The sequence below is a fragment of the Bacteroides reticulotermitis JCM 10512 genome, assembly GCF_000517545.1.
In the GTDB taxonomy this organism is placed as follows: domain Bacteria; phylum Bacteroidota; class Bacteroidia; order Bacteroidales; family Bacteroidaceae; genus Bacteroides; species Bacteroides reticulotermitis.
In genome coordinates, this window is sequence record NZ_BAIV01000006.1 from 1 (window position 1) to 57671 (window position 57671).

37 protein-coding genes and 11 pseudogenes (1 of these 48 running past the window's edge) are annotated in these 57671 nt (G+C 44.1%); 32 read left to right on the forward strand and 16 right to left on the reverse strand.

Features of this window, described 5'->3' with window-relative positions; translation table 11 throughout:
* The 3 genes and pseudogenes from JCM10512_RS04740 to rpiB form a co-directional block, all read left to right on the forward strand.
* Window positions 1-999 (forward strand): alpha-N-arabinofuranosidase (locus JCM10512_RS04740; protein ID WP_044160940.1); only part of this gene is annotated, 999 nt, incomplete at its 5' end.
* Window positions 1000-1142: 143 nt separating this feature from the next.
* Window positions 1143-3151, forward strand: a pseudogene (locus JCM10512_RS04745) (transketolase family protein).
* Entirely contained in the window at window positions 3151-3585 is a 435-nt protein-coding gene (gene rpiB, locus JCM10512_RS04750) for a ribose 5-phosphate isomerase B (protein WP_044160947.1), read from the forward strand. Before JCM10512_RS04745 ends, rpiB begins: the two are co-directional and overlap by 1 nt.
* A gap of 181 nt (window positions 3586-3766) precedes the next feature.
* Here the strand turns inward: rpiB and JCM10512_RS04755 are convergent, their stop codons facing one another.
* The 4 genes and pseudogenes from JCM10512_RS04755 to JCM10512_RS04770 form a co-directional block, all read right to left on the reverse strand.
* Window positions 3767-4531 (reverse strand): hypothetical protein, encoded by a 765-nt coding sequence (locus tag JCM10512_RS04755; RefSeq protein ID WP_044160952.1) that lies wholly within the window; start codon window positions 4529-4531, stop codon window positions 3767-3769.
* 42 nt (window positions 4532-4573) lie between these two features.
* Entirely contained in the window at window positions 4574-5050 is a 477-nt protein-coding gene (locus JCM10512_RS04760; RefSeq protein ID WP_044161212.1) for a DUF456 domain-containing protein, read from the reverse strand.
* Window positions 5051-5161: 111 nt separating this feature from the next.
* A pseudogene (locus tag JCM10512_RS04765) lies at window positions 5162-6606 on the reverse strand (vWA domain-containing protein).
* Window positions 6599-8142 (reverse strand): annotated as a pseudogene (locus JCM10512_RS04770) (AAA family ATPase). The pseudogenes JCM10512_RS04765 and JCM10512_RS04770 overlap by 8 nt, the downstream one beginning before the upstream one ends.
* Window positions 8143-8522: 380 nt before the next feature.
* Between JCM10512_RS04770 and JCM10512_RS04775 the strand changes: the two are divergent.
* The 10 genes and pseudogenes from JCM10512_RS04775 (at window position 8523) to JCM10512_RS04820 (ending at window position 16500) form a co-directional block, all read left to right on the forward strand.
* A complete protein-coding gene (locus JCM10512_RS04775; RefSeq protein ID WP_044160955.1) occupies window positions 8523-8804 on the forward strand; it encodes a tetratricopeptide repeat protein in 282 nt (93 codons plus the stop codon).
* 27 nt (window positions 8805-8831) lie between these two features.
* Window positions 8832-9059 (forward strand): 4Fe-4S dicluster domain-containing protein, encoded by a 228-nt coding sequence (locus JCM10512_RS04780; protein WP_044160957.1) that lies wholly within the window; start codon window positions 8832-8834, stop codon window positions 9057-9059.
* A gap of 12 nt (window positions 9060-9071) precedes the next feature.
* On the forward strand, window positions 9072-10154 hold the full coding sequence (locus JCM10512_RS04785; RefSeq protein WP_044160960.1) for a 3-methyl-2-oxobutanoate dehydrogenase subunit VorB: 1083 nt from the start codon (window positions 9072-9074) through the stop codon (window positions 10152-10154).
* A gap of 8 nt (window positions 10155-10162) precedes the next feature.
* Window positions 10163-10360, forward strand: coding sequence for a hypothetical protein (locus JCM10512_RS04790; protein WP_044160963.1), 198 nt, complete (start codon window positions 10163-10165; stop codon window positions 10358-10360).
* Window positions 10357-11120 (forward strand): annotated as a pseudogene (locus tag JCM10512_RS04795) (thiamine pyrophosphate-dependent enzyme). Before JCM10512_RS04790 ends, JCM10512_RS04795 begins: the two are co-directional and overlap by 4 nt.
* A 19-nt stretch (window positions 11121-11139) precedes the next feature.
* A complete protein-coding gene (locus JCM10512_RS04800) occupies window positions 11140-11682 on the forward strand; it encodes a 2-oxoacid:ferredoxin oxidoreductase subunit gamma family protein (RefSeq protein ID WP_044160966.1) in 543 nt (180 codons plus the stop codon).
* Between the two features lie 188 nt (window positions 11683-11870).
* A pseudogene (locus tag JCM10512_RS04805) lies at window positions 11871-13912 on the forward strand (putative porin).
* Window positions 13913-13927: 15 nt separating this feature from the next.
* Entirely contained in the window at window positions 13928-14767 is an 840-nt protein-coding gene (locus tag JCM10512_RS04810) for a transporter substrate-binding domain-containing protein (RefSeq protein ID WP_044161214.1), read from the forward strand.
* A 103-nt stretch (window positions 14768-14870) separates the two neighbouring features.
* Window positions 14871-15857, forward strand: coding sequence for a Gfo/Idh/MocA family protein (locus JCM10512_RS04815; protein ID WP_044160968.1), 987 nt, complete (start codon window positions 14871-14873; stop codon window positions 15855-15857).
* Window positions 15858-16029: 172 nt separating this feature from the next.
* Window positions 16030-16500 carry a nucleoside deaminase gene (locus JCM10512_RS04820; RefSeq protein WP_044160971.1) on the forward strand — a complete coding sequence of 157 codons (471 nt, stop codon included), beginning with the start codon at window positions 16030-16032 and terminating at the stop codon, window positions 16498-16500.
* A 115-nt stretch (window positions 16501-16615) separates the two neighbouring features.
* On the opposite strand, the gene JCM10512_RS04825 is transcribed toward JCM10512_RS04820, so the two are convergent.
* Together JCM10512_RS04825 and JCM10512_RS04830 are read right to left on the reverse strand one after the other, a co-directional pair.
* A complete protein-coding gene (locus JCM10512_RS04825; RefSeq protein WP_044160974.1) occupies window positions 16616-18220 on the reverse strand; it encodes an OmpP1/FadL family transporter in 1605 nt (534 codons plus the stop codon).
* A 32-nt stretch (window positions 18221-18252) separates the two neighbouring features.
* Window positions 18253-19575 carry a hypothetical protein gene (locus tag JCM10512_RS04830; RefSeq protein WP_044160977.1) on the reverse strand — a complete coding sequence of 441 codons (1323 nt, stop codon included), beginning with the start codon at window positions 19573-19575 and terminating at the stop codon, window positions 18253-18255.
* A 156-nt stretch (window positions 19576-19731) separates the two neighbouring features.
* On the opposite strand from JCM10512_RS04830, the gene prmA reads away from it, so the two are divergent.
* Window positions 19732-20580, forward strand: coding sequence for a 50S ribosomal protein L11 methyltransferase (gene prmA, locus JCM10512_RS04835; protein ID WP_044160979.1), 849 nt, complete (start codon window positions 19732-19734; stop codon window positions 20578-20580).
* Window positions 20581-20643: 63 nt separating this feature from the next.
* On the opposite strand, the pseudogene JCM10512_RS04840 reads toward prmA, so the two are convergent.
* Both JCM10512_RS04840 and JCM10512_RS04845 read right to left on the reverse strand, forming a co-directional pair.
* Window positions 20644-21500, reverse strand: a pseudogene (locus JCM10512_RS04840) (glycoside hydrolase family 25 protein).
* A gap of 110 nt (window positions 21501-21610) precedes the next feature.
* Window positions 21611-23257, reverse strand: coding sequence for a diphosphate--fructose-6-phosphate 1-phosphotransferase (locus JCM10512_RS04845; protein ID WP_044160982.1), 1647 nt, complete (start codon window positions 23255-23257; stop codon window positions 21611-21613).
* A 1289-nt stretch (window positions 23258-24546) separates the two neighbouring features.
* On the opposite strand from JCM10512_RS04845, the gene JCM10512_RS04850 reads away from it, so the two are divergent.
* The gene (locus JCM10512_RS04850; protein ID WP_044160986.1) at window positions 24547-26763 is read left to right on the forward strand and encodes a patatin-like phospholipase family protein; all 2217 of its coding nucleotides are present in this window, start codon (window positions 24547-24549) and stop codon (window positions 26761-26763) included.
* Here the strand turns inward: JCM10512_RS04850 and JCM10512_RS04855 are convergent.
* Window positions 26741-28326 (reverse strand): annotated as a pseudogene (locus JCM10512_RS04855) (glycoside hydrolase family 43 protein). The gene JCM10512_RS04850 and the pseudogene JCM10512_RS04855 sit on opposite strands and share 23 nt — an antisense overlap.
* Before the next feature lie 144 nt (window positions 28327-28470).
* Window positions 28471-28623 carry a hypothetical protein gene (locus JCM10512_RS22705; protein WP_158332182.1) on the reverse strand — a complete coding sequence of 51 codons (153 nt, stop codon included), beginning with the start codon at window positions 28621-28623 and terminating at the stop codon, window positions 28471-28473.
* 113 nt (window positions 28624-28736) lie between these two features.
* On the opposite strand from JCM10512_RS22705, the gene JCM10512_RS04860 reads away from it, so the two are divergent.
* From JCM10512_RS04860 to JCM10512_RS04895, 8 genes and pseudogenes are all read left to right on the forward strand, one after another.
* Window positions 28737-29006: a hypothetical protein gene (locus JCM10512_RS04860; protein ID WP_044160989.1), complete on the forward strand. Its 270-nt coding sequence runs from the start codon at window positions 28737-28739 to the stop codon at window positions 29004-29006.
* A gap of 8 nt (window positions 29007-29014) precedes the next feature.
* Entirely contained in the window at window positions 29015-29569 is a 555-nt protein-coding gene (locus JCM10512_RS04865) for a 1-acyl-sn-glycerol-3-phosphate acyltransferase (RefSeq protein WP_044160992.1), read from the forward strand.
* A 20-nt stretch (window positions 29570-29589) separates the two neighbouring features.
* Entirely contained in the window at window positions 29590-30372 is a 783-nt protein-coding gene (locus tag JCM10512_RS04870) for an amidohydrolase (protein ID WP_044160995.1), read from the forward strand.
* 147 nt (window positions 30373-30519) lie between these two features.
* Window positions 30520-32510, forward strand: a pseudogene (locus tag JCM10512_RS04875) (glucosamine-6-phosphate deaminase).
* A 105-nt stretch (window positions 32511-32615) separates the two neighbouring features.
* Window positions 32616-35524 (forward strand): annotated as a pseudogene (locus tag JCM10512_RS04880) (golvesin C-terminal-like domain-containing protein).
* Between the two features lie 103 nt (window positions 35525-35627).
* Complete coding sequence (locus tag JCM10512_RS04885; RefSeq protein ID WP_044160997.1) at window positions 35628-35948, forward strand: DUF8442 family protein; 321 nt, start codon at window positions 35628-35630, stop codon at window positions 35946-35948.
* On the forward strand, window positions 35945-36169 hold the full coding sequence (locus tag JCM10512_RS04890; protein WP_044160999.1) for a sulfurtransferase TusA family protein: 225 nt from the start codon (window positions 35945-35947) through the stop codon (window positions 36167-36169). The genes JCM10512_RS04885 and JCM10512_RS04890 overlap by 4 nt, the downstream gene beginning before the upstream one ends.
* Window positions 36170-36301: 132 nt before the next feature.
* Window positions 36302-38113: a YgiQ family radical SAM protein gene (locus JCM10512_RS04895; RefSeq protein ID WP_500778521.1), complete on the forward strand. Its 1812-nt coding sequence runs from the start codon at window positions 36302-36304 to the stop codon at window positions 38111-38113.
* 66 nt (window positions 38114-38179) lie between these two features.
* Here JCM10512_RS04895 and mfd read toward each other — a convergent pair whose 3' ends face one another.
* The gene (gene mfd, locus JCM10512_RS04900) at window positions 38180-41557 is read right to left on the reverse strand and encodes a transcription-repair coupling factor (RefSeq protein ID WP_044161003.1); all 3378 of its coding nucleotides are present in this window, start codon (window positions 41555-41557) and stop codon (window positions 38180-38182) included.
* Between the two features lie 178 nt (window positions 41558-41735).
* On the opposite strand from mfd, the pseudogene JCM10512_RS04905 reads away from it, so the two are divergent.
* The 6 genes and pseudogenes from JCM10512_RS04905 to JCM10512_RS04930 all read left to right on the forward strand — a co-directional run bounded on the left by JCM10512_RS04905 (window position 41736) and on the right by JCM10512_RS04930 (window position 47060).
* Window positions 41736-42478: pseudogene (locus JCM10512_RS04905) on the forward strand (polyprenol monophosphomannose synthase).
* A complete protein-coding gene (locus JCM10512_RS04910) occupies window positions 42475-43815 on the forward strand; it encodes a dihydroorotase (RefSeq protein ID WP_044161006.1) in 1341 nt (446 codons plus the stop codon). Before JCM10512_RS04905 ends, JCM10512_RS04910 begins: the two are co-directional and overlap by 4 nt.
* Window positions 43812-44699: a vitamin B12 dependent-methionine synthase activation domain-containing protein gene (locus tag JCM10512_RS04915; RefSeq protein WP_044161010.1), complete on the forward strand. Its 888-nt coding sequence runs from the start codon at window positions 43812-43814 to the stop codon at window positions 44697-44699. The genes JCM10512_RS04910 and JCM10512_RS04915 overlap by 4 nt, the downstream gene beginning before the upstream one ends.
* Before the next feature lie 67 nt (window positions 44700-44766).
* Complete coding sequence (locus JCM10512_RS04920) at window positions 44767-45279, forward strand: RNA polymerase sigma factor (RefSeq protein ID WP_044161014.1); 513 nt, start codon at window positions 44767-44769, stop codon at window positions 45277-45279.
* A gap of 2 nt (window positions 45280-45281) precedes the next feature.
* A complete protein-coding gene (locus tag JCM10512_RS04925) occupies window positions 45282-45857 on the forward strand; it encodes a hypothetical protein (RefSeq protein WP_044161018.1) in 576 nt (191 codons plus the stop codon).
* Between the two features lie 33 nt (window positions 45858-45890).
* Window positions 45891-47060: a metallophosphoesterase gene (locus tag JCM10512_RS04930; RefSeq protein ID WP_044161217.1), complete on the forward strand. Its 1170-nt coding sequence runs from the start codon at window positions 45891-45893 to the stop codon at window positions 47058-47060.
* Here the strand turns inward: JCM10512_RS04930 and JCM10512_RS04935 are convergent.
* Window positions 47041-50136: an AAA family ATPase gene (locus tag JCM10512_RS04935; protein ID WP_044161021.1), complete on the reverse strand. Its 3096-nt coding sequence runs from the start codon at window positions 50134-50136 to the stop codon at window positions 47041-47043. The two genes, JCM10512_RS04930 and JCM10512_RS04935, sit on opposite strands and share 20 nt — an antisense overlap.
* The gene (locus JCM10512_RS04940) at window positions 50133-51338 is read right to left on the reverse strand and encodes an exonuclease SbcCD subunit D (RefSeq protein WP_044161024.1); all 1206 of its coding nucleotides are present in this window, start codon (window positions 51336-51338) and stop codon (window positions 50133-50135) included. Before JCM10512_RS04940 ends, JCM10512_RS04935 begins: the two co-directional genes overlap by 4 nt.
* Before the next feature lie 106 nt (window positions 51339-51444).
* On the opposite strand from JCM10512_RS04940, the pseudogene JCM10512_RS04945 reads away from it, so the two are divergent.
* Window positions 51445-52202, forward strand: a pseudogene (locus JCM10512_RS04945) (lysophospholipid acyltransferase family protein).
* Window positions 52203-52405: 203 nt separating this feature from the next.
* Here JCM10512_RS04945 and JCM10512_RS04950 read toward each other — a convergent pair.
* The 3 genes from JCM10512_RS04950 to JCM10512_RS04960 all read right to left on the reverse strand — a co-directional run bounded on the left by JCM10512_RS04950 (window position 52406) and on the right by JCM10512_RS04960 (window position 55478).
* Window positions 52406-52798: a DUF3244 domain-containing protein gene (locus JCM10512_RS04950; RefSeq protein ID WP_044161028.1), complete on the reverse strand. Its 393-nt coding sequence runs from the start codon at window positions 52796-52798 to the stop codon at window positions 52406-52408.
* A 163-nt stretch (window positions 52799-52961) separates the two neighbouring features.
* Window positions 52962-54617 carry a tetratricopeptide repeat protein gene (locus JCM10512_RS04955; RefSeq protein ID WP_148298274.1) on the reverse strand — a complete coding sequence of 552 codons (1656 nt, stop codon included), beginning with the start codon at window positions 54615-54617 and terminating at the stop codon, window positions 52962-52964.
* A 123-nt stretch (window positions 54618-54740) separates the two neighbouring features.
* Window positions 54741-55478: a DUF4369 domain-containing protein gene (locus JCM10512_RS04960; protein ID WP_044161220.1), complete on the reverse strand. Its 738-nt coding sequence runs from the start codon at window positions 55476-55478 to the stop codon at window positions 54741-54743.
* Window positions 55479-55641: 163 nt separating this feature from the next.
* On the opposite strand from JCM10512_RS04960, the gene JCM10512_RS04965 reads away from it, so the two are divergent.
* Window positions 55642-56877, forward strand: coding sequence for an anaerobic sulfatase-maturation protein (locus JCM10512_RS04965; protein WP_044161034.1), 1236 nt, complete (start codon window positions 55642-55644; stop codon window positions 56875-56877).
* A 33-nt stretch (window positions 56878-56910) separates the two neighbouring features.
* Window positions 56911-57671, forward strand: the beginning of a protein-coding gene (locus JCM10512_RS04970) for a S46 family peptidase (RefSeq protein ID WP_044161037.1). The gene runs 1399 nt beyond the window's last position; only the first 761 of its 2160 coding nucleotides appear in the window; the start codon lies at window positions 56911-56913; its stop codon lies off the right edge, out of view.

Genomic DNA, 57671 nt, shown 5'->3' on the forward strand with positions numbered 1-57671 from the left:
ATCAGTTGGAAAGTCAAATTCCTGGGAGTAGGAAACGAAAGTTGGGGATGTGGCGGAAGCATGCGTCCGGAATATTATGCCGACCTTTATCGCCGATATTCGACCTATTGTCGCGACTACGACGGTAACCGTCTGTATAAGATTGCCAGTGGAGCCAGCGACTATGACTACAACTGGACCGATGTATTAATGAAACAAGTAGGCCATCGTATGCACGGCCTTTCTCTTCACTATTACACTGTGACCGGATGGTCGGGAAGCAAGACATCGGCTACTCAGTTCAACAAAGACGATTTCTATTGGACCATGGGCAAGTGTCTGGAAGTAGAAGATGTGATCAAAAAGCATTGCGCCATCATGGACAAATACGACAAGGATAAAAAGATCGCTCTTCTGCTTGACGAATGGGGAACTTGGTGGGACGAAGAGCCGGGAACAATTCGCGGACACTTGTACCAGCAAAACACCTTGCGCGACGCTTTCGTAGCTTCACTCAGCCTGGACGTATTCCACAAGTACACCGACCGTCTGAAGATGGCAAACATCGCACAAGTGGTGAACGTATTGCAATCTATGATCCTGACCAAAGGCAAAGATATTGTATTAACTCCCTCCTACTATGTGTTCAAAATGTACAAAGTACACCAAGATGCTACCGACCTGCCTATCGAATTAAACTGTGAGCAGAAGAGCGTACGCGACAACCGTACTGTTCCGTTGGTCAGTGCAACCGCTTCCAAAAACAAGGACGGAGTAGTTCATATCTCACTCTCCAATGTAGATACCGACAATGAGCAGGAAATCACGATCAACCTTCCGAATGTAAACGCCAAGAAAGCGGTTGGAGAGATCTTATCTTCTGCCAATCTGACTGATCACAACTCTTTTGAAAAGCCCAATACTGTAAAACCGGCCCCTTTCAAAGAGGTGAAGATCAATAAAGGAACCTTGAAGGTTAAACTACCTGCGAAGTCAATTGTTACACTTGAGTTACAGTAAAACAAGGCATAAGACTTATTGTATAATAAACAAGAAGAACGTCGAAATGGCGCTAAAAAAGATAACTCTTTCGTGTTGTGATTTACGCATAAAGAGTTATCTTTGCCAACATTAATACTGAATTTTATTAAATCCTAAATAACATGAACGATAACAAACTTATGAATCGTGCAGCGGACAACATCCGCATTCTTGCAGCTTCAATGGTTGAGAAGGCCAATTCCGGTCATCCGGGTGGTGCCATGGGTGGTGCTGATTTTATAAACGTACTCTTCTCCGAATTCTTGGTATATGATCCAGAGAATCCCCGTTGGGAAGGACGCGACCGTTTCTTCCTCGATCCGGGACATATGTCACCGATGCTTTATTCTACGTTAGCGTTGACAGGCAAATACGCATTAGATGAACTGAAAGAGTTCCGTCAATGGGGAAGCCCGACACCGGGACATCCGGAGGTAGACATTATGCGTGGTGTGGAAAACACATCAGTCCGTTGGGACAAGGCCATACCTTTGCCGTAGGTGCCGCTATTGCTGCCAAATTTATGAAAGCTCGTTTCAACGAGGTAATGGATCAAAAGATATACGCTTACATCTCCGACGGAGGTATTCAGGAAGAAATCTCTCAGGGTGCAGGACGTATTGCCGGTGCATTGGGATTGGATAACCTGATCATGTTCTACGATGCGAACGATATCCAGCTTTCTACAGAAACCAAAGACGTTACCGTAGAAGATACAGCTATGAAGTATCGGGCATGGGGCTGGAAGGTTATCAGCATCAACGGAAACGATGTAGATCAAATCCGTGCTGCTATTAAAGAAGCACAAGCTGAAAAAGAACATCCGATCCTTATTATCGGAAAGACAGTGATGGGCAAAGGTGCTCGCAAAGCCGACGGTAGCAGCTACGAAGCTAACTGTGCTACGCATGGTGCTCCTCTGGGCGGCGACGCTTACATCAATACAATCAAGAACCTAGGTGGTGATCCTGCCAACGCTTTTGTTATTTTCCCGGAAGTTGTTGAACTCTACGCCAAACGCGCCGAAGAGTTGAAGAAGATAGTAGCCGATAAATATGCCGTGAAAGCAGCATGGGCTAAAGCTAATCCGGAAAAAGCGGCCAAACTAGAAGCATTCTTCTCCGGTAAAGTACCTACCGTAGATTGGGCAGCTATCGAACAAAAAGCCGGTAGCGCAACACGTGCCGCTTCGGCAACTGTACTAGGTGCATTGGCTACGCAAGTGGAGAACATGATTGTAGCTTCTGCCGACCTTTCCAACTCGGACAAGACAGACGGCTTCCTGAAAAAGACCCACGCTTTCAAGAAGGACGATTTCAGCGGAGCATTCTTCCAAGCTGGTGTGTCTGAATTGACAATGGCTTGTGTTTGTATCGGTATGTCACTGCATGGCGGTGTAATTCCGGCTTGCGGTACATTCTTCGTATTCTCCGACTATATGAAACCTGCTGTACGTATGGCAGCGTTGATGGAACAACCGGTGAAATTCATCTGGACGCACGATGCGTTCCGCGTAGGTGAAGACGGACCGACTCACGAACCGGTGGAACAGGAAGCTCAAATCCGTTTAATGGAGAAGTTGAAAAACCATAAGGATCATAACTCGATGTTGGTTCTTCGTCCGGCTGATGCGGAAGAAACAACAGTTGCCTGGAGATTGGCTATGGAGAACAACTCTACGCCTACCGGTTTGATCTTCTCTCGTCAGAACATCGTAAACCTGCCGGCAGGTACTGATTACGAACAAGCAGCTAAGGGTGCTTACATCGTAGCAGGATCGGAAGAAAACCCGGATATCATTCTGGTAGCTTCGGGCTCGGAGGTTTCTACGTTGGTAGCCGGTGCTGAATTGCTTCGCAAAGATGGCGTGAAGATCCGCATCGTATCTGCTCCGTCTGAAGGTTTATTCCGTAGCCAACCAAAAGAGTATCAGGAAGCTGTTCTTCCAACAGGTGCTAAGGTATTTGGCATGACAGCCGGATTGCCTGTGACTCTGCAAGGATTGGCTGGTTCCAACGGTAAAGTTTGGGGATTGGAATCTTTCGGTTTCTCTGCTCCTTACCAAGTGTTAGACGAAAAACTTGGTTTTACTGCTGAGAATGTGTACAACCAAGTAAAAGCAATGCTCTAATGAAAACAATCGGATTAGCAAGCGACCACGCTGGCTACGAACTGAAACTATTTGTTCGCAGTTGGTTGGAAGCTAAAGGCTGGGCTTACAAAGACTTCGGAACGGATTCCACCGCTAGCGTGGACTATCCGGACTATGCTCATCCGCTTGCTCGGGCAATAGAAACGGGTGAATGCTATCCCGGTATTGCCATCTGCGGAAGCGGAAACGGAATTAATATCACACTGAACAAGCACCAAGGTGTTCGCGCTGCTCTTTGCTGGAATGCAGAGATTGCCCGCCTGGCTCGCCAGCATAACGATGCGAACATACTTGTTATGCCGGGACGCTTTATCAGCATAAACGAAGCCGATCAGATTATGACTGAGTTCTTCAACACTGCGTTTGAAGGGGGACGTCACCAGAATCGGATTGATAAAATACCGTGTAAGTAAATAGCTTGCATATATTATGAGATAAAAGGGGTTGTCCAAAGTCGGATAACCCCTTTTTCATTTCATCATACCTTTTACCACCATCCGCACCATAAAAAGGCGATCATTCCGAATCGACACTCGCCCTAAACAGTAACAGAACGAGTAAAGTTATTTCAAAACCAAAGGAAGAAATCAATAACTACAAAACGTTATACGGCATTTCTGCGGAAGCATTAAAGACAAACGTAACCTCTTCATCTGTATCCAAATCTCTTGCAACCATATAAACAGTAGGCATGACATCAGATCTTACCACACTGTTCACATTAGCTGTTGATGTTCCCCAGTCCATGCCAAGTAGAATTTTCGATACAGCGAAGAAGTTATCGAGACTTCCCAATAGGCTGTACTTATGCACACTTTTCCCATTCACTTCCTTACTAAAAGATAAAGTCAGATAAGGCTTGTAGTTTTCCACCGAAAACGCATAGGTCCCCTTATATTTTTCAGTATTTAGATCAGTATCATATACGTAGAAGTCCTTATTTTCATTGTTTGTCAGGAACAAATAGGTATCTAATACATAAGGCTCTCCATGCGAACTTATATTTTTCAAACCCATATAGGCATCCACAACCTTAATATTCAGTAGTACCGTTTCATTAGTTACATTATCGCGTACCGTAATAACCGTCTCCCCCTTTTGTTTGGAGGTAAGATAAAGATTTCCCATGCCGATTGAGCTTGATAGGTCTATCTTAACTTCCAAAACACCGGGATCGGCAACCTCCACTGTATAATCTCTGTTTCCCCCTCGGATAGGGATATAGCTTCCTCTTAGTAAAGAACATTCATAGTACTCTTTCTCAAATGACAAAGAATAGATTTCTTTCTCGTCATCGCTACATCCTACCAATTGCAGACACAGGAATAGGAGTATACCGGACAGACATTTGTTTCTCATGCTTTTATTTTTTTTAGTGTATATTGTTTTAATAACCGACTGCTAAACAAGTGCAGCGATAAACTCATAGCAGAAGTAGCCGCACAACAAGAGCTTCAACCCTGTACCAATCAGGAAGCCCAACAACGAACCAACACCGGATTTTAGTGCTTGATCCAATTCCCTGCGACCTAGCAACTCACCGATAACTGCTCCCAGAAAAGGGCCGACAAGGATTCCCAAAGGCAGGAAGAACAGTCCGACAATTGTTCCGATAAGACACCCCCAACTCCCCCACTTGCTTCCTCCGCCATACTTACTTCCCAACATGGGCGTGAAGAAGTCTAATATTTGCAGCAAAATGACGAGTAACAGCCAAACGAGTAGTTGACTGATGTGAAAATGAACCTTATCGGTCAGATGTAAAAGAAATAAGCCGGCATAGGCCAAAGGAGGCCCCGGAAGCATGGGAATCACACATCCCAACAATCCGATCAACATAAAGAGGACAGCTATTACAAGCAAAATGATGTCTGTCATGACATTCTCTATCAATGGTTCGTACCGTCAAAGATACGAATATTTCACAAGTAGCGTACAAAAAGACTAACTTTTAAAGCGCATCTATTTGATTGGACAGGCCTAACCCGCTCAGTAACGACGAGAGGGCGTATAATCTACCCGGTAAACGTAATCGAATAAGGTTTGCCATTCGTTGTCGGCTATTCCCAACTGGAACCCGTAAAAGTGCGTGTCGGCTCTCCGGTAATCCTGCATTTGGGAGATCAGTTCGGGGGTAACCAAGGGAATCTTAAAATCGCTAATCCACAACACATCGGCATTCATGTACTCCTTCTTCGATTGGAGCAGACCGAAAGTTGTCTTCAACATCCGGGTTGCGTTCGTGTCTCCGGTAGCGGTATGCGAAAAGAATTCGAGCAGTCGGGCCCGTTCTTTGCGGACATCAATCGGATTGACAGATACCGAAAAAGCAATCAGAAAGCAGGCGCGTCGCTGGCGGTCGGCTATCTCCAACAACTTAACCAAAAGCGAATGAGCTATCTTCTCCGGCTTCCCCACCATACTGCCGGAGGTATCGAGACACACAATCATCGGTCCTTTCGTCGTTGCCGGCTTCTTTTCCAACCGACGGGCAGGCTGCATTATTTCGGACTTATACCGGAAGGACTGGAGGTTGCGGGTCAGGAATTTATAGACAAAAACATCTTCTAACTCTTCATCGACATAATGCGCCAGCTCCACAGGAAGCAAAGCGTTTAAGTCATTGCCCGTCGTTACGCCCAGAATGTCGCTCTTCGAAGCGTGCTCCAACCGATAGATATCTCCGTTCGAAACGGAGACCTGTTCTTCTCCTTCATCATCGGCTATACGCCCCATTCGATTGGCCACTTTCACAATATCGGGATATTCACGTTGGATGCGAACGATCTTGCGAAAACGTTCAAAGTCGACCGTATTCCAAATACCGCTCATCAGTCCCCAAGCTTGATAAAACTCATCTTTCTCTACGCCATGCAACCGCAGGTATTCGGGCACATTCTTCAGATTGGCACGCAAGCGTCGGTCGAAATCGTCTTTCCGTGTCTCGACCTCTTTCACCTTCTGTTCCTGCTGTTCATGTTGTAAAGCCTCTTTCCAATCCTCGATCATGCGTTCCCAAAGTCCGTCATCGGCACACTTACCTCGTTGCCCAGTTGTCCCAAGTAAAAGGCACGGTCGAATCCGTAACCCTGATACTTATCACCGATCTGCTTAACCAATGCCTGCCACCCATCCTTCCGCTTATCCAACGACCACTCCAATGCCAGCCGCATGCCTTCCTGCTCCGCCTGACTCCGCTGCATATTGTATTTCTCTTTCTCCAGATTCAGGTGGACAAACGAGATCATCGTATCATAAAAGACACGGGCACAGATGGGATCATTGAGTACTTGAAGTTTAACAACGGGATCGTTCATTACCGACAACAGATAGCCGTAAAGGGGTTCACGGTCGGTTGCCGAACATTCGCCCGTTGCCACATAACGGTCTAAAGCCTGTACATAAAACGCTAAGTCGTAGCGGAGGTTACTCATCGCCGTATCGCAGTTTACGCACATCCACACGCGCCCACGCAATTTCCTTACGGATGGTGTTGACATATTGTGTCACGTCGCGCTTGTCCGCATCGGATACAAAAAGGTTTTCCGACAACTCTTTCACACGGACATCTATCCGGTCATTAACGCCCTCCAGCTCCGTCTCGTAGTCGCGATTGGTCAGCGAAGTGTTTCCGAGCCACAACTGTTGCTGTTCGCCACGTTGCAGCCGCTTCATCGGGAAACGCACACCATTGATATAGATGTTTTTGTCGTCGCGATAGAGCGTGATTCGCTCGGCTCCCTGTTCTTTCATTTGCGACGCGTCGGTAAAAGCCCGTATGATGGTTCTTTTGGGTTGCAACGGATCGGCATACATCACGCCCACAGCAGGAGCGTCTTTACCGTCGTACGCTTTCATTGTTTTATAATCGACAATAAATATATAGGTATTCCCCGTTCCATGATTCTCGATCTGGTAGTAGAAATGATCGGTCACCGCCAAGTCATCGTCGGTGGTCGCCTTGCCGACGTGCCGCCTCCAAAGCTTCCCGTACACGGCTCACTTTCAGGTCGGACTTCAGGGAAAGGCTTATGGAACCGATCTCCTTCACATACGGGGTAAAGAGTGCCTGAACCACTATCCGGCGAATATCGTTGCTCTCTTCCGGCTCGTTCCATAAGCAGTGATACGTTGGCAAAAGATCGGACGCGCAAACAGATGGGCGGCCGTGTATGAACGCGGACGTTTTCAGCAGTCGGACAACATTCTTCCAACGGCGGTCGCTGATGTAAACGTTGCGGTGCATTTCCGAACCGTCCAGTTCTACTTTCATCAAGTTCCGACGGATATCCGTAATATAAGCTAGCACATCAGCAGGTACTTCGACGCCTCGAATGGCTTGTTGCCAATCGGCGTACTCAGCGTCGGTAATCCGCCACCGAACATCTCCCTCCTCTTCTTCGGTATCGTCCAACAGCATGCGATAAAATGTATCTTCCTGTTGCACGCATGTGGAAATAACGCGAATAAGGAAACGGTCCCATAAGGCTTCAAGCCCTTCACCCTGAGCAGGTAGTTCGTTGCTGGCAGCAACCAGTAGTTTGAGAGGTAGCTTCAACTCCTGATCACCATTACGGAAGAGCTTTTCGTTGATTACCGTCAGCAGGGTATTCTGTATGGCCGGTCCGGCTTTCCATATCTCGTCCAGAAAAACCACATCGGCGGTAGGCAGATATCCTTCAATAGCACGCTCGTATTTATCGGATGATTTCAAGCGACTGATACTTACCGGGCCGAATATTTCATCGGGCGTGGAGAAACGGGACATCAAGTATTCGAAAGCATTAGCACCGACAAAGGCCTTTTTCAGTCTACGGGCTACCATCGACTTAGCTACTCCCGGAGCCTAACAACAAAATGCTTTCGCCCGCCAAAGCCGCCAACAAAGAAAGTCCGATTTCGGTCTCTTTCTCATATACGCCCCGATTCATTTCTCCCAATAACAGTTGGATCCGTTCTTTTATTTCCATTCTTATATAATTGCACTTAGCTTACTAATAATTAGGTTGCAAATATACCCCTTTTCCCGTCCATTCGGTTTAGCAACGCCGCACTATTTTTCTTGTCAGATAAAAAGATGAAACGAACCGTGGCGGATTAGTCTTCTCCAACTCACTGATTACCCGCTATCAACCGGGTAGAGCGTGCTATTTTTTTGTCCATTTGTGCGAAGGCTAAACCGCGTCGGCAAGTAAATTTAGAGAAAGAAATATAAAGCCTGTTTAAAATAGAATAAAAGCCTTCTCTAGGGCAATCGTAAAAATAAAAAGGTACAAAATTACGCCGCACTTATCTGCTGTATTCAAATAAAAGCTATCTTTGTAATTCAGAATCCAGAAATTCAATAGAAATGGAGCAATGGAATAACCTCAAAGAACTTATCAATCAGGGAAATACAGATCAGGCTATCGAACAACTTGATCAACTTCTCGGAGAGGGTTCGAATACTGGCGGAAAGGATACTCTCTACTATCTGCGCGGAAACGCTTACCGAAAGAAAGGGGATTGGCAACAAGCCCTTAACAACTATCAATCCGCTATTGATCTCAATCCTGAAAGCCCCGCTATACAAGCGCGCGCGATGCTGATGGATATCCTCAATTTCTTTCACAAAGATATGTACAATCAATAAACAGAAAACGTAATAAAGACAAAGAATATGGCAAAAATTAAAGGAGCAATTGTAGTCGATACAGAGCGTTGCAAAGGGTGCAATCTATGTGTTGTGGCCTGTCCGCTCGATGTAATCTCCCTCAACAAAGAGGTAAACATGAAAGGTTACAACTATTCCTATCAAGCGAAAGAAGATACATGTAACGGATGCAGTTCGTGTGCAACTGTTTGTCCCGACGGATGTATCACAGTTTATAAAGTTAAAGTAGAATAAAAGAAAACGAATATGGCAGAAGAAGTTGTATTAATGAAAGGAAACGAAGCTATCGCCCATGCAGCTATCCGCTGCGGAGCCGATGGATATTTCGGTTATCCTATTACCCCTCAATCGGAGGTGTTGGAAACACTTGCCGAATTGCAACCGTGGGAAACAACCGGCATGGTAGTACTCCAAGCCGAAAGTGAAGTTGCCGCTATCAATATGGTATATGGAGGCGCAGGAAGCGGAAAAATGGTACTAACCTCCTCATCCAGCCCCGGCATCAGTTTGAAACAGGAAGGAATCTCCTACTTGGCAGGTTCGGAACTTCCTTGTCTTATCGTTAACGTCATGCGTGGTGGTCCCGGTTTGGGAACAATTCAACCGAGTCAGGCTGACTATTTCCAAACGGTTAAAGGCGGTGGCCATGGCGACTACCGACTCATTACGCTTGCTCCGGCATCCGTACAGGAGATGGCAGACTTCGTGGGACTGGGATTTGAACTCGCTTTCAAATACCGCAACCCGGCTATCATCCTTGCCGACGGTGTGGTGGGACAAATGATGGAAAAACTCGTTCTTCCTGAGCAAAAGCCACGTCGTACCGACGAAGAGGTAATTGCACAATGCCCGTGGGCTACCACCGGTAAGAGCAAAGACCGCAAACCCAACATCATCACTTCACTCGAATTGAAACCGGAAGCCATGGAGCAAAACAACCTTCGCTTCCAAGCTAAGTTCAAGTTGATTGAAGAGAAGGAGGTGCGCTTCGAAGAGATCGACTGCGAAGATGCCGATTATCTGATTATTGCTTTCGGATCGATGGCACGTATCGGACAAAAAGCGATGGAACTCGCACGCGAAGAAGGAATCAAGGTCGGAATCCTCCGCCCCATCACCCTATGGCCTTTCCCCACCAATGTCATTGCTGACTATGCAGAACGGGTGAAAGGGATGCTCGTAACCGAATTGAACGCCGGACAGATGGTTGAAGATGTACGCCTGGCAGTCAATGGTAAAGTGAAAGTAGAACATTTCGGACGCTTGGGCGGTATTGTTCCCGATCCGGACGAAATAGTTAATGCACTGAAAGAAAAACTAATCAAATAAGGTAAACGATGAACTCCCAAAACATAAGAAGCATACTAAATATCTTTTTCATGATATTGACGATTGCCGCCATTATCATGTATTTTATTGAACTAAAGAACCAAACCTTGTTCATTTATGTATGCGGAGCAGCAATTGCTGTGAAAATTGCGGAACTATTCATCCGGTTCACCGGTAGATTTATTGATAAGGAGAAGAAATCATGACGAAAGAAGAAATAATCAAGCCCGAGAATCTGGTTTACAAGAAACCGACTCTTATGAATGATAATCCCATGCACTACTGTCCGGGTTGCAGTCATGGCGTGGTACATAAACTCATTGCCGAAGTTCTTGAGGAAATGGGTATGGAAGACAAGACTGTCGGTATCTCTCCGGTAGGTTGCGCTGTCTTCATCTACAACTATTTAGAAATCGACTGGCAGGAAGCTGCTCACGGACGTGCACCCGCATTGGCTACGGCTATCAAACGTCTATGGCCCGACCGTCTGGTATTCACTTATCAGGCGACGGTGACTTGGCATGTATCGGTACTGCCGAAACAATTCACGCACTGAATCGTGGCGAAAACATTACCATCATCTTTATCAACAACGGTATTTATGGGATGACCGGCGGCCAGATGGCTCCAACAACATTAGTAGGCATGAAAAGCTCCACCAGCCCATACGGACGTGACGTTAAACTTCACGGCTATCCGCTGAAGATCACTGAATTGGCAGCACAATTGGAAGGTACGGCATACGTAACCCGCCAATCCGTACAATCCGTACCGGCTATTCGCAAAGCTAAAAAAGCAATCCGCAAAGCATTCGAAAACTCCATGAGCGGCAAAGGCTCTAACTTGGTGGAAATCGTTTCGACTTGCAGCTCCGGCTGGAAAATGTCTCCGGAACAAGCTAACGAATGGATGGTAGAGAATATGTTCCCATTCTATCCGCTGGGTGATTTAAAAGATAAAGAATAACGCTAAAACCCAACAGAAAATGAAAGAAGAAATAATTATAGCAGGATTCGGTGGACAAGGCGTATTGTCAATGGGCAAGATCCTTGCCTACTCCGGACTGATGGAAGACAAGGAAGTGACTTGGATGCCCGCTTATGGTCCCGAACAACGAGGGGGTACAGCTAATGTTACCGTAATTGTAAGCGATAACAAAATCTCCTCACCCATCCTGAGTCAGTTTGATGCAGCCATTATATTGAATCAACCCTCACTCGAGAAGTTTGAAAGCAAAGTCAAACCGGGAGGTATTCTTATTTACGACGGCTACGGAATTAATAATCCGCCCACGCGTAAAGATATCAAAGTGTACCGCATCGATGCCATGGATGCTGCCAATGAAATGAATAATGCCAAGGCTTTCAATATGATTGTACTCGGTGGATTGCTTAAACTTCGCCCTGTGGTAAAGCTGGAAAGTGTAATCAAAGGATTGAAGAAAACACTCCCCGAACGCCATCACCACTTGATTCCAATGAATGAAGAGGCGATTAAAAAAGGCATGGAACTGATCCGCGAGGCCTGAAAGAATTGACAATTGATAATTGGCAATTGACAGTTAGAAGTTGACAGATATAGTAACAATGGTAGTTGACAGTTTGCAAAACAACGCATACAGATGTTAATTGTCAATCACTATTTGTTAATTGTCATTTGTTAATTATCAATTGTCAATTGTCAATTATCAATTATCTTTTATCTTTGCGCTCAATTATGAGACGAATCCTACTTACATATATTTCACTGTTCTTTGTAGGCTTGCTTACCGTGCAAGCTCAGCTTAACCCTATGCGACAACGGTAGATGAAAACGGACGAGACCAGTACGGTAACCAGATAGACCCATCGACACTTCCCGAAAATCTGGACAGTGCAAACGTTGAAGTAAAAGGCCTCCCCCCTACACTCTACATGTGGAAAATCAAGAACCAACTCGGAGACCGAATCTTGGTTCCGGCAGATACCGTTTACCACCATTTTCAGAATACAAACCTGACGGAAGGTGTAACGGGACATTACAATTATCTGGGTAATATGGGATCGCCACGTATTTCGCGCATATTTTCGGAACGTCGTGATCCGGGTTCGGCTCTCTTTCTGGAACCTTTTTCCAGCTTCTATGTCCGCCCCATGGACTTTTACTTTACCAACAGTAACGTTCCCTACACAAATCTGACTTACAATAAAGCCGGTAACAAAGTTAACGGAGAGGAACGTTTCAAATCATATTTCTCAGTCAATGCCAACAAACGGCTAGCGTTCGGTTTTAACATCGACTACCTATACGGAAGAGGATATTACAACAACCAGAACACCGCCTTCTTCAATGCCGCTGTTTTCGGAAGCTATATGGGCGACCGTTACCAGATGCAAACGATTTATAGCAACAACTACCTGAAAGTAAACGAAAACGGAGGGATAACGGACGACCGTTACATCACTGCCCCGGAAGAGATGGCTGAAGGTAAAAAGGAGTACGAATCGGTCAACATACCAACCGTACTGAATGCTACGGCCAATCGTAATCACAGTATGAATATATTCCTGACCCAACGCTATAATTTAGGGTTCCATCGAGATATTGCGAAAGCGGAAAACGATACGACTCCCACCAAACAAGAATATGTACCTGTCACCAGCTTTATTCATACCATCCAAGTGGAACGGGCACGCCATACATTTCGTTCAAGTGATAATGTACCAAACTATTACGACAACATCTATCTATCTCCTACAAATAAAGTCGCCCGCGATAGCACCGTGTATGTAGGTATCAAGAACACCGTGGGCATCGCCTTACTGGAAGGATTCAATAAATATGCCAAAGCCGGCCTGACTGCTTTTGTATCGCACAAATTAAGCAGGTACTCGCTAATGAGTACCGACTCGCTACAGCGGGATCAATACAACGAAACCGAGTTTTATGCAGGGGGTGAACTGACTAAAACGCAAGGCAAGTTCCTGCATTACCATGCCATTGGCGAAATTGGAGTAGCCGGCAAAGCAATCGGTCAGTTTAATGTCAAAGCGGACATCGACTTCAACTTCCCACTCTTTCGGGATACAGTTAGCTTGATTGCCCGTGGAGAAGTTAGCAATCAGATCGCTCCGTTCTATATGCGCCATTACCACTCCAAATATTTCTGGTGGGATAATGATATGGATAAGGAATTCCGTACCCGTCTTGAAGGTGAACTAAGCATTGCCCGTTGGCAAACTCGTATAAAAGCAAGTGTAGAAAACATCAAGAACTACACCTACTTTAATCAAGAAGCAAAGCCGGAACAAAACAGCGGTAGCATACAAGTACTGTCTGCTACACTGAGCCAGAACTTCCGCCTGGGTGTTTTCCATCTCGACAACGAAGTTATCTGGCAGAAGACAAGTGATGAGAACGTATTGCCGTTGCCGGATCTTTCTTTGTACCATAACTTCTATATGCAGTTCAAATTGGCCAAAAAGGTACTAAGCGTGCAATTGGGAGCTGATGTGCGTTACTTCACGAAGTACAATGCACCAGCTTATATGCCCGCTATTCAGCAATTCCACTTACAACCGGACAATGACCGGGTGGAAATTGGAGGTTACCCCATCGTGAATGTATATGCCAACCTTCATTTGAAGCGTACTCGCTTTTACGTGATGATGTATCACGTGAATAAAGGAATGAGCAAGCCCGATTACTTCCTGGCTCCTCACTACCCGATTAACCCTCGCATCCTGAAGCTAGGTTTATCCTGGAACTTCTACGATTAATTGTTTCCTAAGTTTATGGCAGCCAGACTCAAATCAAACGTTTCAAAATATCTCCTGCTAGCAGCTATCGCTTTAGTTGTGTTTCTTTCACTCCGTTATTGCAGTGGTAAAACGAAGCCTTCGGGACATCCCCGCGATTACGCAGCGATAGCAAAGGAAGGCATTATTCGGGTTGCCACCGAGTATAACTCACTTAGCTTTTATGTAGATGGCGACTCCATCTCAGGCTTTCACTACGATCTGATACAGGCCTTTGCGCATGATAAGGGTTTGAAGGCTCTTATCACACCGGAAATGAGTTTCACCACGCGCCTGGAAGGACTCAGTACCGGAAAATATGACCTCATAGCCTATGGAATATTGGTGACCAGCGAACTGAAAGACTCGCTGTTGTTCACCTCACCCATTGTACTGAACAGGCAAGTATTGGTACAGCGTAAAAAAACAAGCGAGCAGGATTCGATGTATATACGCAATCAACTCGATCTGGCCGGACGAAAGTTATATGTAACAAAAGGTTCTCCGGCAATTATGCGTATCCGCAACCTCAGCAACGAGATCGGAGATACGATTTACGTTGAAGAGATCGACCGATACGGCTCCGAACAACTCATTGCCATGGTAGCGCATGGAGATATAGCCAACGTTGTTTGCGATGAAAGCATCGCGCTCGCGGTAGCCGATTCATTGCCGCAGATTGACATTACCACCGCAATCAGCTTTACGCAATTCTATTCTTGGGCTGTCAGCAAACAATCTCCCGCATTACTCGACAGTTTGAACACTTGGCTCGATACGTTCCAGAAGACCAAAGAGTATCAAACGATCTACCGGAAATACTACGACAAGAAATGAGCTAACTCCCTGTAAAGGAGCACTGAGGCAATATCTTTCCAACCAATAAGTTTGTTCCCTATAAAAATAACTTTATCTTTGTATTTGCATTAAAACAAGTATAATGAGTGAAGAGATTATAAGGTGGGGCTTCATCGGCTGCGGTGAGGTGACCAAGACCAAAAGTGGGCCGGCGTTTCAAAAGGTAGAACATTCAGAGGTAATAGCCGTAATGAGTCGCGACGGAGCCAAAGCCAAGGCATATGCCCAGGAAAGAGGCATTAAAAAATGGTATGACGATGCTCAGGAACTAGTTGACGACCCGGAAGTAAATGCAATCTATATCGCTACTCCTCCATCTTCTCATGCCACATACGCCATCATGGCGATGAAAGCCGGCAAACCGGCTTATATCGAGAAACCTATGGCGCAAACATACGAAGAATGTACACGCATCAACCGTATTTCGCAAGAGACAGGGGTTCCCTGCTTCGTTGCGTATTACCGCCGATACCTTCCCTACTTTCAAAAAGTAAAGGAATTGGTAGAAAACGGATCAGTCGGCAATGTTATCAATGTACAGATTCGGTTTGCTCAACCTCCGCGTGACTTGGACTATAATCGCGAAAACCTTCCATGGCGTGTACAAGCTGATATTGCCGGAGGAGGTTACTTTTATGATCTCGCTCCGCACCAAATTGATTTATTACAGGATATGTTCGGATGTATTCTGGAGGCAAGCGGTTACAAAAGTAATCGAGGCGGGCTCTACACCACTGAAGACACTTTAAGCGCATGCTTTCAGTTCGACAGCGGATTGGTAGGCAGTGGTTCGTGGTGTTTCGTTGCTCATGATTCAGCACGCGAAGATCGTATCGAGATTATTGGTGATAAAGGCATGATTTGCTTCTCGGTCTTCACCTACGAACCCATTGCCTTGCATACTGAACGCGGCCGTGAAGAATTTATCATCAGCAATCCGCTTCATATCCAGCAACCGCTTATCCAAGCGGTAGTCGATCATTTACTGGGTAAGGCGCCTTGCTCCTGCGACGGTCCGAGTGCGACTATGACCAACTGGGTAATGGATAAAATACTGGGAAAGCTATAGATCGGTTTAACCTGATTTCCTTTCTTACTACGGATTCATTCGGCTAATAAAAGTCGAGAACTTTACCTAGGGTAGCGTAAAAGAGGTTAACCTCTCATTTATCTGTCGCTGCTTTTCTTTACCTTTGTTCTGAGAGTGAATCAAGTAATATACGAACGATATAAAAAGAACTATGACTAAAGAAGAACTAATGAGGAAAGCCATTGAGCTATCCAAAGAAAGCGTAGCTAACGGAGGAGGCCCCTTCGGAGCAGTTATCGCAACCAAAGAGGGTGAAATAGTTGCAGCGGGTACAAACCGAGTAACCTCTTCATGTGATCCGACAGCTCATGCAGAAGTAAGTACAATTCGTGAGGCCGCTGCCAAACTAGGAACGTTCAACCTTAGCGGGCACGTAATCTATACATCTTGCGAACCTTGCCCGATGTGTCTGGGTGCTATCTACTGGGCACGCCTGGATAGAATGTATTACGGAAACAATAAGACAGATGCCAAGAACATCGGCTTTGATGACTCTTTCATCTACGATGAATTGGAACTAAACCCCACTGAGAGACAACTACCATCGGAAGTCTTGCTACATGATGAAGCAATCAAAGCTTTCGAAGCATGGACAGCTAAAGAAGATAAAGTAGAATATTAACCAAGCGAGTTGCATTACGCATACTGCTCAAACATGAAAATCCCCGGAGATACTCACTCTCCGGGGATTCTACTTACACAAAAAATTATTTATGAAATGGAAAACTACTTCCGTCTTAAAAGCGCAGTCCTAAAGTAAGTAATACTTTACTGCGTGTATTTGTTACTTTCGTACGATTCAAAGCTGCATCATTGAAAGCATAGAAATCGTCATCATAAGTACTATATAGATAAGCCAAATCTGCGTAGAACGAAGAGATACGATAACCGATTCCTAACGTGTAATTACTCTGAGACTTCGCATTGGCAAAATCGGTATCAGTGTTAATTGAGTTAGGAGATAAATCTTTATAAGCATTATCTTTAAAAGCAGTCGAGCTATAGTTGTATCCTAAACGAAGGGCAAACTCAGGTACCACTTTAAATTCTGCACCGACACGGAAAGTACTAACACCTTTCAACATTTCCTTAGCCGTGGAATTCTCCCAATTCATTTCATCACCGTTCGAAAAGCTAAAGTGCATTCCCGAATAATCCTGATATTCATATTCCGCTCCAATAGCGAAGCTCGATCCGGCCGTATATCCAAGACTGAAGTTGTACTTCCAAGGTGTGCGGAAACGTAGATCATATCCGTAATCGTAATTATTGGTAAAATCATAAGAATCTACAATATGCTTGTTTACTTGATCATTATCCGGTGAATAGATGTTAGAAACGGCTCTGACATTCGTTTTCATGGTCAGGTTATAATAGGTCGGTGTATGAATAGCCACTCCCAAACGGAATGGAGAATCTTCAAACGGACGTACAATCGCTCCAAATTTAAAGTCTACTCCCGAACCTTCGATCTTGTTCTCGGTCGACATTTCGTAACCTACATTTCCATAATTCTTACCTCCACTCTCATAATCTCCAAAATCTTCTCCATAAGTTGAATACTTCGAATAGTTTACATCATAAGCTCCTACAGTCAGCCCCAGATATACTCGGTCGTTCAAGTTAAAGGAAACATTGAAATCATATTGGTTAATTCCCCCTTTTTCACGTGAGTTAAACCAGGAATACGGCTGAGGCAAGAAACCTGTATAGTTATTCTTATCCAGATCGCGGTCATATAGATAACTATTCCAACCGGTAGCTGCCAACCAACCAACTTTAGAGTCGGTAAAAAGATTCACATTATCATCGGCCAGTTTATGAATAAAATCACCCGAAGACTTAATCATATCATTGGCTTGTGCTGCCATTTGATTGGTTTGGGAAAGTATCGCACCGTTTGCTCCCAAATTCATCATTCCCTCCATAGACATATATTTGTCGAATGACTTGGAGCGGGTATAGTTGAATCCGAAATTGAGATAACGCAACGTTGTCTGATTTCCAATCTTGGAAGAAAACACAAACCCGATGTTATCAAAAGACATACGGCTTTTATCTATGTTTAACTTCTGTCCTCCGTAATTGCTTTCCGACCCATAGGCCGAAAAACCGAAGGTAGTCATTACATCGTTGCTCCGATAAATACCGATACCTGCCGGATTTACCCCCATCGTAGAGACATCTCCTCCCAAGGCTCCCATGGCACCACCCATTCCTACGAAACGGGCTGTTCCATTCAGGTCCTTTTGCGTAAACTTGACGCCATCATATATAGTCTGAGCGGTTGTGCTTGCTATCATTCCAAAAGCAAGTACAGCTATATTTATAATCTTTTTCATATCTATTTTCCTTTTTACGATGTACAATAGTCCTATCTTCTACTACTACCTCTGGACGATCCTCCACCTCCGGAAGAAGAACTTCCGCGGCTACTACTTCCGCCACCACCTCCTGATGAATAGCTACCTCCACGGGAAGAACTACTGCTGGGAGAGTAGGAACTGCCTGAACTACTGCTAGAACGGCTGCTAGGAGTGTAACTAGGGCTGGAAGAACTACTACCTCTTGAATAGCTACTGCTTCTTTCAGAGCTGGAGCTACCTCTGTTGTATGTTCCTTCGCTTCTAGTCGAACTGCTGCGAGTAGAAGTACCTCTGTTGTATGTTCCTTCACTTCTGGTAGAAGTAGAACGTACGCTGCTCCGATCTGTTCCGGAAGTACTGCTGCGAGTACTGCTTGGGCGAGTATATGTATCTCGGCGATTCGAAGTATTCGTTGTTCTGTTTCCTACACTTGTACGTGTACTGCTTTCTCTCGTTCCTACCACGCGTCCGCTAGTTGTTCTATCTGAAGAGGTACGCACGGATGATCGTGAAGACTGGTAACGATCTGAAGAATATCTTCCGGCGCTTCCTCGGCCCGAAGAGGTTCTGTTAGGAGAACGACGATTCGTATACATCATGTTATCACGACCGCCATACCAGCCACCTCCACCCCAATGGTGGTTATGTCCCCAATAGCCGCCTCCGTACCAGTTGTCCCAGTAGCCGCCGCCATACCAGCCACCGCCACCGTACCAACCGCCCCAATAACCGGGACTATAACCCCAGGAATAATAAGGCCGATTCCAGCCCCATCCCCATGAATTATATCGCCAATCCCACCAAAGCCTATTGCTAAATGTTGGGAAAGCGTATGCATAAAGTCCATCGGTATAGACGTTCCAGTCCCATGAGTTAGGTCCATAGACCACATCCCAATATAGCGGACTGCTCACGCTGATGGCAAAACGCGGATTGCGGAAACGGATAATCCGTTCGGCATATTCATAATCGTCTTGCGTACCATTAAACTCACCGGTTACCCACTCGCCTTCCAAATCGGGTCTGGACTTCTCCTTTATATATAAAGTATCGTCATCCAACACGAACTCATTATCACGAGCTTCGTAGCGACGGTTATACTCATCTATATCTCGTGTCTTCCCTTTACGGTCTTGTACAATCACCGTAGTTCCGGGCGAGGTATAAACATTAGTCGTTACCTGTTTTTTAGTCTCCTTCTTTACCGGAGCTGCAACCTTCTCTTTTTTATCTTTGGAAGATATGAAGTAAAGGTCGTCATCCACGCTTTGTGCCATCAAGCCTATCGGGAGGCACAAGGCAAACAGCAAAAAATAAACAATCTTTTTCATAATTCTCTCGGTTTATATGATTACTTAAACTCTATTATTCACGTTACAAAGATAGCGAAGAGATTCACCACCAACGGGTGATTTTCCCCAAAGGATTATAGGGAAATCCCTATTTCTAACTATATTTGCACATTATTTACTTTGAATAAAACAAATATGAAATACTTTGAGTTCACATTTACTACAAATCCTTCTACGGAGATAATCAAGGATGTACTCGCCGCAACGCTTGGCGAAGTTGGGTTTGAAAGTTTTGTTGAAAACGAACAAGGGTTAGCTGCCTACATCCAACAAGCATTGTATGAGGAAGAGGCTGTCAAAAGTGCCATTACCGAGTTCCCCCTCCCCGATATTCAAATCAACTACTCGTATGTAGAAGCAGAAGATAAAGATTGGAACGAGGAATGGGAGAAAAACTTCTTTCAACCAATTGTTGTAGGCAACCGATGTGTAATTCACAGCACATTTCACACAGAGCTTCCCCAAGCCGAATACGACATCGTCATCAATCCGCAGATGGCGTTTGGGACAGGCCATCACGAAACTACCAGCCTCATCATTGAAGAGTTGCTGGACAATGATCTGGAAGGCAAATCGCTGCTCGACATGGGATGCGGGACATCCATTCTGGCCATACTTGCCCGCATGCGCGGCGCACGTCCTTGCACGGCCATTGACATTGATGAGTGGTGTGTGCGCAACTCTATTGAAAACATTACCCTCAACCGGGTTGATGAAATTAATGTATCTCAGGGAGATGCTTCGAGCTTATCCGGCAAAGGGCCTTTTGATGTAGTTATTGCTAATATCAATCGGAATATTTTGCTGAACGACCTAAAGCAATACGTAGCTTGCATGCATCCGGGAGCTGAATTATATATGAGTGGCTTCTACGTAGATGACATTCCCGTTATTCAGTCAGAAGCCGAAAAGAACGGATTAAAATTCATTGAGTATAAGGAGAAGAATAACTGGGCAGCAGTGAAATTCGAATATACCAAATAGGCTCATCAGCTAGCAATTCGGCAGGCTCGTGCCTATAAAACCAGACATGAGTTTGTCGGATAGCTATTTAATTGTTAGCTTCTTGAGTTCATCCAGGGTACCTTTAAATACATTCAAGTCAACATCTTCTTCAATACCGGGCACATTACCCACATCCGTATGTTGCCAGAAATCCCACTTACCCTGATACTTAACCGAATCCACGTAGTAGTGAGCAATCCAGTAGGGATAAGCATTGAATAGCGAATCGTCCAGATACTTGGTTTTAAATTTATAAGAAGTATAGAGAATGGGCTTCACCCCGTAATGGGACTCTACCCGATCGAGCCATTGTTTAACGCAACGTTGCAATTCCACTTTATTTTTCTTTCCGGTGACCTCGACATCCAATACAGGAGGCAAATCTCCCGGCTTCAGTTGCACGGTGCGAATGAAGAAATCCGCTTGCTTCAAGGCATCTGTCGAAGGGATAAAGAAATGATAGGCTCCACGGATAAAGCGTGATTCAAAGCTTCGGTAAAATTATTGCAAAAAGTATCATCGCCATGATCTCCTCCTTCCGTAGCCTTCATAAAAACAAAATGCAGCGGTGAATCGGTCTCACGATTCATGGATAAAACATTCCAGTCAATGTCTCCCTGATAATGCGAAATATCGATGCCGTGCACTTCGTATCCGCAAGGAATACATACACCATACTCTTTTTGTCCGGCACAAGGTTTCCAACGGTACGCGTAAGGACGAATAAAGAAATAATAGAAAGCACCTGTGAAAAATACAGCCAAAATAAAAACCAAGATATTCCTGATCCACGCTGGCATGGAGTGGTTCACTTTCTTTTTAGTCTTTCGCTTGGCAGGTTTACGCTGCGGAGCAGTAGATTTCTTCCGTACTGAGGTTTTGGTATTACGCAATGGCATGCTAGGAGTTAATGATAGCTGTAAACAATGTATAAGATAAATGAGAAACGGTGATGTGACAGCTATTCTACGACTTGTAGGAGCTGCCAACAATCACCGTTTAACGTTATTTATTTAGCTTGTTCAAGCTGCAAAGTCTTCGTTGGCTGGTCACAAACTTCTGTCGGTCCGAAGTATTGGATCGGGCCCGGATATACATAGTCTGTTTCAATAGCCCAACGATCACGCTGTGCAACTAGTGCTTTGAAAGGAGCACCTTCCAGTTTCACTAATGCTTTCTGAATAACCGGTTTCAGTTCACCGTGACGGCGTTCCATATTCATCATCATCGTAATAGGTACACCACCTGCGATCCACTCAGCAGCGGGAGCAGTCGTATTGCGTACAGAAGACATATAACCTGTCTTGCCGTTAGCAATCAGCATAGAAGCTGTGTAGCCCAATGAGTAGCAATAGTCTGCATCGAAGTTAGATGGAGCAGCGCAACGTCCTTCGTAACCAAAGAAGTGATGTTGTGCGGCAAACTTACCAACAAACTTACCTTCTTTCTTCCAGATGGCTAGTTTGGTAGCTACCATTTCAGACAACAGCTTTTCAGTATCAATCAGAGATACCTGAACGTTTCCATGCGGGTCACGATCCAATGTCAACTGACGAGCAACACTTTCCGGTAGACTGGCGTAAATAGCCGAGTTTTCAGGAGACAGTTTGCTAACGATATAATCACGTTGATGCGAACGTTTGATGTGAGAGAACTCTTCAGCATTAGCTGCCAGGAAGTCATTCAGCTCAGCGATCAGGCGTTTCATGGCCGGAATAAACTCGACCAATCCTTCCGGAATCAATACAGTACCGAAGTTATGTCCGCGAGCAGCGCGATCGGCTACAATCTGAGCGATGTAAGTTACTACATCATCCAAAGACATATCCTTAGCTTCTACTTCTTCCGACACGATACAGATGTTAGGCTGAACCTGCAACGCACATTCCAATGCAATGTGAGAAGCCGAACGTCCCATCAGTTTGATGAAGTGCCAGTATTTACGAGCAGAGTTACAGTCACGTTGAATATTACCGATAACTTCTGAGTAGGTTTTACAAGCCGTATCAAAACCGAAAGAGGTTTCAATCATTTCGTTCTTCAAGTCACCATCAATTGTTTTCGGACAACCGATAACTTGTATGCCATACTTCTTAGAAGCATAATATTCAGCCAATACACAAGCATTTGTGTTGGAGTCATCACCACCAATGATTACCAGTGCTTTGATGCCCAGTTGCTGGATGATTTCACGTCCTTTCTCAAATTGGCTCTCTTCCTCCAGCTTCGTACGGCCGGAACCGATTATATCGAATCCACCTGTGTTGCGGTATTCGTTGATAATGTCAGCAGTTAGTTCCATATAGTTATGGTCAACCAATCCACCGGGTCCCAAGATAAAGCCATACAGTTTACTATCCGCATTCAGTTTCTTGATACCGTCAAACAAACCGGAGATCACATTATGTCCACCAGGAGCCTGTCCGCCGGAAAGGATAACGCCTACATTGATAGCCGGAAGCGTAACAGCTTCGCCGCTTTCAAATGTAATAATCGGCATCCCATACGTGTTAGGAAATAAAGCTTGAATGGCTTTTTGATCAGCCACCGATTGAGTAGCTGCGCCTTCTACAACTTTTACATCTCCGGCAACCAATGCTTTCGGAAGTTTGGGCTGATAAGCAGCCCTCGCGATTTGCAATGCACTTTTAGTCATTTTCTTTCTAATTATTTATTTAAAGGTGTTAGTTAGTTTCATTTTAAACTTTAAAAGCGTTGCAAATTTCGCATTTTTTCGTGAATAAAGAAAGAGAACCCTGAATTATTTCTCTCTGAGAGATAGTTGAGCCGAAGTTTCGACTCCCATCACATATATTATAATACTGTATATCAGCCATTAGCTTATCAGGCATTTCGCGATTCAATTCAATCGGAGTATCCAAGTATCCGCTTTCTGCACCTAGGTTGTGCAGGTTAGTAATTATCCCGTTTATGTATTGTAGTTAAGCCATTTCCGTGTAATTTCCGACCGATTACGCCAACTTACCCCCAAGGCCGCAAATTCCTTTTATTTTGTTAAAGTTAACGATCGAGCAATGTGTCTCTGTATAGCAGCCAGATCGTCCGGCTACCACAACACATCGTATATCAGTCTACAAACAAAGTTCACTTTACAGCCTTCAGCCCTTCAGCCACCTACGTAACTAATTAAAATACAGAAAAATAACCCTGAAAGCAAGCGCTAAAAAGAAGTAATATTGCTTTCAGTCCTTTCAGCTTATAGCCTACTCCCGACAAATAACCAAACTCTCACAGAAAGTTCTTTAATAGGTAGGAGTTACAAAGCAGCCGACCTAGGTCAGCCGTATAGCCAACAAAGGTCGCTATTCGGCAACCCGGGTTGGCTATGGAATTTGCCGATATGTGAACCAAAGAAATAGCCGATATTTAGCGTACTCACCCTCAAGTTTCAAACGGCATGCCTCACTACAACTGACAAGGCTGAAAGCGAGAGCAGCCATCGCTTTCAGCCAAAACAAGCTAACAGACAACAACTTACACCCTAAACTGAAAGCTGAAAGAAGAAATATAAAACTTTTTTTTCAGCCTTATTTACCCGAAATTCGCAGGTTGTTTACTCCATGCATATTCTTTGCAGAAGCTCGATGCTTGTAAATACAAGCAACCGGAGTGATAAAGCTCCGAGATATAAAAAAACAGCTAATGTCATACTTCTTTAACAAGTCCACGACCCATGCCGACACCGATAGTCGATGCGAAAAGAATTGAAACCTTGTTAGTAGCGAATTATAGAAAGAGAAAAAGCAGAAAATAAAGCTAAATCTAAACAAAATTGCTACATTTGCACAAACTCGTGTAACAGGAAGTCGTTAAAACAACTGTTCAGCATCTTGTCTGACTCGAACTGTTTTTTTAAAGGGTTGATGCGTAAGACCTCGCCAACCTATATTTAAGTCATAATCATCAACTCTAAACCGGATTTCAATGAAACAGCCCCATTTCTCAATTCTCTTATTACTATCCTTTCTGACATTTTCTGTTTCCCTATTTTCACAAGGGCAACGTAAAAAAGTGGGGGTAGTTCTCAGCGGTGGTGGTGCGAAGGGAGTAGCTCATATCAAAGCTCTAAAAGTTATTGAAGAGGCGGGCATTCCGATTGATTATATTGCGGGCACAAGTATGGGTTCAATTGTCGGAGGCTTGTATGCCATCGGTTACACCACCGAACAATTGGATAGCATGGTGCGAAAACAAGATTGGACATTCCTGTTGAGCGATCGAATCAAGCGCAGCGCCATGTCGCTTCCCGATCGGGAACGTTCGGAAAAGTACGTTCTTTCGCTACCCTTTACCAAGAATCCCAAAGATGCGGTAGCCGGAGGTATTATGAAGGGGCAAAACCTAGCCAACCTGTTCTCGGATCTTACCGTAGGCTATCACGACTCGATCTGCTTCGACAAGCTACCCATCCCTTTTGCTTGCGTAGCGGCCAATGTTGTTAATGGAGATCAGATCATTTTTCGCAATGGCGTACTATCCACGGCGATGCGAGCCAGCATGGCTATTCCCGGCGTTTTTACACCGATACGAAAAGACAGCATGGTGTTGGTAGACGGAGGAATTGTAAACAACTACCCGGCTGATGTAGTCAAAGCAATGGGAGCCGATATTATTATCGGGGTCGATGTGCAAAACACGCTGCGAAAAGCCGACAAGCTAAGCAGCGCACCGGATATTCTGGGGCAAATTATAGATCTCACTTGCCAAGCGAACCATGAGCGAAATGTGAAGCTTACCGACACCTATATTCGGGTAAATGTAGACGGATTCTCATCAGCCAGTTTCAGCCCTTCCGCCATCGATTCACTAATGAGGCGAGGTGAAGAGGCCGCACGCGGACAGTGGAACTCGTTGCTCGCCCTAAAAAAGGAAATAGGAATCAGTGACAATTATGTACCTAAAGTCCACGGTCCATACACATCGTTGTCGGACTCACGCGCGATATACATAACCGAGATCTCATTCTCCGGTGTGGAAGAAGACGATAAGAAATGGCTTATGAAGAAATGTAACTTGAAGGAGCATAGCGATAATACGACGCTACAAATCGAACAAGCCCTCTTTCAGCTACGCGGAAGCCAGTCGTATTCCAGTGCCAGTTATACCCTGACGCAAACTCCGGAAGGATATCAGCTCGCCTTTTTATTAGAAGAGAAATATGAAAAGAGAATTAATTTGGGAATACGATTCGATTCGGAAGAGATAGCCTCGCTATTAGTGAACGCCACAGCAGAACTGAAAACGCATATCCCGTCACGTCTTTCATTCACTGGTCGGCTGGGTAAGCGATATTCTGCCCGCGTAGACTATACCCTCGAACCGGTACGTCAACGTAACTTTAACTTCTCGTATATGTTTCAGTATAACGATATCAACATCTATGAGGAAGGGAATCGGGCTTATAACACAACCTATAAATATCATCTAGGGGAGTTTGGCTTCTCGGATGTATGGTATAAGAATTTGCGTTTTGGGCTTGGGTTCCGTTTCGAATATTATAAATACCAAGATTTTCTATTCAAGAAACCTGAGGTAGCGGACTTGCAGGTAGAATCGGAGCATTTCTTAAGCTATTTCGCCCAAGTGCATTATAATACGTTCGACAAAGGACATTTCCCATCCAAAGGCAGTGACTTCAAAGCAGCCTACTCATTGTATACAGATAACCTGGCGCAATACAACGATCATGCTCCGTTCTCTGCCTTAAGCGCATCATGGTCAAGCGTCATACCGGTAACCCGGCGTTTCTCAATTATCCCTTCCATTTATGGACGCGTCTTGATAGGCAAAGATATGGCTTACCCACTTATGAATACGATTGGCGGCGAGACATACGGTCTATATATCCCACAGCAACTACCATTTGCCGGAATTACCAATATCGAGCAGGTGGACAATTCCATAACGGTTGCGTCTCTAAAGTTTCGGCAACGTATGGGGAGCATTCACTACCTGACACTGACCGGTAACTACGGATTGACCGACAGTCATTTCTTCAAATTGCTGAAGGGTAGAAATATCTATGGCATAAGTGCCGGCTATGGAATGGACAGCATGTTCGGTCCGTTGGAAATCTCTCTGGGATATTCCAATCAGACCGATAAAGTAAGCTGCTACGTCAATCTTGGCTATTACTTTTAGTAAAATGGAAGAAGTCTATATCGACAGATCCCCCCAATGATTTGGTGGCATAGTTGTAGATAGCGAACTTACTCCCCATAAAGAGCCGGGTATAGTCGAAACGCATCTTGACATCCGTACCCAGCTTTTTCCAGTTTGCGTTGTCCAGGCTATAATAAAAGCTTGCGGTATCTTTATGGGACGTAAAGTCGGCCACAATGCGTAAATAGACAACCTCCTTATTTAACGCAACTTCCGCTTTTTCTTCCACATCTATGCCTTCTATCTTCTTTCCAGGCCCTTCGGAAAAGTTAACCACATTGGTAGACATTACCAAGCGTTTCTTCTTGCCTTCCTTTATCACAGAGAGTAATCCGGAATGCCCATTGAAGGCACTAAATCCTGCCACATCGCCATCCTTCATTTTCGAAACATCCATTGAGATAGTAGCCTCACATTTGGGTCCTTCCATGCGTTGCGTGATCGTGTTCGGAGCCAGATACAAGTTGTCGGCCAAACGACTCGTCTTCAGACGCAGAAAACCGGGGCGTTCTGTCAGTGTCCATCGATCATCTATCGGATTGTGATTCCACTGCCAATAGAGCGAAAGCTTCTCATTATCGAATTCGTCACTTCCCAATATGCCTTTCACATTTTCAGAAGGATATGTCATCTTTTGCATCGTTAACGGTACATGTCCGTTTTCATCACCCAGCATAGGCCAACCGTCTATCCAGCGACAAGGCATTAAAGTCGGTACACGGCCTATCGCACCACGATCTTGAAAGATAAGACCATACCAATCTCCTTCTTCCGAATCTATAATAGCACCCTGTCCCACTCCTCCGTAACCATCAAAGTCGTTTTCTAAGATTACCTTTTTCTCGTAAGGCCCGTAATATGATCCGCCCGATAACAAACTTCACGCCGTAACCGTCCGGGAATACTCCAGTCCATCGAGATCATTAGCAGATAGTATTTCCCATCATGCTTTACCACTTGGCTGCCTTCCAGCAAACCTTGTTCATCTGCATCCCGCTCAAAGATTTTCATGTTTACGCCATCCGGCTTCACATCGGACAAATCGCTTTTCAACTCGCGCAATTCTCCCGTACCATAAAACATATAAACCCGTCCGTCATCATCAAAGAATAAAGAGCCATCATGAAAATGAGGTGGGCGGGATACTAGTTCCCACTTCCCCGCAGGATCTGTAGCTGTATAAATAAACCCCTTCCGAGGATCATCATTGGGCGAGAACCACACATAGAACCGCCCGTTATGGTAGCGGATGGAGGAAGCCCACTGCCCCTTCCCGTAGACTGTTCCATCAATCAGATCATATCGGGAGTGATCGGTCAGCTTATCAAAGACATATCCAATCGTTTCCCAATGTACCAAGTCTTTCGAATGCATAACAGGTGCTCCGGGCATCAAATGCATGGTTGTACTTACCATATAATAATCGCTACCCACGCGAGTAACCGACATATCGGGTACATCGGCATAAATAACCGGATTTCTAAAAACTTCCTGACGTTTGCCGTCTTGCTGTGCAACTAGCTGAGCACAGGCTACCGCCATCAAAGAGAAAACCAACACTACTTTTTTCAAATGATCCATGTTTATACTTCCTATTTTTAATTAGACATATCATCCGGTATGACGATGCTGTAAGAGTCGACCGAAATAAAGTTCGACGTTTCAAGTCTGCCATCGAGCACAAAGTTAACGCAAATCGTTAGCTCTATCGTTAATAAACAGGTCAGATTCTTCTACGCACGTTACATCGGCGCGATAGCGTGTTACAGAATAGTATTCTCCCGTTACATCGAATGCGTAATAGGCTACGATACAATAATATAAGCGTTTTGTTTGCATACGCGACAAGTTTCGGATTTATCAATTTTCCAATCATTTATTGGTTAGAATCAAAGAAAGTATCTATCTTTACCCCCAGATATTTCTATTATTCACTACAAAATGTAAATATTATGGCAAGTAGAAGAAATCTTAAAAAGAACGTTAACTATATTACAGGAGAATTATTCGCCGAGTGTTTGGTAAACAGTGCGTATGTACCTGGTACCGATAAAGAGAAAGCCGACAAGTTGATGTGCGATATTCTGAAATTCCAGAATGAGTTTGTTAGCCGAATCAGCCATACGGAGCCGGGCAATGTGAAAGGTTTTTATAAGAAATTCCGTTCAGACTTCAACGCTAAAGTAAACGAGATTATTGACGCGATCGCGAAATTGAACTAATAAATAGGATGAAGAAAGCAATTTACAGCTTTATCTATTACCGCCTTTTAGGCTGGAAGACAAATGTTACGGTACCCAATTACGATAAATGTATAGTCTGTGCTGCCCCACATACAACGAACCTCGACCTATTCATCGGTAAATTGTTTTACGGAGCAATAGGCGGAAAGACAAGTTTCATGATGAAAAAAGACTGGTTCTTTTTTCCCCTCGGAATCTTCTTCAAAGCAGTAGGAGGTATTCCGGTAGACCGTAGCAAAAAAACTTCTTTGGTGGACCAAATGGCAAAACGTTTTGCCGAATCTACCAAGTTCCATTTAGCTATTACTCCGGAAGGAACGCGTAAAGCAAACCCCAACTGGAAGAAAGGCTTCTATTTTATCGCACAAAAAGCACAGGTACCTATCGTGCTTGTCGGCATTGACTATTCTACAAAGACCATATCAGCTACTAAAGCGATCATGCCGTCGGGAGATATAAAAGAAGATATGAGAGAGATAAAGCTCTACTACAAGGACTTTAAAGGGAAACATCCTGAGAATTTTGCCCTTGGCGAACTTTAACCAACTGATATTTATTTCCTATGGATTCGATACGAATATCCATTATACAAACCGATATTGTTTGGGAAAATAAACAAGAAAATCTCCGTTTACTCCGCGGAAAGCTACAAAGCTTATGCGGAACAACGGAGATTGTTGTTTTACCCGAAATGTTTTCTACCGGTTTCAGCATGCAAAGCGAACAACTAGCCGAGCCTGTTTCCGGGACCACCATCGGCTCACTCAGAGAATGGGCAACTGAATTTCAACTAGCCATCGCTGGAAGCTATATCGCAACCGACAACGGACATAATTACAACCGCGCATTCTTCCTCCCCCCCGAGGGCGATGCGTATTACTATGACAAACGTCACCTATTCCGCATGGGGCAAGAGCCCGACCACTTCTCAGCAGGTAATCAACGACTGATTTTATCTTATAAAGGATGGAATATCTGCCTGTTGGTATGCTACGACCTACGCTTCCCCGTATGGAGCCGCAATGTAGATCGGGAATATGACCTATTAGTATATGTAGCCAACTGGCCAACTTCACGCCGCCGGGTTTGGGACACTTTGCTACAAGCTCGTGCCCTTGAGAACCAATGTTATGTGTGCGGAGTGAATCGGGTCGGTACGGATGGCTATCGTTTAAATTACAATGGAGGAAGCTGTGTAATTTCACCCTACGGGGAAACAATTCTCGCAACTTCCGACGATCAAGAGGCTACAGTTACCACTACGTTGAGCCTTTCCACACTTAACACCTTTCGGGATAAATTTCCGGTCTGGAGAGATGCAGACAGATTTCAATTGTTACAATAGTTGTAAAACAATTGTTAAAAAAGGGCGAAACCACCAACAATACCCACAAATTGGTAGTTAACTATATAAGCTTCTTTTGTATCTTTGTAGTCAAGAAGAAACAGTCGTAGGGACTTTTTAGTCCTACATAACTTAATTTACATTTTTATGAAAACAAATCTTAGTTCTCAAATCACTCTCAACAGGGTCTCCCCCAGATACTACAGACCTGAGAATGCATTTGAAAAATCAGTCCTGACCAGACTTGAGAAAATGCCAACAGATATTTATGAATCTGTAGAAGAAGGTGCCAACGGTATTGCCCGTGAAATAGCACAAACGATCCGCGAAAAACAAAAAGCCGGACGTTTCTGTGTACTCGCACTTCCCGGAGGCAACTCTCCCCGCCATGTATTCAATGAATTAATACGCATGCACAAAGAGGATGGACTCAGCTTCCGCAATGTGATCGTATTCAATATGTACGAATACTACCATTAGCGCCTGATGCAGTCAACAGTAACTTCAATGCTTTGAAAGAGATGTTCTTAAACCACATCGATGTTGACAAACAGAACATATTCACACCGGATGGAACCATTGCCAAAGATGACATCTTTGAATATTGCCGTTTGTATGAACAACGTATCGAAAGTTTCGGTGGCATTGACATTGCTCTTTTAGGTATCGGACGCGTAGGTAATATCGCATTCAACGAACCGGGTTCACGCATAAACTCCACCACCCGATTGATCTTGCTTGATAATGCCTCGCGCAATGAAGTATCGAAAGCTTTCGGTTCTATGGAAAATACACCGGTCAGCTCGATTACCATGGGGATCTCAACCATACTCGGATCGAAAAAGGTATTTCTGCTAGCTTGGGGAGAAGAGAAAGCGGCTATGATAAAGGAGTGCGTAGAAGGTTCTATCTCTGATACCATCCCTGCATCTTACCTGCAGACTCACAACAATGCGCATGTAGCGATTGACCTATCGGCTGCCGCTAACCTAACTCGTATTCAACGTCCTTGGTTGGTAACGTCCTGCGAATGGAACGACAAACTGATACGTAGCGCTATTGTATGGTTATGCCAACTGACTGGTAAACCGATACTGAAGCTTACCAATAAAGACTATAACGAAAACGGATTGAGTGAATTGCTTGCTCTCTTCGGTTCCGCATACAATGTGAATATTAAGATATTCAACGACCTACAACACACGATTACCGGATGGCCGGGCGGCAAACCGAATGCCGACGACACGTATCGTCCGGAACGTGCGAAACCTTATCCGAAACGGATTATTATTTTCTCTCCGCATCCCGACGATGATGTTATTTCAATGGGTGGAACCCTACGTCGCCTGGTGGAACAGAAACACGAGGTACATGTAGCTTACCAAACTTCCGGCAACATTGCCGTGGGTGACGAAGAAGTGACTCGCTTCCTACATTTCATCAATGGATTCAACCAAATATTCAACAACAGTGAAGCTTTGGTTATCAATGATAAATATGCGGAAATACGGAAGTTCCTGCAAGAGAAAAAAGACGGCGATATGGATACCAAAGACATTCTGACCATCAAAGGCCTGATTCGTCGTGGAGAAGCTCGTATCGCTTGTACTTATAATAATATCCCGCTAAAGAACTGCCACTTCCTCGACCTGCCTTTCTACGAAACAGGCAAGATTCAGAAGAACCCCATCAGTGAAGCCGATGTGGAGATTGTACGCAATTTGCTGCGGGAAGTAAAGCCTCATCAAATATTTGTAGCCGGCGACTTGGCCGATCCGCATGGTACACACCGCGTTTGTACGGATGCTGTATTCGCGGCTATCGATCTGGAGAAAGAGGAAGGAGCCAAATGGCTGAAAGACTGTCGCATCTGGATGTATCGAGGTGCGTGGGCTGAATGGGAAATTGAAAACATCGAAATGGCAGTTCCCATTAGTCCGGAAGAACTTCGTGCGAAACGTAACTCCATTCTGAAACATCAATCTCAAATGGAAAGTGCACCATTCTTAGGAAATGACGAACGTCTATTCTGGCAACGAAGTGAAGATCGCAACCGGGCTAGTGCCAATCTTTATGATCAATTGGGACTCGCGTCGTATGAAGCCATGGAGGCCTTCGTTGAGTATATTCCGCTATAAGCTATAAAATGATATAAAATCATAAGAAGAAGAGGGGGAAGTTCGATACTTCTCTCTCTTTTTTTGTTTACTTTTGCAGTACTCAATATATAATATAAAAACCGCATGAAAAAGATTGTTACTCTCTTTCTGTTCTTCCTAGCCATAAGCCATTCCTTTTACGCACAGGACATTGAAAGAAATATTAAAGAACGATTGACTGACTATTTCAGCAACTATAAGCCTACTGCGAAAATCAATGCTCCCAAACTTAAAGATATAAACGTAGATTACGACCGGCGGGTTATCACGATCAACGCAACAGAGAGTTTCGCTTATCAACCTTTCTTGCCGGAAACCGTCGATGCCGTTTACGACCAAATCAAAGCGCTATTACCAGGCCCTGTCAATTTCTTCAACCTAACTATTTGCGCTAACGGAAAGCCTATAGAAGACCTGATTCCGAACATCTACCGCAAAAAGAAAAAGGATAAAGAGCGACTTTCACTGCATATAGACTACAAAGGTAATCCCTGGGTGAAAAACGTGTCACGGGGAAATGAAATATCACGCGGACTTCAAAACCGTCACATTGCTCTTTGGCAGAGCCACGGCAATTACTTCAAAAACGATCAGAATGAATGGGGATGGCAACGCCCCCGGTTGTTCTGCACAACCGAAGATCAGTTTACGCAATCTTTCATTCTGCCTTATGTCATTCCGATGCTCGAAAATGCCGGTGCATACGTATACACGCCGCGCGAACGAGATACTCAGAAAAATGAGATTATAGTCGACAACGACACACCGAACGCTTCCATCTATCTGGAGGAAACAAGTAAGAAAGCCCGTTGGGAAACTGCATCGGCCAGAGGTTTTGCGCAAACCAAACGGATCTACACCGATGGTGAAAGTCCGTTTCAAACCGGAACCTGCCGATTTATCTCCACAGAGAAAAAGAAGAAAAAAAATAAAGATCAAGCTTTTGCCAGCTGGATTCCCACACTTCCGGCTACCGGAGAGTATGCCGTATATGTTACCTATCAGACTCTACCCAACAGCGTAAGTGACGCCACTTATCTTGTGTTTCACAAAGGCGGGGTAACCGAATTCAAGGTTAACCAGCAAATGGGCAACGGCACATGGTATATCTCGGTACTTTCGAGTTCGATAAGGGGAATAATGACTACGGCATGGTGGTTCTTAACAATGAGAGCAACGAAAACGGCGTGGTTTGTGCCGATGCCGTACGTTTCGGAGGTGGTATGGGTAATATTGCGCGTAAGGGCAAAACCAGCGGACTTCCCCGTTATCTGGAGGGTGCCCGTTACGCTGCCCAGTGGAACGGTATGCCTTATGACATATATGCCGGACGCAAGGGAGAGAACGATTATGTGGACGACATAAATACCCGTTCGAATGTAATCAATTACTTATCCGGAGGTTCCGTCTATAATCCGGGACAGGCTGGATTAGGTGTGCCATTGGAAGCAACCCTGGCTCTGCACAGTGATGCGGGGTTCAGCCGCACAGACGAAATTATCGGTTCGCTAGGTATCTATACGACCGATTTTAATAACGGTAAACTCAACACTGGAATTGATCGCTACGCTTCGCGTGACCTGGCCGATATTCTACTTACCCAGATTCAAAAAGATATTCTGGCAGCTTATAACACGCCTTGGACACGGCGGAGTATGTGGGACAAAAACTACAGCGAAACGCGCCTACCGGCTACGCCTTCGACTATCATCGAACTTCTGTCCCACCAAAACTTTGCCGATATGCAATTGGGACATGATCCTAACTTCAAATTTACCGTAGGACGCGCTATCTATAAAGGTATGCTCCAGTTCCTGAGTACCCAACATGACAAAGAGTATGCTGTACAGCCGCTACCGGTAAGTAACTTTGCTATCCGGTTCGGAAATAAGAAGAACACGTTGGATTTATCGTGGAAAGGAGAAGATGATCCGTTGGAACCAACAGCTCGTCCACGTGAATACATGGTGTATACGCGTGTTGGGTATGGTGGTTTCGACAATGGAACCCTTGTGAGTAAACCGTATCATACGGTCAAGATAGAGCCCGGGTTGGTCTACTCGTTCAAAGTTACTGCCGTTAACCGAGGGGGCGAAAGTTTTCCTTCTGAGATACTGGCATCTTATAAGGCTAAGCATGAACGTGCACGCGTGCTAATTGTCAATGGATTCGATCGGATCAGCGGTCCGGCCGTAATCAATACAAGCACTCAAGCCGGCTTCGATCTGAATCAGGACCCCGGAGTTCCCGATCATTATAACATTTCTTTCTCTGGTGCACAGATTGGTTTCGACCGTTCGCAAGGAGGGAAAGAAGGTAAAGGAAGTTTAGGTGATAGCGGCAAAGAGCTAGAGGGCATGAAAATAGCCGGAAACTCGTTCGATTATCCCTTCATTCACGGCAAAGCCATACAGGCAGCCGCTCGCTATAGCTTTGTCTCTTGCAGCGATGAAGCGGTAGAAAACGGAATCGTAAATCTGGAGTACTATCCGATCGTGGACTATATACTGGGACTTGAGAAAGAAGACGCTGCGGCTCATGCTTACTACAAAACATTCTCCTCACCCATGCAACGAATCATCACCAGTTATTGTCAGTCGGGAGGTAATCTCTTGGTCAGCGGTGCGTATGTGGGTAGCGACATGAGTAATACACAAGGTAACCGCGAATTTACGGAAATGATCTTGAAGTATGGTTACCAAGGTAGCCTAACCGATAAAACGTCCGGACGAATCAGTGGTTTGGGACGCAATGTTACTATTCCACGTTTACCGAACGAGCAAGCGTATGCCGTTACGGCCCCTGACTGTATTGTACCGCTCGCTCCCGCTTTCCCCGTATTTACCTATCTACCCGGAAACCAATCGGCAGGTATAGCATACAAAGGTGATTACCGTACATTCGTACTAGGTTTCCCTTTCGAAAGTATCGAATCGGAAGCGGACCGCGCCCAGATAATGGCCTCCATTTTGGGATTCTTTACGCAGAAATAAAAAAGATTTTCAAAAGCCCGGTCATTTTTTCCGGGCTTTTACATTCGTATTTCATTTTAAATTCTATCTTTGCTCCTAGTTATAACCTTTAAAACTAAAGCATATGTATACTATACAAGCAAACTCCAGCGGTACCCGCTGTATAGAAGTTTCTGATGAAAATCTGAGAACAATTGAAAAGTATGCCCTATTTCGCCACCTGATCGATAGCAATGGGATTGTAGACGAAAATGTAGTAGAAAAGTTAAGATTCAACATCCGATCGCTTATAGCCAGTCAGGAAGAAGACAGTAAGGGCTTACTCGACCTCTGCATCGATGTGATTTACCACAACAATATGAAAGCTTTCGGTCTGCAACAGCTCATTAAGCTTTATCTAACATGGTTTGCCGCACAGGAAGCGGAAGAAGAGGAGGATGCATGATTACGATTGACACTTGCGGAACGACGGCTTATAACCCCCTCATACCGGCTATGAAAGCTATCTGTGGTGCCGCTCCCGGCGAGAAAGTGGAGATTATAATGAATAATGCGGAGGCGTTCAGTGACCTAAAAGAATACCTATCGGAACAGGGAACAGGATTCCGTGAAATCTACGATGGTGAGCGGATGACTCTGCAATTCACCCTCAATGGGAAGAAATAGAAAAATATCCCAATAATCAAAAACGAACATCTCAATGATTAAAAAATCATTGGGATGTTTTTTTATTATCCGTATCTTTGCGCCATGAAAGAATATCGACTGACCGACTGGCTGCCTACCACCAAAAAAGAAATGGAATTACGCGGATGGAATGATTTGGATGTCATTCTCTTTAGCGGTGATGCTTATGTAGACCACCCCTCTTTTGGGGCGGCTGTCATCGGACGTATTCTCGAAGCTGAAGGACTCAAAGTAGCAATTATCCCGCAACCCAACTGGCGCGACGACTTACGCGATTTCAAGAAAATGGGACGTCCTCGCCTATTCTTTGGTATCTCTGCCGGGTGCATGGACTCTATGGTCAACAAATATACCGCTAATAAACGTCTGCGCAGCGAGGATGCTTATACACCGGACGGACGTCCGGATATGCGTCCGGAGTATCCATCGATAGTTTATAGCCAGATTTTAAAGCAACTATATCCGGATGTCCCAGTTGTATTGGGTGGTATCGAAGCCAGCATGCGTCGATTGAGCCATTACGACTATTGGCAGGATAAAGTACAAAAAAGTATTCTGTGCGACAGCGGTGCCGACTTGTTGATTTACGGAATGGGAGAAAAGCCCATCATCGAACTCGCACAAAAGACAATCAGCCTCCTACCGGATGAAGGCGGTGCGCTGAGCATCAAGGATTTCAGAGAAGTTACGCAAACGATTCCCCAGATAGCCTATTTGGCACATGCCAAAGATTGGGAATCGGTAGCCGATGACATTCAGCTTTATACGCATGAAGAGTGTCTGCACGACAAGAAAAAACAAGCAGCCAACTTCCGGCATATTGAAGAGGAATCTAATAAATACGCTGCTTCGCGCATCACACAAGTAGTAGAAAGTCGCGTGGTGGTTGTCAATCCTCCCTATCCTCCGATGAGTGAAAAAGATCTTGACCGTTCGTTCGACCTTCCATATACCCGGCTACCTCACCCTAAATACAAGGGTAAGCGGATTCCGGCCTACGATATGATTAAGTTTTCCATCAACATTCACCGCGGATGTTTCGGAGGTTGTGCGTTTTGCACCATTTCGGCTCACCAAGGGAAGTTTATCGTCAGCCGTAGTCAGGAGTCGATCTTGAAAGAGGTCAAAGCTGTCTCCCAGTTACCCGATTTTAAGGGTTATTTGAGTGATTTGGGAGGCCCGTCCGCCAATATGTACCGGATGAAAGGCATAGACGAATCGATATGCCAAAAGTGTAAACGCCCCTCATGCATTCATCCCAAAGTATGCCCTAACCTAAACTACAACCATCGCCCCTTACTGGATATTTACCGGGCGGTAGATGCTCTACCGGGTATCAAGAAGTCGTTCATCGGTAGTGGTGTGCGTTACGACCTATTGCTGCATCAAAGCAAAGACGCAGCAACGAACCAGAGTACGGCCGAATATACGCGCGAGTTAATTATCAACCATGTAAGTGGACGTTTGAAGGTGGCTCCCGAACATACCAGCGACCGGGTATTGGCAGTTATGCGGAAGCCGCCTTTCGATCAGTTCGAGACTTTCAAAAGAGTTTTCGACCGCATCAACCGGGAAGAGAACCTTCGACAACAACTCATTCCATACTTTATATCTTCACATCCCGGGTGCCAGGAGGAAGATATGGCGGAGTTGGCAGTCCTCACCAAACGGTTAGACTTCCATTTGGAACAGGTTCAAGACTTTACCCCTACTCCGATGACCGTAGCTACCGAGGCTTGGTATACCGGATTTCATCCATATACACTGGAGCCGATATTTAGTGCAAAGACTCCTCGTGAGAAGTTGGCTCAACGCCAGTTCTTCTTCTGGTACAAGCCGGAGGAACGAAAAAATATCATCAATGATTTAAGACGTATCAACCGTCAGGATCTGATTGACAAACTTTACGGGAAGAAGAAATAAGAGTTCATCCAACTCTAGCGCCTAGCGACTTAAAGCTAGGCGGTAACTTAAGTGCGCAACGAATGCTTAGACTTCTTCTTTGGCAGGCAAAGCGACAATTTCTTTCAGGATGCTGACAGCTGTCTCTACATTAGTCACATCTTTCACCAACATGCTCCGTCTACCTTTCAGTTCGCGTAGGTCACATCGACGCGTGTACTTCGACATATAATCAATCATTTTCCCAAAGGCCTGACTCTGATAGTAAGGACTCTCCGGATTGGCAACAAAGAATAAAGTCATACGCCCTCCTTTCAAGAATACACGTTCAGCACCTAAACGAGCACCCAAACGACGCAACGGAACAATGCGGAGCAATTCTTCCGTTTCTCGCGGAAGTGGTCCGAAGCGGTCTTCCAAACGAATCCGGAAATCGTCAACATCTTTGTCAAGCGTCAGCCCGTCCAATTCCCGGTAGAGCAACATTCGTTCGCTACTACCAGTCACATAATTGGCGGGTAAAAGCAATTCCATATCACTTTCCACCTGACATTCGTCCACAAATTGTTCGCCGCTGATCGGTCCTTCCCCCTGAACTTCATAAGCATAAAGTTCAGCAAACTCATCATTCTTCAACTCCTGAACAGCTTCGGTAAGAATCTTCTGATAGGTTTCATAACCCAAATCAGCAATAAATCCACTCTGCTCTGCTCCTAACATATTTCCGGCTCCTCGAATATCCAAATCTTGCATGGCAATGTGAATACCACTTCCCAGGTCACTGAAGTTCTCGATAGCTTGCAGGCGTCGTTTGCCTTCCGGAGTTAATGTACTCAACGGAGGTGCTAACAGGTAACAAAACGCCTTCTTGTTACTACGCCCCACCCGACCACGCATTTGGTGGAGGTCACTTAAACCAAAGTTCTGAGCTTGGTTGATGAGAATGGTATTAGCATTCGGAATATCAATGCCACTCTCAATAATGGTAGTCGCCAACAAAACATCGTAATCATAGTTGACAAAATCGAAAATGACTTGTTCCAACTCGGACGGATCCATCTTGCCATGTCCAATGGCAATTCGACAATCGGGTATATGCCGTTGAATCATCACCTTTAATTCCAACAAGTTGGAAATCCGGTTATTCACAAAAAACACTTGTCCGTTTCGGCTCATTTCAAAACTAATAGCTTCGGCAATCACATCCTCATTAAACGTATGTAGTTCCGTTTGAATCGGATATCGGTTGGGTGGTGGAGTTGAAATAACACTCAGGTCACGAGCACCCATCAAAGAAAATTGCAACGTACGAGGAATCGGAGTAGCCGTCATTGTAAGTGTATCGACATTCACCTTCAATTGGCGGAGTTTCTCCTTCACCGATACGCCGAACTTCTGCTCTTCGTCAATAATCAGTAGCCCCAAATCTTTGAAGACTACATCTTTTCCCAGGATTCGCTGAGTACCGATTAAGATACCGACTTCTCCTTCTTTCAACCCCTTCAATGCATTTTTCGCCTGTGTACCTGTACGAGCACGACTCAAATAATCGACTTTACAAGGTAAGTTTTTCAACCGCTCGCTGAAAGTTTGAAAGTGTTGATAGGCCAATACGGTCGTCGGCACGAGTACTGCCACCTGTTTGTTGTCTGCCAAAGCTTTGAAAGCAGCACGGATAGCAACTTCGGTTTTGCCGAAACCCACATCTCCGCAAACGAGCCGATCCATCGGACGAGTGTTTTCCATATCAGCCTTTACATCAGCGGTTGCTTTGCTCTGGTCGGGGGTATCCTCATAAAGGAAAGACGCCTCCAACTCTTTCTGCAAAAAACTATCGGGACTATAAGCAAAGCCCTTCTCCTCCCGCCGCTGAGCATACAGTTTGATCAGGTCACGGGCGATATCTTTTATCTTAGTCTTGGTACGGTCTTTCAGTTTCTCCCAAGCCCCCGTTCCCAATTTATTCAACCGGGGCGGTTCTCCTTCTTTTCCCTTGTATTTGGAAACTTTGTGCAACGAGTGAATGGAGACAAACACCACATCTTCGTTTTGATAGACTAACTTTATAACTTCTTGCGTGGTGTCTCCATTGGGAATACGTATTAATCCGGCAAAACGGCCGATACCATGATCTGTGTGTACAACAAAGTCACCAGGCGTAAACTGATTCAATTCTTTCAGGGACAGGGCGACTTTACCCGACCGGGCTTTTTCGCTTTTCAGGTTATATTTATGGAAACGATCGAACAATTGATGGTCGGTAAAGATACACATACGCTGTATGTGATCGACAAACCCTTCATGCAGGGTACGTTCTACAGCAGTGAATTCTACCTGATCTCCGCGATCTTGAAAGATTGCCCGGATACGATCTGTTTGTTTCGTACTATCGCTACATATATATAAGGTATATCCTTTCTCTTGATAATCTTTGAAAGACTTGGCTACCAGATCGAAGTTCTTATGAAAGATAGGTTGTGCCGAGGTTTCAAAATTGACACTAGCATTTGGTTTTCCTGTCGGCCGGTTACCAAACTCCATCCGACGGAAGTCGAGTGCGCGCACAGTAAATTCAGTTCCATCGATCAGTTTGCCTTCTAGCGTAACGCCTCCGGCCTCTTCGGCCTCTTGCGAGAGAATAGCCTGCGGGGTCAACGACTCATCATGCACCTGCTGAATACGTTCACGTAACCAAAGGAAGTCCCGCATAGCCAACACCGTATTCGAAGGAATAAAATCAAGAAAAGAAGTGGTTACATCCCCCGTCACAGCCAAGTCGGGCACAATGGATATACTTTCCCTTTTCTCACGTGACAACTGGGTCTCAACCTCAAACGTACGAATACTATCTACTTCGTCACCAAAGAAGTCGATACGGTACGGGTATTCGGAAGCAAAAGAAAAGACATCAATGATACTTCCCCGAAAGGCGTATTGCCCCGGCTCGTATACATAATCAACATACTCAAAGCGATACTGCTGCAACATATCGGTTACAAAATCCGTATCCACCTTCTCCCCCACAGCCAACTTGAGAGTTTTACGTTCCAACCCCTCACGCGAAACGACTTTCTCGGTCAATGCGTCGGGATAGGTAATAATACACAACCCCTCTTCTCCTTTTTGCAAACGGCTCAAGACTTCCGTACGCAAGATTTCATTCGCGGCGTCTTTTTGTCCATATTTTACAGCACGACGAAATGAGGAAGGGAAGAATAGTATTTTATCTCCTCCAAGTATTTGAGTCAGATCGTGATAAAAGTAGCCCGCTTCCTCCAAGTCGCTAAGGATGAATACGAACGGACAAACATTTTGTTGCACCAATAGGGATGAAAAGAAAGAAGCCGCGGATGCTGACAGTCCGCCACAATAAAGGGTTTGAATAGAAGAATCTTTCAGCAATTGAAGCATAGCCGACACATTGGGATGCGTAGCATATCGTTGCTGTAGTTGGGTAATTGTCATATAAATAGAGTTGTGTTAACTCACAACAAATCGCACACATTTGCACAAGATTATATTTCTGGTGTGAATGTATGTATTTCAAGTGATGTAAATCCACCGCAAAATTACTAAATTATCCTTAGTTTTATACGTTACTGAGGGAAAAGCCGTACATTTGTCATTAAAAATAAGTAAAGGTATGCAAACGTCGGACAGTATTGTTATTATTCCAACCTATAACGAGCGAGAAAACATCGAAAACATTATTCGTGCTGTTTTTGGTCTCGAAAAGTTTTTCATGTCCTTGTCATCGAAGACGGGTCGCCCGATGGTACTGCCGGAATTGTAAAAGGTCTGCAACAAGAGTTCCCTGAGCGTCTCTTCATCATCGAGCGGAAAGGGAAACTAGGGTTGGGTACTGCTTACATCGCCGGATTCAAATGGTCCTTGGAACATAAATACGAATATATATTCGAGATGGACGCTGACTTTAGTCACAATCCGAATGATTTACCCCGTCTCTATAAAGCTTGTGCGGAGCAAGGAGGAGATGTCTCCATCGGTTCTCGTTATGTAAGTGGAGTTAACGTAGTCAACTGGCCAATGGGACGCGTATTAATGTCTTACTTTGCATCCAAATACGTACGCTTTATTACCGGAGTTCCCGTACATGATACAACCGCCGGATTCGTTTGTTACCGCCGCGAGGTTCTCGAAACAATCGACCTCGAAAACATACGTTTCAAAGGCTATGCTTTCCAGATCGAAATGAAGTTCACGGCTTACAAATGCGGATTCAAAATCATAGAGGTTCCGGTCATCTTTATCAACCGGGAGCTAGGCACCTCGAAGATGAATAGCAGCATCTTCGGCGAAGCGGTGTTCGGGGTCATTAAATTGAAAGTCAACAGTTGGTTCCACAAATTCCCACAGAAGAAATGAAACGTATTCTAATTCAACAAGCAACGATCGTAAACGAAGGAGTCAGCACCCTAGGCTCTGTCGTAATTGAAAACGAAAAGATAGCCGAAATATTGGCAGTTGGTCAAGCTCCTGCCACTCCTTGCGACGAAATCATTGATGCAACCGGCTGTTATCTATTGCCGGGAGCGATTGACGAACACGTCCACTTCCGCGATCCGGGCCTGACTCAGAAAGCGGACTTAGGTAGCGAAGGTAAAGCTGCGGCAGCCGGAGGCGTCACATCAATAATGGATATGCCTAATACGCATCCGCAAACAACGACTCTGGATGCACTTGAAGCGAAATTCAACTTGATGGCTGAGAAGTCGAGAGTCAACTATTCCTGTTATTTCGGAGCAACGAACTCCAACTATCCGGATTTCAGCCAATTGGACAAGCACCGGGTATGCGGAATCAAACTATTCATGGGATCTAGCACCGGCAATATGCTGGTAGACCGAATGGCTAGTTTGGAAAAGATATTCAGTAGTACGGATTTACTGATTGCCGTTCACTGCGAAGATCAGGGAATTGTCAAAGAAAACACGGATAAGTATAAAGCGAAATATGGTGAAGAGGATGTACCTCTCGCCTGCCATCCGGAAATCCGGTCGTCCGAAGCGTGCTATCGTTCATCCGAGCTGGCTGTAAAGTTGGCTCAACAAACGAATGCCCGCCTGCACATCATGCATATTTCGACTGCCAAGGAACTCGAGCTATTCAGTAATCGCCCTCTGGCCGAGAAGCGCATCACTGCCGAGGCCTGCGTCTCACACCTACTTTTTTGCGATAATGATTATGCTACTTTGGGAGCACGCATCAAATGCAACCCCGCCATCAAAACGGCTGATGATCGTAGTGCACTGCGAGCTGCCATTAACGATGGACGAATCGATGCGATTGCAACTGATCATGCGCCCCATCTGCTTAGTGAAAAAGAAGGAGGTGCACTAAAGGCCGCATCCGGTATGCCTACGATCCAATTCTCGCTGGTTAGCATGCTCGAACTATCGAGCCAAGGAGTATTTCCAATTGAAACGGTAGTGGAAAAGATGTCTCATGCGCCGGCTAAGATCTACGAAATACAGAACCGGGGATATATCCGTCAAGGTTATCAGGCCGATCTAGTATTAGTTCGCCCCAATCAACCGTGGACCGTTACGACAGACACTATACTCAGTAAATGCCAATGGAGTCCACTCGAAGGGCGTACTTTCCAATGGAAAGTTGAAAAAACATTTGTGAATGGTCATCTGTTATACAATAAAGGTGAAATAGACGAAAATTATCGCGGACAAGAATTAAGATTCAGATGATTCAACAACATAAGATACATGATGTAGTTCCTTACATCAATTGGATATATTTCTTCCATGCCTGGGGTTTTCAACCTCGGTTTGCTGCCATAGCTAACATTCACGGTTGTGATTCCTGTCGGGCTTCCTGGCTGACTACATTCCCGGAAGAAGACCGTCCCAAAGCCTCCGAAGCGATGCAATTGCTTAAAGAAGCCAACCGCATGCTTGACTTGCTGGACCGGGATTATGAGGTAAAAACGATATTTAAGCTCTGTAAAGCGAACTCCAACGGGGATAATCTAATTCTCGACGGAATAACTTTTCCTTTACTGCGCCAACAAGTAAAGAAACGGGAAAGCGGACCTTTCCTTTGCTTGAGTGATTTTGTGCGTCCTTTATCTTCCGGCATTTCAGATACTATAGGCGCTTTTGCTTCATCCATAGATGCTGATATGCAAGGACTATACGAACAAGACCCGTACAAACATTTGTTGGTACAGACTTTATCGGACCGACTGGCAGAAGCTGCTACCGAAAAGATGCACGAATATGTTCGCAAAGAGGCATGGGGTTATGCGAAAGACGAGAACCTGAGTATTCCCGAACTCTTAGTTGAGAATTACCAAGGTATTCGTCCGGCTGTAGGCTACCCGTCTTTACCCGACCAATCGATTAACTTCCTACTGGACGAATTACTAGACATGAAGCAGATCGGTATTACTCTAACAGGAAATGGAGCCATGTATCCGCACGCTTCTGTATGTGGACTCATGTTTGCCCACCCGGCCTCCGAATATTTCTCCGTTGGTAAAATAGGAGAAGATCAATTGATTGATTATGCTGCAAGAAGAAATAAGAGTGTGGAGGAAGTGCGTAAGTTCCTTGCCGCGAACTTACAATAGTTTCTTTTAGCCTTTCAATTGTGATTTTCCTGCATTCCGCACGACTAATCATAAAAACCAAAGTAAAATGAGTTCAAAATCCATAGAGGTGAATGGCGATACAGAACGAGAGTTCATGGCACTCATCCGGACATACGAACGCGTCATCTATAAAGTATGTTACTTGTATGCGCGGCCCAATGCTCCGCTCAATGACCTCTATCAGGATGTGGTACTCAACCTTTGGAAAGCATACCCCAAGTTTCGAGGTGAATGTAAAATCTCGACTTGGTTTTACCGCATTGCACTGAACACTTGCATTAGCTTTGTCCGTAAGGAGAAGAATGTACCCGAAATGATCTCGTTAACCGGAGATTTCGACAGGCTAATTGAAGAGAATGATCCTTTGAACGATATGTTGAGACAATTATACCAACTAATCAACCAACTCGGTCAACTGGATAAATCAATCATTCTACTTTACTTGGAAGAAAAGAGTTACGAGGAGATAGCGGAAATCACTGGGCTGACTCTTACTAATGTGGCGACTAAACTGAGCCGCATCAAAGACAAACTTAAAAAGATGAAAAAGGAGGAATAGATATGGAACTGGATGAATTGAAAAATTCCTGGGATGCTCTGGACCAACACCTGAAAGATAAAGAACTGATCAAAGAGGAAGATATCAATAAACTGATCAGGCATACGGGGAAGGGAATCAATGCCATAGCTCGGCTTAACATAAAGCTGATCGCGATTTCATTGCCCATACTTGCCCTAATCTTGGCAGATATCTATCTGTACAATATGTTCAACACATTCTATTTCGTTATTCTGGCTGCACTTATCCCCGCTTTCTTCTGGGATTTGTTCACAATCATCTACCTACGTAATACGCGAGCGGATGTAATGCCATTGGTTGAAATTGTAGAGCGAGTTAACCGTTTTCACCGATGGGTAATCGTTGAGCGTATTATGGGTACTTTGCTTTTATTGGGCATTGCCGCTTTTTCATTTGTACATTGGCAAGTATGGCAGTACGGCGTTGGTTTTATCTCATTATTTGTATTTTTATGGACTGGTGGTTTAGTACTTATCCTTTGGATTTACCAGCGCAAATTTCTAGTACAAATCCATGAGATTAAAAAGAATCTCGACGAATTAAAAGAACTGATGTAACCGACAGTTTGCGACATCAAACACTATATGGATATGCTACAACGAGTTTTTATTATTCTATTATTGTTTTTCATTCTGCCGGATTTATATCTGTACTTCCGGTTTATTGTCCGGATCACAAAGAATCTTGCTTATCGCATTCTCTATTGGATCCCCAGCTTACTTCTAACGTCAGGTATTGTCTACCTGACCTTCTTTGCCAATGATACGCTTTCCGAAGAATATACTCTGCAAATCGGTTGGTTCTCTGTTTGCTTTTTCTTATTTTCAGCTCCCAAGCTAATATTAGTTTTCTTCACGCTGCTCGGCGCTCCTTTTCACAGATGGTTGCGTTGGCCTCGTACTCCTTTTATTTGTACCGGACTTACTCTAGCACTTTGTTGTATTGTTATGATTCTATATGGTTCCTTTTTCGGGCGTACACAGTTCGAGGTTAAAGAGGTTGATTACGTTTCTTCCCGACTCCCTGAAGCCTTTGACGGTTATCGCATCGTTCAACTATCCGACCTCCATATCGGTAGTTGGAAAGGTAACGACAAACCGATTCGCAAAATGGTGGAGTTGGCTAACGCACAACATGCCGATCTGATTGTTTTTACGGGTGACTTAGTTAATCACCGTGCCTTGGAACTAAATGGATTTGAAGATATCCTATCCGGCCTTCAGGCTAAAGACGGTGTCTATTCCATCTTGGGCAACCATGATTATGCTCCCTATTTTCGCTGGAAGGATAAACGGGATCAGGTTGCCAATCTTATTGAGTTGAAACGCAAAGAGAAAGAGATGGGATGGATTTTGTTGAATAATGAACATACCATCATCCATCAGGGCAAAGATAGCATTGCACTAATCGGTGTGGAGAATGAAGGTGAACCTCCTTTCTCACAACACGGTGATTTGCACAAAGCCATCAAAGGCACCGAGGGAATGTTTCAACTTCTCTTGAGCCATAACCCAACCCATTGGAGAAGAGAGGTACTTCCGGAATCAACTGTAGATCTAATGTTAGCCGGGCACACACACGGCATGCAGTTGCAATTCGGTCACTATTCACCGGCTTCAATGGTCTATCCCGAATGGAGCGGCATGTACTACGAAGGAACACGCGCGCTGTATGTGAATATCGGAATTGGTTATGTGGGGCTTCCTTTCCGCTTTGGAGCTTGGCCGGAAATCACAGTCATTACTTTAAAGCGTTCTTAACGATCCGAACCTGACTTTTTCCACTAGACAATCGCACGACTTGTACTTGTGTAGGAATACGCTCTGTCATCTCGCTCACATGAGAGATGACACCTATTTTGCGCCCCTGAGTCTGCAAGCGCTCCAAAGCATCCATGGCGATACGCAACGTATCCACATCTAGCGCCCCAAAACCTTCATCAATAAACAGTGATTCTACGTTCATCCGGTTAGAGGATAAAGAAGATAAGCCCAAAGCCAGAGCTAAGGAAACCAGAAAAGATTCGCCACCTGACAAAGAGTGCACGCTTCGGATCTCACCCATCATGTCAAGATCGGCAATCTGTAAAGCTAATGTGTCCGTAATCCGCTGCAGTTCATAACGAGGAGCTAAATCTTGCAGATGCTTATTAGCATATACTAACAACACTTCTAACGTATATCCTTGGGCAATCTCTTTGAACTTGTTTCCGGTTTGCGAGCCAAAAAGTTCATTTAGCTTTGCCCAATCCTCATATAGGTTCTTTTTCTCTTCCAGTTCTTTCTCAAAAGCTACAATACGCGACTTGCCTTTTTCGTGATTTTCGAAAGCTAAGTCAATCTGAATCTTACGATTGGATCGAATTTCTATTTCATTGCGACAAACAGCTTGTTGATCTAACAATACCTCCTTGACCTCTTCCTCGCCCGGACGGATTTCTTTCTCCTGATGCTGCAACCACTGCTGTTTCCGCTCCCGATGAACAGCTAATAAAGAAGTTTCCCGTTCTTTCAGTCCGGTCAATTCTTTTCTTTCTGTGGCCAACCATTCCGCATCGTTCGCCAATAAAGCTGCCAGTTCTTCTACAGAACTGATATCACTGTGACGCAACAACCAACTATCGATCCGAACTTGATCTTCTTTCTCCTGAATAGCGAGCTGTTTCAGTTCTTTGCCTTGCTGATCGATGATGCTTTTGCATGCCTCTCTTTCCACTTGCAATTGATGCCGCCGTTCCATAGAATCAGAAAGTTTTTTCTCTAGTCCAGTAAGCTGGCGACTATGCGTCTCTATGACTTCGATCGTTGGTTTTCCTCCCAATAATGCAGAACGTTCTTTCAACAATTCTTCACCAACTCCTATCAACGTTGTTTTTTTCTGCTTACGTTCCTCATAGACAGCCGTACTATTCTTCCACTCGTTCTGCTGACTATCTTGCTGAGCCTGCAACTTGGTTATTTTCTCATTCATCGAAGTTTGTCCGGCAAGGTGTTCATTCCATTTCCGACTGAAATCCAACACACTTTGTTTCAACTGTCCGGTTTCAAGCAGATGTTCCCAAGACGGGAGAATGCTTACGAATGTAGCCAACTTCTCTCTCGTAGCGTTCATGTGACGCACGTAGTCTTCGACGAGAGTTTTCAAGCGAATTATGTCTTCGTTGCGACGGTTAATAGCCGCTGTCAACGTTTCGATTTCTTTGGCTACTTCCGCTTTAGCATTGTTCAACTTTTCTTCTTCCAACGTCTGCACATCGGTGCGGTCTTTCAATGGATGATGCAAGCTTCCACATACCGGACAAGGTGCTCCATCCTGCAACTGTGTGCGAAGGCTAACAATCTCCGTAGGCAACAAAAGGTTCAGCTGTTCGGACTCAGCTTTTAAATCATTGAGTCGCTTATTCTCTTTTTCACAACTCGCTGTATTCTTCTCCCACATCTCCTGGTTAAAGCGCCGTTGCCCTTCTGTTGTTTCCATATCGGTCAACAGGCTTACCACCAATCCGGTTTCCGGAACTAATGCAGCGTATGAGTTATATTTCTCAAACCATTCGTCAATACGCTGTTTGTCTGTGCGACACTGAATTAATTCTTGTTCGGAATTACGCCAAAGTTTATCCTGATTTTGTGCTTTGAATAAGGCGTCATTTGCTTCTTTGGTTGCCTCAGCTACTTGTTTCTTCACTTCCGCCATGCGCACATCCAACTCACGGGCTGCATTTATCTCAGGTTCTAAACGTTTCAGCAGTTCTTTGTACGCTGTCGCAGATTCCCGATTTATTGCTTCTTCCTTCAAGATAGCTGTTAGCAATTCCTCCTTTTTACGCAATACTTCCTCTTGTTCAACGATGTTACGCTGCTTTTCAACCGTTTGCTTGCGGATAGCAGAGAGTTCCATATAGGTATCTCGAATTTCTTGAACTTGCTCGATACGTTGCAGACGGTTATAGCGGGGAGCGGCAGTTGTAATACGCTCACTGACTTCTTTCAACTCATTCTCCGACTGGCTTATACCTAAAGTTAAAGCCTGCTCCTCTTCAATCCATTTTAACTTGACACCTTTCTCCTCTTCTTCCTTTTTCAAAGCATTCAGTTGCAAAAGAAGCTGGCTCTGTTCCAACGACAATTGTTCCCTCTGCTCTTCCGATAATAATTCGACTCCTTTAATGCGCTCCAATATACGTCCGTACTCATTTTCTGCCAGCTTCGTCTTTTCGTATATTGAAGCAGAGATACGTGAATAGATATCGGTACCGGTAAGTTTCTCCAGTATTTCGGCTTTCTCAGATTGCCGGGCTTTAAGAAAAGTCGCAAAGTCACCTTGGGCCAGTAGTACGGAACGATTGAACTGTTCAAAAGAAAGTCCTACTAAGTCGGCAATGCGAGCTAACAGTTCGGTTTTAGTTCCTTGTTCTTCAATTCCGCTCGTCAGATTAGTCAGTGTCATTTCAACCTTTTGCAAAGAACCGTCAACCCTACCACGGGAGCGCCTTACACTCCACCGAGAACGATACGTATCACCCGTTAACGCAACAAAATCAACTTCCGAATAGCCTTCAGATGTACCCCGCCTCAAGATTGAGCGGCTATCGTTCTGAGATAAGGAACGGTCTTGCACATCGGATAGCAGGATATTATTTTCCTTCGCTTTATTCATGCGAGGCGTACAATCGAATAGAGCCAAGCAAAGCGCATCCAGCAGTGTGGACTTTCCGGCTCCTGTATGCCCAGTTATTGCAAAGATCCCAGCTGATTGGAGAGGTTCTTGCATAAAATCAAGTTCAAACTCTCCTTCCAAAGAGGCTAGATTCTTACCACGAATAGCTATAACTTTCATAGTCTGGCTCCTCCTATCACCTCATGAAGCATCTGCTGCATTGTATCCGGCATTTCATTACCTCCATATTTTCTTTTGAACACATCTAAAGCGATATCCATCGGATGAATAGATTGCAACTCCTCGTATGTTAGTGTACGAAGAGCACTTTCTGTTTTAGGCGGCAGCATGGCAGCAATACGCGCCAATCGTACCGATTTCCCTTTCAGAGCTTCTTCGATTTTATATTTGTAAGCAGGTTCCGGGCCATCCATCAAAACTTTTATCTCCAGATACGGTGAGCATTCGGTGACTTCTCCTACCGGTAGAGCTTCAATAACCTTTAGTACGACGTCCAGTGGTTGTGCCTGCGAAGGTACACTCAATAAGTTCACTAAGGGTTCGTAGTCCAACTTTTCCAGACGAACGTTATTTTCGTCGCATTCGATGAATACGACACCTTGCTTATTATTCTTTTCGGCAAAAGACATCGGGATAGGTGCGCCTGCATAACGAACATTCTCCCTTCCGGATACACGTTGTGAACGATGCAGATGCCCCAATGCTGTATACGTAATACCCGAGGCAAAAGCTTCGGGAGAAACACATTCCAATCCTCCGATTATGGTACGTTCGGAACGATCATTTTCTGAGATCTCGGCTCCTGTTGCTTGTAAATGCCCCATAGCGATAATAGGTTTACCCTCGTCCTTTACTTCTTGAAACAATTCGGTATATAAGGCCTGTACTCCTTCGGCATAACTATCCGCGGGTGGATAGTCGCCTTGACGCAAATAAGGAACAGCCAGACAATAAGCTTCCAATTGCCCATCTTTAGCAATCGGAAGAATCAAATGTTGAAAGTCTATATTTCCATTAGCATCCCTACGTACAATTCCTCTTACCGTTATATTCATCTCTTCCAACAAGGGACTAGGAGCCTCCAAGCGCGCCGCAGAATCATGATTCCCGGCAATAATAATAATTTGCAACTTGGGACAAAGTGAAGTTATCTGTTTCAGAAAGGAATAGTATACCCGTTGAGATTCAGCAGACGGATTAGGCGTATCAAAAACATCACCGGCTACCAGTAGCACATCCGCCTGCTGTTCCTGAATACAGCTAGTTAACCATTTCAGAAAGTCGGCATGTTCTATTCGGCGGTCATATTCATAGAAAGTTTGCCCCAAGTGCCAGTCGGATGTATGGATAATTCGTATCATTGATCTTTTTTCATTTTAGGATAGGCAAAGTTATTTATATTCCTTCATTATGCAATTTTTTCTGAAAGATTCATGTATATTTGCACATATAATTTAAGTGACCCCTATGAAAATTTTGTACTACATTTATCAGATCTTTATAGCTTTACCTATATTACTGGTATTGACTATTCTCACAGCGGTTGTAACGATCCTTGGTTCTTTACTGGGAGGAGCACATATTTGGGGATATTACCCTGGAAAAATATGGTCGCAACTAATTTGTGTTTTTCTGCTAATTCGTGTCAAAGTGCACGGACGCGAGAAGCTGCATAAACGAACTTCATACATATTTGTCCCCAATCATCAGGGTTCATTCGACATCTTCCTTATCTATGGTTTCATTGGACGCAACTTTAAATGGATGATGAAAAAAAGTTTGCGTAAGATTCCATTTGTAGGGAAAGCTTGTGAGAGCGCCGGACATATTTTTGTTAACCGTTCAGGTCCGAAGAAAGTATTAGAGACCATCCAAAAAGCCAAGGAATCATTGAAAGATGGTGTATCTTTAGTCGTTTTCCCAGAAGGAGCACGTACATTTACCGGCCACATGGGATACTTCAAGAAGGGTGCTTTCCAGCTAGCAGATGATTTACAACTAGCCGTTGTTCCTGTCACAATTGATGGTTCGTTTGAAATTCTTCCGCGAACTGGCAAATGGATTCATCCTCACCGCATGATCTTAACAATACATGATCCGATTCCGCCTAAAGGTAAAGGCACTGAAAATATAAAGCTACAATGGCCGAAGCTTATTCTATGGTAGAAAGTGCCTTGCCCGAGAAATATAAAGGAATGGTTAAAAACGAAGATCAAGACAGATAAACCGCCTATAAACAATATGTGGAGGTACTCACGCACCCCCACATACCTAACCAGTCATATAATTAATCTATCAAATCAAAAAAACAAATCTTTTAACTTGATCAAAAAACTCTATTCAAACTTGATAAAGACTAGGCCTCGGCAACTGCCGATTTCTAACTTACAAGTTTCACATCTGAAAGTCACAAACCAATTTCAATTATTTATTCGGTCGTAAACTCTCCATAAACAGATCCACCGAGAGGATTCAGAACTTCCAATAAATGTTCTCCAGCTTCGTATCCTTCAAGCGAAAAAACAAATACCTGCCCTAATTGAGCTACTCCACCCGTTACTTCCAAGTCTCCATCTATAGAGAGATTGAAAGCATCAACTGCTCTTGTAAATTCTATGTATATCTTATCATTGTTTATATAAACAACGACAGGAATATCAGGCTCTGTAGCCCGACGACTACCTCTCTGCGAAAACTCCCCTTTCATAGGAACATTCGTTGTAGTATTTGCAGAGGTCTCTTCAACACTAGAAAAAGCATTAACATTACTTGTGCAACACATAATAGCGACAAGTACTAATAGAATTAAACGTGATTTCATATACTACCATTTTTGATTTTTCAAAAGTAGGGTTTCCCTATGAAAACACAAAAAAATACACCCAGACAAATAAAGGAGTACAAAAGACAAGCAACACGCTTATTATAAAGCAATTAAGCTAAAACGCAAGTGGAATCACCCGGACAATCCAAATCATTATTCACTAATACTTCCGCAAAAACTCTTCTAAATCATCATTAATTGAAATTCCTATTCTCTTTTTCAATCGTCCTTTAGCCTTGGTCACAGAGTCAGAAGCAGTATGAAATATACGCCCCAACTCTTCGTGCGTAAATCCACACCTAAACAAACAACAGATTTCAATATCGTGTTTAGTCAAATTTGAGAATTCTTGCCGGAGCCGGGAATAAAAGTTATGATGCATGAAATCCAATAGCGTAAAAATACGTCCCCAATCTTCACCACTCAGATCTTCTTTGATAGAATCATTTTTCAAAGAGAGCAACAGACGCATGGCTACCAAATAGTCCGTAATTTCCGAGTCGTTAATTACCCGATCACTATCTAAGGTCTTGATTCGGCCTATCAACTCTTTATTCTGCATGGAGAGAACTAAAACTTTCGCATTCAATGCTCCCATTTTATTGCGGGTAGCATCAGACTCATCTTCACGCTGGCGATATTCCTGAACTTCTTTTTCGTAAATACGTATCAAAACCCGGTTGGAATCAATCACCCGCTCAATTTCTCTGATGCGTTTCTTCTTCTCGTTCAACTTAAAATAGTAATAACACAGAAAACAGACCATAGCTACCAACAAAGCCAGACATAGAAGCAATTTGTTTTTATATGCGATTGTATTCTGCAAATTTTCTTTCTGTAGCTTCTCGTTATCGTACTTCTTTTGCAAATCAGCCATAGCCTTGCCGATTTCCTCCTTTTGAGACTGCTGACGAATAGAATCTTCTTCCTCTTTATAAGATAAGGCTAATCGCAAATCTCCTCTTTCCTTTTCCAATCCTGACAAACAATTATAAGCATCAGCTTTTAGATCAAGATGAGTAGAGTTCAGACATTTCATTAAATGATATTCAGCTTTAGACAGTTCCTTGGTATATAGGTATAATTTACCAAGAGACAAATGCGTAGAATAACGGTAATTTATATTCTCCTCTAAATTCAGAGAAGCCAAAAAGTAGCTTTCAGCTTTACCATACTCTTTGCGTTCACGATACAAAACGCCCAATTCCTGCATAATGGAAGATTCCGAAGCAGACTTACTTAAACTCGCAACCTCAAGAGCCGACTGATAATAGGCTCGAATCGTATCAAAACTTTCACGCTCATAGAAATGAACTCTGGCAATATTTCTCAGGGCATAACTCAGACAACACGAATCTTTTGCATAGGTATAATAAGTTCGAGAACTTTTGTAGTTCTTCAACGCTTCTTCTAAAAAATCTTGTTCCCAACAGAGATCACCGATCCTTTCGGATATCAGACCAAGTAGTTTATACTCTTTACTGCCTTCGAGAATCGTTCGAGCTTGAAGATAAGCCTTCATCGCTTCTTCATGCCTACTCAATTCTTGCATCACCCGACCATAATAAAAATAGGTTTTCCCTTTGGAGCGAAAATCATTTTTATCTGATGCGTAATATTGCACAGCAAAACGAATCAATGAATCCGAGCTGAAATCCAAATAGTTCTTATCGATGGCTTGTGTCATCAAAAGCGCATAGTCAGCTTGCGACTTACCAGATAGTTTTTCGGGATGTGGAATATGGTTTAATAAAATCAGCGCACTATCCGGATGCCCCTCCATGCACTGTTCTACCTTCAAGAAGGTATCACTCAAAGGACTTGAATCTCTATTACAGGATACAGTCGCAATGGCGATTAAAAATAGAAGAACTGAATCTATTACAGATTTGATATTCATTTCATCTTAAATTTCAGCAAAAGTAAGCAAAAAACAGTTCTATTTAGCAGTAGAGAACGTATTTTCTTCCATTCGCTGATGCTCTTCTATCAATTTTAGATTTTCTTTGGCTTTGGAGATAAACTCCCGAACCATCTTGTTACTCTTAAAAGTATAAGGAGCATCTTTCAAAATTTCATCTATTTGAGGAGTCATAATGGGATAAGGAAGTGAGCTACATAACATTATGAAGACATTAGGGCCCAATACATTTTCATAATTTTCGGAGATGAATGTCTTTACATATTGATTCATGGCAGTTACTAACGAATCTCCTTCCAAAGATAGCTGACGGTGAATATCTGTAAGATCACCACCTTCTAGCACCATGCGTGTTTCTTTCTGCTCCAAATCAGCCAAGTTCGCTTCCATCTCACTTTTCTTATGGATGAAATCATATAAAGCGGTATTCAAGGGAGTTCCTACTGCTTTCAGTTCAGTATTGCTGATGGTAACAACTGTTTTACCGTTTTCCAGAATAATCGGCATAATATTTTCTTCACCCATAAACAATGTCGCCATTTGCACCGAATCTAGTTTTCCCTTCATCGCAAATGTGCCATGGACAACTTCTGTCGAATCCAGTTTCACCCATTCTCCATCACGCAAAGACTTTAAGTAGAGAGTTTTCCCGTCTAAGGTATTCACCGAAGAGGTCCCTTCAATCTTATATGCATGCGTACATGATGCAAGAAACGGAAGCAAAAACAAGAAAGGCAAAATTTTATTGGCGTTCATCTGTTTATTATCTATGAATTCATGGCACAAATGTACAACGGTTTGAGATTTCAAAGAAACATTTTATCAATATTTAAAACTTGTAAGACTATTTTCTTTAATAATCCTTTAAAACAGAACGAATACTCACTTTTTTTCATTTAGTTTATCTAAATTTGCATTCATGATTAGTTCGACTTATGCCCCCTTTTCCAAGCCGCTTTATGTGATGTTAAAGCCTGTAGGAGCTGTATGCAACCTAGCATGCGAATACTGCTATTACTTGGAAAAAGCTGAATTATACCAGAATACCCCTAAACACATTATGAGTGATGAACTCCTGGAAAAGTTCATCGAAGAATATATTAACTCACAAACCATGCCTCAGGTTCTTTTCACTTGGCATGGAGGAGAAACATTAATGCGTCCGCTCTCCTTTTATAAGAAAGCGATGGAGTTACAAAAACGGTATGCCGGCGGACGTACTATTGACAATTGTATCCAAACCAATGGCACTATGCTGACCGATGAATGGTGTCGTTTTTTTAAAGAAAACAATTGGCTGGTTGGTGTATCGATCGACGGTCCGCAAGAGTTTCATGATGAATACCGAAAAAACAAACTAGGCAAGCCTTCTTTTATAAAGGTTATGCAAGGCATTAACCTACTGAAGAAGCACGGTGTGGAATGGAATGCGATGGCGGTTATCAATGATTTTAATGCTGACTACCCACTCGATTTTTATAATTTCTTCAAAGAGATAGGCTGTCGTTATATTCAGTTTGCACCCATTGTGGAACGAATTTATCGACACAATGACGGACGTCATTTGGCGTCGTTGGCGGAAGAAGGGAAAGGAGAACTAGCGGATTTCTCTATTAGTCCCGAACAATGGGGTAACTTTCTTTGTGCCATTTTCGATGAATGGATCAAGCAGGATGTGGGTCAGTACTATATACAATTATTCGATTCGACACTAGCCAACTGGATAGGCGAACAGCCGGGCGTCTGCACAATGGCAAAGACTTGTGGGCACGCAGGCGTTATGGAATTTAACGGAGACGTATATTCGTGTGACCACTTTGTTTTCCCAGCATATAAATTAGGTAACATCTATCAGAAGTCGCTGGTAGAAATGATGTACAGCGAAAAACAAAATGCATTCGGCCTCATGAAGAGTCAATCGCTTCCTACCCAATGCAAGGAGTGTACCTATTTATTTGCCTGCAACGGAGAGTGTCCTAAGAATCGTTTTATGAATACCGCGGATGGAGAAGCCGGACTCAATTACTTATGTAAAGGGTACTATCAATTCTTCGACCACGTAGCACCATACATGGACTTTATGAAAAATGAATTTATGAACCAACGCCCACCTGCCAATATCATGGCAGCTATTCAAAGTGGTAAGTTGCAATAAGAAATAAATAATCCAAATTAATATTCAATAATAATGAACAGACTGAGACTTTATCTATTAGGGTTAATAACGCTAATAGTATGCTCTGCAAGAGCAGACGAGGGAATGTGGTTGTTGCAGTTGATGCAAGAGCAACATTCGATAGACATGATGAAAAAACAAGGTTTAAAACTGGACGCCAAGGACTTATACAACCCGAACGGAGTCTCTCTTAAAGATGCAGTAGGCATCTTCGGAGGAGGATGTACCGGTGAGATTATCTCTCCCGAAGGACTTATCCTGACGAATCATCATTGTGGTTATGCCTCTATCCAACAACATAGCAGTGTTGAACACGATTATCTGACAGATGGTTTCTGGGCTGCTTCGAGAGACAAAGAATTAGCAACTCCGGGGTTGAAGTTTACGTTTATCGAACGAATTGAAGATATTACAGATCTTGTAAATGCAAAGATAGCCGCTAAAGAGATTACAGAGTCCGAGTCGTTCACCGGTCCTTTTCTGGAAAAACTGGCTATGAGCCTTTATCAACAAAGTGATTTGAAAGGCAAAAAAGGAATTGTACCACAAGCTCTTCCGTTTTATGCAGGTAATAGATTCTACATCTTTTATAAGAAGATCTATTCGGACGTACGTATGGTAGCTGCTCCTCCCTCCTCTATTGGGAAGTTCGGTGGAGAAACCGACAACTGGATGTGGCCACGCCATACCGGTGACTTTTCGATCTTCCGTATATATGCGGACGCGAATGGAGAACCTGCCGAATATGCTGCAACCAACACACCTCTAAAGAC

Bases quoted from the DNA above. Each gene is read 5' to 3' on its own strand.
- JCM10512_RS04860 (WP_044160989.1), top strand. From the start codon at position 28,737: ATGGCAAGTAGAAGAAATCTTAAAAAGAACGTTAACTATATTACAGGA.
- JCM10512_RS04790 (WP_044160963.1), top strand. From the start codon at position 10,163: ATGAACTCCCAAAACATAAGAAGCATACTAAATATCTTTTTCATGATA.
- JCM10512_RS04780 (WP_044160957.1), top strand. From the start codon at position 8,832: ATGGCAAAAATTAAAGGAGCAATTGTAGTCGATACAGAGCGTTGCAAA.
- JCM10512_RS04830 (WP_044160977.1), bottom strand. From the start codon at position 19,575: ATGAAAAAGATTGTTTATTTTTTGCTGTTTGCCTTGTGCCTCCCGATA.
- JCM10512_RS04940 (WP_044161024.1), bottom strand. From the start codon at position 51,338: ATGATACGAATTATCCATACATCCGACTGGCACTTGGGGCAAACTTTC.
- JCM10512_RS04785 (WP_044160960.1), top strand. From the start codon at position 9,072: ATGGCAGAAGAAGTTGTATTAATGAAAGGAAACGAAGCTATCGCCCAT.
- JCM10512_RS04925 (WP_044161018.1), top strand. From the start codon at position 45,282: ATGGAACTGGATGAATTGAAAAATTCCTGGGATGCTCTGGACCAACAC.
- JCM10512_RS04845 (WP_044160982.1), bottom strand. From the start codon at position 23,257: ATGACTAAAAGTGCATTGCAAATCGCGAGGGCTGCTTATCAGCCCAAA.
- JCM10512_RS22705 (WP_158332182.1), bottom strand. From the start codon at position 28,623: ATGCAAACAAAACGCTTATATTATTGTATCGTAGCCTATTACGCATTC.
- JCM10512_RS04960 (WP_044161220.1), bottom strand. From the start codon at position 55,478: ATGAACGCCAATAAAATTTTGCCTTTCTTGTTTTTGCTTCCGTTTCTT.
- JCM10512_RS04910 (WP_044161006.1), top strand. From the start codon at position 42,475: ATGAAACGTATTCTAATTCAACAAGCAACGATCGTAAACGAAGGAGTC.
- mfd (WP_044161003.1), bottom strand. From the start codon at position 41,557: ATGACAATTACCCAACTACAGCAACGATATGCTACGCATCCCAATGTG.
- JCM10512_RS04915 (WP_044161010.1), top strand. From the start codon at position 43,812: ATGATTCAACAACATAAGATACATGATGTAGTTCCTTACATCAATTGG.
- JCM10512_RS04850 (WP_044160986.1), top strand. From the start codon at position 24,547: ATGAAACAGCCCCATTTCTCAATTCTCTTATTACTATCCTTTCTGACA.
- JCM10512_RS04965 (WP_044161034.1), top strand. From the start codon at position 55,642: ATGATTAGTTCGACTTATGCCCCCTTTTCCAAGCCGCTTTATGTGATG.
- JCM10512_RS04935 (WP_044161021.1), bottom strand. From the start codon at position 50,136: ATGAAAGTTATAGCTATTCGTGGTAAGAATCTAGCCTCTTTGGAAGGA.
- JCM10512_RS04950 (WP_044161028.1), bottom strand. From the start codon at position 52,798: ATGAAATCACGTTTAATTCTATTAGTACTTGTCGCTATTATGTGTTGC.
- JCM10512_RS04890 (WP_044160999.1), top strand. From the start codon at position 35,945: ATGATTACGATTGACACTTGCGGAACGACGGCTTATAACCCCCTCATA.
- JCM10512_RS04815 (WP_044160968.1), top strand. From the start codon at position 14,871: ATGAGTGAAGAGATTATAAGGTGGGGCTTCATCGGCTGCGGTGAGGTG.
- JCM10512_RS04920 (WP_044161014.1), top strand. From the start codon at position 44,767: ATGAGTTCAAAATCCATAGAGGTGAATGGCGATACAGAACGAGAGTTC.
- JCM10512_RS04810 (WP_044161214.1), top strand. From the start codon at position 13,928: ATGGCAGCCAGACTCAAATCAAACGTTTCAAAATATCTCCTGCTAGCA.
- JCM10512_RS04820 (WP_044160971.1), top strand. From the start codon at position 16,030: ATGACTAAAGAAGAACTAATGAGGAAAGCCATTGAGCTATCCAAAGAA.
- JCM10512_RS04775 (WP_044160955.1), top strand. From the start codon at position 8,523: ATGGAGCAATGGAATAACCTCAAAGAACTTATCAATCAGGGAAATACA.
- rpiB (WP_044160947.1), top strand. From the start codon at position 3,151: ATGAAAACAATCGGATTAGCAAGCGACCACGCTGGCTACGAACTGAAA.
- JCM10512_RS04895 (WP_500778521.1), top strand. From the start codon at position 36,302: ATGGAATTACGCGGATGGAATGATTTGGATGTCATTCTCTTTAGCGGT.
- JCM10512_RS04800 (WP_044160966.1), top strand. From the start codon at position 11,140: ATGAAAGAAGAAATAATTATAGCAGGATTCGGTGGACAAGGCGTATTG.
- JCM10512_RS04825 (WP_044160974.1), bottom strand. From the start codon at position 18,220: ATGAAAAAGATTATAAATATAGCTGTACTTGCTTTTGGAATGATAGCA.
- JCM10512_RS04885 (WP_044160997.1), top strand. From the start codon at position 35,628: ATGTATACTATACAAGCAAACTCCAGCGGTACCCGCTGTATAGAAGTT.
- JCM10512_RS04865 (WP_044160992.1), top strand. From the start codon at position 29,015: ATGAAGAAAGCAATTTACAGCTTTATCTATTACCGCCTTTTAGGCTGG.
- prmA (WP_044160979.1), top strand. From the start codon at position 19,732: ATGAAATACTTTGAGTTCACATTTACTACAAATCCTTCTACGGAGATA.
- JCM10512_RS04760 (WP_044161212.1), bottom strand. From the start codon at position 5,050: ATGACAGACATCATTTTGCTTGTAATAGCTGTCCTCTTTATGTTGATC.
- JCM10512_RS04870 (WP_044160995.1), top strand. From the start codon at position 29,590: ATGGATTCGATACGAATATCCATTATACAAACCGATATTGTTTGGGAA.
- JCM10512_RS04755 (WP_044160952.1), bottom strand. From the start codon at position 4,531: ATGAGAAACAAATGTCTGTCCGGTATACTCCTATTCCTGTGTCTGCAA.
- JCM10512_RS04930 (WP_044161217.1), top strand. From the start codon at position 45,891: ATGCTACAACGAGTTTTTATTATTCTATTATTGTTTTTCATTCTGCCG.